Source organism: Clostridium sp. DJ247 (assembly GCF_014231265.1).
In genome coordinates, this window is the sequence record NZ_JABAIW010000001.1 from 57,672 (window position 1) to 115,342 (window position 57,671).

A 57,671-nucleotide genomic window follows, 5' to 3' on the forward strand; every position below is an offset into this window, starting at 1 on the left:
TTTGGCGAAAATGAAGTAAAGGATAACTTAATTGCATTTCTAAATGCAGTATTAGATAGAAAAGATATAGATAGACTTGTTACATTAGAAATAATAGATAATAAAGAATTAACTAGAGAGATGATAAATGATAAAACTTCGATAAATTTCACACTAAATTTCATTTGTGGGAAGATGAAGCAAAAGATTATATGCTTACGGATTTAGTGGAGATTCATTTTATAGAAGTAAGTAAATTTAATGAATTGAAAGAAAAGAATTTAAAAGAAGATAGACTTCAAAGATGGTTGACTTTCTTTAATAATGATATTTCAGAAGAAAAATTAAAGGAGTTGATGGATATGGATTCAGATATAAAAAAAGCTGAAGAAAGATTAGAATATTTAAGTAGTGATGCAAAGACAATAGAAATTTATAAGGCAAGAGAGAAATCATTACATGAAAGAGCTAATATGATAAGTAGTGCTATGGAAGAAGGCGAAAATAAAAAAGCGATAGAAATAGCAAAGAATCTGTTAGATGTGTTAGATATAGAAACCATAGCAATCAAGACTGGATTAAGTGTAGAAGAGGTTAAAAAATTAAAACATTAATAAATATATCACTTTTACGTATCGAGGTACTGTATGTGGTAAATAAATATAACTTTATAACAAGTTATTAAAAAGGAAATGCAAGATAAAATACAACTTTTCATCATGTTTTTTTATCCTTTACACTTTCCAAATAAGATAAACATAATTCTAAGTGGCTTAAAACCAAGGCTTGAAGTAGTTAAGAGGCATTTATGATAGGTGAAAGAGATAGAAAAAATGCAAGATTTTTGCAAGGTAAAAGGGAGGACTTTATTTTAATTAAATAAAGATTTTCTTCGGATGTGGTTTTTAATAACGGATATGGATTAGGTTTAAGGAAAAACTATTTTTAAATTGATGAAGGAGGAATGCGGGGTTGGAGGGTGTGAAAAGGCAAAAGTTTATTTTGGTTTGACATAGTTAGGAAGTAAAAAAATTTATTCTCAAAGATAGTGAAGATAATAAAGAGATGCACAAGATTGTAATAATTATCGTTTTCATGATTAATATGATGACATCAATAGTTGTTGACAAATTTAAACTAAAAATGATATACTTTTCCTGAAATAATACTTTTGGAGGTAATTTCTATGGAAAAGGTAATTCAATTTTTAAGAGAAAATTTCGTTTGTTGTTTAGCAACTTGTAGTAATGATAAACCGAGAGCATCTGCTATGGAATATGTAGTTGTTGGAGATAATGTATTATTTGCTACTGATGGTGATTCGATTAAAGCAGCTAATTTAAAAGCAAATAATAAAATCAGTTTCTCTGCTAATGCAATGCCTAAGTTTGTAACAATTGACGGAACAACTGCTACTCCCAATGAAGATGAGATCGATGCATATAATAAAATACTTTTTGAAAGACATCCTGAATTTAAAGAAATGGTTGAAAAAGGTATGATGAAGCCTTTTGTTTATTTTAAACTTGTCCCTGAAGTTGTATATTATAACGATTATTCTGCTGGTATGAGTCCAACAGAAGTAATTAAATTGTAATTGCGTGATCATTATATTTTATTAGTTATACGACAACATATAACACCAAAGTTTAGAGCCTAAGAAATCCACGACCACCTTCATTTCTAAGGGGTCTACTCTATACGCAAAACAATAATTCCGCGTATAGGTATCATTTTCTATAAAAACCCATGTGGGTGTAATTTCATTGTAGGATTTTTGAATAAAGATTTAAGTATAATAAAGAGCATTTAATCTTATGGGTTGAGTGCTTTTTATTATACTTAAATGGGAATATTTAACAATTAAATTTTGCTAAATGCTATAGCTTTTACTATAATTTATAGTGAATAAATGGAGGGGTTGGAGTGTGTTGAATTTTGCACGAGCAGTAAAAAAAGTATTTTATGATTTTTGTAAAGAAAGAGGAATTGAGATTGAATAGAAGGAGTTGATAAATCTTTATAATTAAAACTTTGTAATATAGTGTAGTTGAAAATATGGTATTTATAGTAGTTATAGTAAACTATAGAGAATCAACTTTTGTTGCAAAGCAATATAATACGCAAACTATGTCATTTGATTTTGGATTGATAAAAATTTAGTGGAGGTAATAAAGTGTCTGAAATTGTAAGATTAATAAAATATGATGAATTAAATGAGTTGCTTAATTTGTACAAGCAATTACAGCCTGAAGACCCTGACGTGTCCTGTAATGAAGACTTACAGGAAATATGGAATTCAATTTATAATAATCCTAACTTATATTATATTGTGGTTGAAGTGGACGGTAAGTTAGTATCTTCATGCAATATATCAATTATAAAAAATCTTACTAGAAATTTACGTCCCTATGGACTTATTGAGAATGTTATCACCGATTCAAGTTACCGAAAAAAGGGATATGCGACTAAAGCGTTAAATAAAGCAGTGGAAATTGCAAAAGAAAAAAATTGTTATAAAGTTATGCTTTTAACAGGTTCAAAAAAAGAAGAAACTTTAAAATTTTATGAGCAAGCGGGCTTTTCTAAAGGAATAAAGACAGGGTTTATAATAAAACTTTAATAAAAATATAAGTTGATACTTTCATGCGTTGAGATAGAATAATAAATTATTGTTTATTAATAGCTTATATATTTTCATTATCATGAGAGGGGATAAAATAAATATGGATAGCAAAAAAGGGTTATGGAACTCACAACAAAAATTATTAAAAAGTATAATGATGAAATTAGATAAATTTGATGAAACTATTAAATTATGTTTAGACCAACACTCAATGGTACATATATCTGAAATGTCGCAAACAAATGTTGTAACATTTGAGGATGAATTATGGGAAGGATTGGATGAAATAACATTTCGCACTATGCCAACTGCAAAGGATGAAGCGACTATAGCGTGGTGTTTATGGCATTCAACAAGAATTGAAGATATAACAATGAACATATTAGTTGCAGATGATACTCAAGTCATAAATAGCGATAACTGGCTTGAAAAAATGAATGTAAAGATTTATGACACAGGCAATGCCATGACTAATGAGGAAATTATTGATTTTAGTTTAAGTATAGATATTCAGGAATTGAGAAATTATAGAAAAGTTGTGGGTAGAAAAACTCGTGAAATTATTAAAAAATTTGAACCGTCAGATTTAAAAAGGAAAATGGAAGCGAATAGATTACAGCGTGTTTTAGATGAAGGAGGAGTTTTAAATGTTGAAGGTGCAAATTGGCTAATTGATTTTTGGGGTAGAAAGAATGTTGCAGGTATTTTATTAATGCCAGTAACTCGTCACCATATTGTGCATATTAATGAATCAATTCAACTGAAGCAAAAGTGCAGGAAATTGGGTAGAAAATAATGTAAAAACAAAAGAAAACATTGTTTAGAAATTTCTTATACTATACTAAATATTATTATATTAATAGTACAATACGAAGATTAGACGAAGTAATTATTGAAATTGAAAGTACGAATAATGCTCTTTGATAACTGGATAATACGGTATTAAAAAATGGAAATATTTATATTAATCTTCAAAGCTATTAAAAATCAAACAATTTTTAAAACATCGTATTATTCAAAACTGAATTTTATGGTGTTTTTACGTCGCACTTCAAAAAAAGGTTCAAAAAACTTTGAACCTTTTTCTTTTAGATTTTTTTGAAGATGTTATTCATATATCAACATTATCAGTTAACAAATCCTATTTTAAAAGGATTTTGTCTATTATTCCATAGGACATGGCTTCCTCGGCGGACATGAAATAATCTCTTTCCATATCTCTTAGTGTAGCATTTTGTTTTGATTTTTCATATATAAAGCGCACTAGCGCTTTCGTCGTTAGGCTGTTTAGATGTTCTTGGGCTTTACCTATAGTATTTAAAGCTTCATGTTTTTCAGTAACTCTGAATAATTCTAAAAAATTGTAAGCTAAGAATACTATAAGAAAATATCGTTCAATTGATATACTGCTTTGAACTCTATATTCATTAAAGCCTAGATTACTTTTAAAATACTTGTAAGAAGTCTCTATACTCCATCTATGCAAATAGTATTCAATTATAGTTTCTGCATTTAATTAAGATGTCGGTAGACATCAAGTATACAGGAGATTTGTAAGTACCTCTATTTACTTCATAACAAATAAGAACTTTAGCATTAGGAAATTTCGCAATATTACCTTCGTAAGTATATACCCTATAGTCCTTACCTTTGACTGTAACGAGGTCTAAGGTATTAGGGGTAATATATTTCTCAAACTCAGATAATTGCAGTGATATTCCTAGTGGAGATATTTTTCTGTTAGATTTAACTACTCCTATCAAGTGATATCCTCTTGATAAAGATGCTTCAATCAACTTACTATTTGTATACCAAGAATCCATAAGGCAATATACTTTTTCATAATTAGACAGAAGACTATCGTCCCATTTAGAACGGCTCAAAAACTTATAAATACAACTTTTATCTTTTGCAGAAGATACGCTTGCTGCAATTTTAGATAAAGTTTTAATGCTAGGTAAATTAATTAATCCGTTAACTATGCTGGTTAAATGATTAAATTGTGGTTTAGACATTCCATAACTTACATCATTTAAGTAGTTGTAAAGTTTATCATTAGATGAATTTTCGAAAGTGATTTTAACAGGTATATTGATTTGCTTAATTATCATTGCTTTTAAACCTAATGATAAAAATATTACAACACCGGTTTTGATTGATGATATGAAAAACCTAATGTTCTTGCCTGTTTTTTAGAAATAACTGTAGCAGTGGAGTTTGATGCAATTATATTAATGATGGAATTAACTAGTAGTATGAAGAATTTTTTTTACGAAGAAAATTCTTTTACTTTGTTTAGTATATTTTACTTTATTTAACATATTCTAAGTGAATTCTTAACCTTTAACTGCTATAGTTTAAGTAGATAGATTGATAAAGATCTGTACTAATTAAAAAAAGGAGATAGATTGATTGATGCATAGTAAGAAGAAAAAAAGTGTTATTGTAGGTGCTTTATCATTACTAGCGCTTACATCATTCACCCTGGGAAATGCTAGTACAATTTATGCCTCCACATTAGAAGGAAATACTGACTATTTTATTGTAAATCCATATTCGACAGTAGACTGGGATACATACGGTCATTATAAGGCAGATTTTCACGCACATAGTATTGAAAGTGATGGTGGTAACACACCTGCTGAAATGATCGAAGACCACTATGCAAAAGGTTTTGATATTTTAGCACTAACTGACCACAACTTCACTAATACTACATGGGATAGAACTGATAGAGAAGGAGTAGAGTACTTAACTACTCAGCGTTTAGAAGAAATTAATTCAGGAGTAGGCAGAGACGGTAGGGGTATGGTAGGTATCACTTATTCCAATGAACAATCAAGAGCTGATCACTTGAATACTTTCTTTGCAGATTTCAATAATGAACCTGGTGCTACTTTAGAAGAAAATATCGCCAAAGCAGAAGAATTAGGTGGTATTTCTCATATAAATCATCCAGGTAGATACACAGGTGCAAGAAAAGTAGATTTTGAAGAAGGAGAAAAAATTTCTACTGATCCTAAAGTAGTAGGAAAATATATAGACTTATTTAATAAATACGACTCACTTGTAGGAATGGAAATAATCAATAAAAAAGATGGTGATTCAGTAAGTGATAGAATTCTTTGGGATAGCATTCTTCAAGAAACTATGGAAAAGCGTAATCCAGTTTGGGGATTTTCAAATGATGATACCCATAACGTTAACAATACTGGTTTTAGCTATAACATGATGTTAATGCCAAAAAACAATAAAGAAAATGTTCGCGAGTCAATGGAAACTGGAACATTCTATGCGGTAGCAAAAGTAGCTAAAAGAGAACTTGGTATGGACTTTGAAGCACAAGGACCTACTCCAGTAATAGAAAACATTTCAGTTGATCAAGAAAAAAATTCTATTACAATTAAAGGAGAAAATTACAACACTATCCAATGGATTGCGAATGGGCAAGTAATAGCTACAGGAAATACATTAGACTTAAACTTATATGAAGACGAAGTAGATAGTTATGTTCGTGCACAACTATTAGGAGATGGCGGCATTAGCTTTACTCAACCATTCGGAGTTAATGAATACACAATAGATAATCTTAAAGATTCTGTAGAAGAACTTGATGTAAACAAAGGAGTTAAAAACAGCCTTACTGTTAAGTTAGATAATGCAAAAAAAGCAGTTGAAGAAGGAAAAGATAACTACGAAAACTTATTAAATGCATTTACAAATGAAGTAGAAGCTAAAAGTGGTAAAGAAATTTCTGTAGACCAAGCAGATAATCTTATTAAGTTTGTAGATGAAATTATCTTAAACATAACTTCACAAAACTAAAAATTATCTAATAATATTGTCAATAGCAAAACCTCAGGATTGATCTAAGACCCTGAGGTTTTGTATTGAGTATAAACAAGATTATTATTTACACCCCCCTTAACTCAAGGGGGTTGCACCTTTAAGCAAAAGTCTTAATTCTGCGTATTAGTATCATCATTCTATGTTTTTAGCTATATGTAACTCTTCAACTCTTACCTAGCCTTCAATTCCCAGTTCGGTAAGTTTTATAAATAAATTTTTCTAATCTAATTTTAATCTTTTTTTAAGGTTCTCTTAATTTCTCTAAATTATAATATAGACATAAGTTAAATTTAAATGAAAAGTTAAAAATATTTGGAGGGATTAGTGTGAAAGCAACATTAGAACAAATTGATTTATTAAGACAAAGGGCAAATGTAAGTTATAAGGATGCGAAGGAAGCCTTAGAAAAGTGTAATAATGATATAGTAGAAGCTTTAATTTATCTTGAGAAAGAGAAAAAAACTAAGGAAAATTCAGAGTTTAGCTGTAGTGGAAGCTTTATTGCTAAAGTTAAAAGTTTAATAAAAAAAGGAAATAAAATAAAGTTTATAATTAGTAAAAATGAGAATATTATATTGAATTTACCGATTAACTTGATAATATTAATAACTATAATTGCTCCGCCACTATCTATTGCAGCTCTTTTAATTGTATTATTTACAAATCATAAAATAAGAATAAAAAATGAAAAGAATGAAAACATGGAAGTAAATAAAGTATTTGATAAAATGAGTATGGTAGTAAATAATGCAAAAAATACCTTAACTAAAGATGAGGATAACTCAATTAAAAACGATGCTGCAGCACAATAATCTATAGATAATAGGAAAAGCTGCTATAAATTTATGCTAGGATAAGATCCTATAGATATACAACCTCAAAACTTGACTTAACCACCGGGGTATATTACCAATTCTTAGGCACCATAAATACTTTTTTATGAGTCTAAAGCTTGGATTTTGGAAAAGTCTAAGAACTTTGATAAACTCGTTTCACTCAAACAAATCTAAAGTTCTAAGGCTTTTCCAAAATCCCGCGCTAAGACTCATTAAAAAAGTATTTAAATGTGCCGTCAGAACTGGTAATATACCCCTCAGCATAAGTAAATTTTAGAAGTTGGATATCTATATCTAAATTATAAGTTTCACTTTATTTTATATATGTTGTATAATTGTGTAAAGCTAGTGAATGATGGTATCTCCCTCTTATATGAGAGGGAGTTTTCAATTTATTAGTTAATGGCAATAGTCCAATGGATAAATTTAATCAGGGAGGATAAATTATGGCAGGAGAAAAAATTCTTTTAATAGAGGATGAAGAAAAAATAGCTAGATTTCTTCAATTGGAATTGCAATATGAAGGATATATAGTTGATATAAGTTATGACGGAAGGGAAGGTTTAAATAAAGCTCTAAGTGGAGATTTTCGACTTATAATTTTAGATGTAATGTTACCTTCACTAAATGGTATGGAGGTTTTAAGAAGGCTCCGTCAAACTTCAGAAACACCGGTTATTATGCTTACAGCAAAGGATGAAGTAATGGATAAAGTTATGGGGCTTGATATAGGTGCGGATGACTATATAACTAAACCTTTTGCTATAGAAGAATTGTTAGCTAGAATAAGAGTAGTTTTAAAAAGAAAAGTAAATTCTATACAAGTAGATAATACCATAGAATTTAAAGGACTAAAATTGGATTTAGATAAACATATAGTAACTTTTAATGGGGAGCCAATAGATCTTACTAAAAGAGAGTTTGATTTATTAAAATATTTGATGAAGAATAATAGTATTGTGTTAACTAGAGAAAAAATATTGGAAAAAGTTTGGGGCTATGAATATTTAGGCGATACTAATGTAGTAGATGTATACATACGTTATTTGAGAAGCAAGATAGATGATAAATACAACCAAAAGATAATCCATACAGTAAGAGGGGTAGGGTATGTACTAAAACATGAATAATTTTAAAACTATAATAAAAATTATAATGAAAATAACTTTATTTTGTTTTTATATATTAACACATTTTATAAAGTTTAGTTGGAAGTTTATAGATAAGGTTTCAAGCAAATTTAGGATAAAATTTAGATTTTCTATAAGTTTTAAAATTACTACAGTTTATGTTTCTATTTTCTCTCTTATTTTCTTTCTTTTAAGCACAGCTGTATTATTAGGTTTTGGAATTTTCTTGAATCTTCAGGTACAGAATAAACTAATAAAGGATAGTGAAATTTTTAAAATCTATGCTAAAGAAAACTCACAAATATCAAATCAGATTATAAAAGCTTTATGTGAAAATGATAACATTAGTGTGAGAGTTTTTGATGAAAAACGTAGGTCAATTTATAATTATGGAGAAGTTATAAGTGATTTTTATTATAAGCTAGATTCTATACATACAATCAAAATTGATGGTAAAAGTATAATGGTTTTAAATAATAAAATAGAGTTAAAAGATAAAATTATTTATGTACAAATTTCAAAAGATTTATCAAAAGAAAAAGAGTATTTAGGACTTTTACTTTATATTTTAATAAGTTTGAATATAATAATATTAATTATTATTATAATATTTGGTTCAAGAGCTAGTAAGAAAATGCTTAGACCTATCGATAAAATGACAGAAACTGCAAAAGAAATATCAGTCTACTCATTAGATAGAAGACTAGATGTAAGTTATTCTCATGATGAATTAAAGGAGTTAGCTCAAACATTTAATGATATGCTTGATAGAATACAGCAGTCATATGAACAACAAAATCAGTTTGTTTCTGATGCTTCACATGAGTTAAGAACTCCTATAGCTGTAATACAAGGTTACGCTAATTTATTAGATAGGTGGGGGAAGAATGATAAAGAAGTACTAGAAGAATCCATAGGAGCTATAAAGAATGAAGCTGAAAATATGAAGGATTTAGTAGAAAAGCTTTTATTTTTAGCAAGAAGTGATAAAAATACACAAAAAATAGAAAAAGAAAATTTTTATATAAATGAACTAATAGATGAGGTTATAAAAGAAACGAAACTTATTGAAAGTAACTATAAAATTATAAATGAACACAATGAAAAAATAATTATAAATGCAGATAGAAAGCTTATAAAACAAGCTTTGAGGATATTTGTAGACAACAGCATAAAATTTACTCCTGAAAATGGATATATAAAGATAAATACATTCTTAGAAAACAGAAATTTACTTATAATTGTAGAAGATAACGGCATCGGTATTGCAAAAGAAGATCTGCCTTTTATATTTAATAGATTTTACAGAGCGGATAAATCTAGAACAAAGAAAAGTGGAGGAACTGGTTTAGGACTTGCTATAGCTAAGTGGATTATATATAAGCATAATGGAGGTATACTGGTAGAAAGCAGGTTGAATTACGGAACAAAAATAAAGGTTACTCTGCCTCTACTTACATGAAGAATAAAGCACTTCCAGTCACAGATACAGAAGTGCTTTATTTATGTTATTCACTATATCTTAGCATTGAATTAAGTGTAGGAATTAAAGCAGTTTCTAAAGCATTATTTGCTTCAAATAACGCTTCACTCATAATATTCCCTTCTTTCTTTTATATTAGATAGAACATTAATCCTAGTAACCCAGACACACCAACACACCAAAAAACATTAACTTTATATTTTACAATAGAAATCAAACCTATTAATGCAATTAGTAATGTAGGAACATCAATTATTGCTGCAGGAATTAGAGATATAATTGAAGATAATATGGAGCCAATTACTGCAGCATTTATCCCTTTAAGTGCAGCTTTAATCCATGGGATATCTTTAAGTCTTTTTAAATATGGAGCTGCAAGTAAAATAAAAACAAATGAAGGTAAGAAAATAGCTATTGTTGAAACTAACGCACCTATAAAGCCAAAAACTTTATAACCAATAAATGCAGCAGTTATCACTACTGGACCTGGAGTAACTTGTCCTAATGCTATACCTACTAAAAATTCGTTTTGAGTTAGCCATCCTAACTTATTTACAACTTCCTTTTCTATAAAAGGTATAATGACTAATCCACCACCATAAATAAATGATCCAACCTTTATAAAAAATAGAAATAGATTTGAAAGTAAAGGAAGAAAAGTTAAAGGTAAAGCAATAGAAAACATTTTATTTCTATTTTTTGAAGGAGTTGAGTATATAAGTATTCCAGCTATACCAGCCATAAGCATTGCAACAATCATATTTACTTTAAAGAAAGTTATAGCAATTGTTGTTAAAATAAAAATAATAAACTGAGCTTTACTGATTATTGTTTTCTTGTACATATTTAAGAGAGAAGACGATATTAATGCAATGACAACAGCGTTTATGCCATAAAGAATACCATTTATGCTAGGTATTTTACCAAATTTGAAATAAACATAACTTAATAAAGTAATTATTATAAAAGCGGGCAAAATAAATGCAATACCAGCTAAAGTCCCACCGAGAATACCTCCTCTAAGATATCCCATGTATATACCTAACTGAGTTGAAGCAGGACCAGGTAATAAATTACACACAGCAAGACCATCTAAAAACTCATCTTTTGTTGACCATTTTCGTTTTTCTACTAGTTCAGAATCCATCATTGCAATATGTGCCATTGGTCCTCCAAATCCTATTAATCCAATTTTAAGAAAATAATTTAAAATCTCTTTCATAAAAAGTGTCCTCCTTGACTGTAGTAAATTCAATTGATAAAATTAAATAATAATTAACGAAAGGTGATATCTAAAGATGATATCGAAATCCGATAATATAAATTAACAATATCACAGGAGGGATATAAATGCAAGAGCAAATAATGAGAAAATTATTTTTAGGATTTATTCACATACATATATTACATCATGCCAAAAAAGATCCCTTTTATGGATCTTGGATGATTAAGGAACTTAAGGAACATAGATATGAAATAAGTGCAGGAACGCTGTATCCTATACTTCACAATCTAGAAAAGAATGGTGTTTTGAAAGTTGAAGATAGAAATGTAGAAGGCAAAATGAGAAAATATTATTCAATAACTCCATTAGGTGAAGATGTTCTAACTGAAGCAAGAGCAAAGGCTTATGAGCTTTTTAAAGAGATAAAAGAATAGAAGGCATTCATATTTTATAGTTTAGACCCCATTAAACCTAGGGGGTACATCTTGACGCAAATATAATATTAATGCGTATCAGTATCATTTTTCTATCTTTAAAGGATTTTTCTTCTTTAAACAAAGGATACCATATTGAGCTGCGTCTAATAAAAAAAAGAACTTTCATACCATAGATTACCTGATTCATTAAACAATCTATCAAAAACAAAAAATATAGAGTCGTAATAAGTTCTAGTAGCAAGTGGACGGTTAACAACTACATGCATTTTAAAATCATTACAAATTGTTAACCGTCCCCTGCAATTAGATGGTGCCTCGGGTTATAGATTCACGTTTGCCGTGTTTGAGTAAGCTGACAATCCTGCATAATTTACGGCCGCTATTCGGTAGCTGTAGTGATTGCCAGGCACCACAGTTCTATCAGTGTAAAAGGCGATATTCATGGATAATCTCGGTCCAAGTGTGACAAGTGTGAAGTAGGCTCCCCCATTATCAGAGCGTTCGATGACAAAACCAGTCTCGTTATCGGAATTGTCCCACCAGGTCAAACGAACTCGCGGTCCCGTTAGCCTCCTTGCAGTCAAGTTGGTTGGAGCCGCTGGTGGCAGAACCTGATTTCGACCAACCTTCACCACGTTGGAAAAGTCAGAGTTCACTGTCATCGTTGGGAAGCCAGGAGTAGCGGTATCACCGACAGTGTTGGAGGCAAACACCCGGTAGTAGTAAGCGTTGTTCGTGTCGCCAATTAGATCGGTGTATGAATTTGAACCGGATGGCAGTGTTGCTAAAGTATTCCATGGGCCAGCGCTACTGACCGCTTTCTGTACAGTGAAGCTAGTCTCGTTTGTGGAATTGTCAGTCCAGGTTAAAACTACACGCTTTCTGTAGTGGAAACCGATAATATTAGCAGCTAGACTTGAAGGAGCTTTCGGTGGAACAGCAAACACCATTGCGTGCATCATATCCATCTCTTCGTGGGCGAGAATATGGCAGTGATAAACGTATTCCCAACCAAAGTTCACGTAGTGGTTAGTAACTTGGTTAATTGGATTTCCCAACGGGTCGAACCATCCTGCGGGTGGTGGAGGTGTTAGTACAGCGCCCTCGGGCATTGTCGGGTCCAGCAGGCGAACACTGTTTGGTACCTCAAATGGTACCTGTGAAGAGGTAGGAATATTCGGTCTCAGTGCAATAATTGTATGCTCCAGCGGGTTAACCCTGAAGGTTTCCTTCCAGCCTAGTTCATTAGAATCAGGCGGTATCAAAGCGCCGTCCCAGGCAACCCGGTTGATGAGCTGTGCAGAAAACAGATGGGTGTGAATGGTATGGGTATCCACACCGTTGTGAGTGATCTTCCAGATCTGAGTTCCATCATAAAGAGAGCCAATGGGAGTCGCATTAATATTTGCTGTGCCTTTGACAATGTCAACAGGCGGGCTGGCATAGCCGTAGACTACAAATTGATTGAAGTTAGAACTGGAGACCGGGAATTCAAGTCCAAGCATGCCGCTCATCCGTCCATACTCGGTATCATAGACTTCACCCATTTCGTCTTGTAAAGCCTTCGGTTCGATGGGCAGGGTAACAGGTGGCAGAAGAGCTCCATTCGCATCTATGGGGTGAAAGGTCTTGGAGAACTCATTAAGTTGCACATAGGCACTGGCAGCATCCGCAGGTAAATTCGTAACGTTGTAGGCAGAGTTGTAAGCGGCCTGTGGTATAATGATGGGATCATGGGACGCTTCAAAGACACCCCGTTTAGTGTCTGTTTTAGCAAACACTGCTTCCAGCGCAGTTATGTCGTACGCAGGAGCAGGAGTTAAAGCTGCCACTCTGATCTGCATGATGGTGCGGATGTTGGGACCGTAGCCCGGTTGCGTGGTGGGAGCACCACCCTCGGCAGTCAAGTCTGGGTTACCTGTGTAATAGTCATAGCGCGGGTCGGCCGCTGGGAAAGCTGCGGGAGCATCGTTGTATAGAATCAGGGTCTGCCCAGCATACTGGGAGAAGTCAACCATGACATCTGCCCGTTCTGCGGTTCCCAGCAGGAGCGAGTGCTGATCCACATTTCCAAAGTTGAAGTTTGTAGCATTCAGGTTCCAGGTGATGGGCTGGCTTGGTATCACCACAGGTGCTGGCAGAAAACCGCTTTCGGTACCGATCTGAATCCAGTCCGGTCCTTTCATGGCTGGATCGGGCACACCACTTGGCCAGTCGGCAGGAAGGCCTGGTATTCCGCAAGCGGACACCATCTTGACTTCTGTAGCATATCCTGTGTCAGGTGAAATATAGCCAGCAGGATCAGCTATATACATCTGTAGGTTAAAGAAACGGTCATCGGCGGCATTCAGTATGCGGAAACGGTAAGCCTTGGGCTCCACTTCCAAGTAGGGGTAGGCCGTGCCGTTGACAACTGGGGTGTCCATAAACGCCTCGCCTGGCATTGAAGGGTAAGGCATGGCGGGCATCATCGGTGGTTGCTCGGGTGCATTTTGAGGATCATAGTAAGGGTTCGGAACCGGCCCATGTTTTATATTCGTTGTGGGCGGCCAGAACCACGGACCGTACATCCAGCGACCAAACGGGTTTGCCCCTGTAGGATCCCAAGGATTCTGGGCAGGGCTATAAACGTGAGGATACCAGAGGTCACCGGTATTGGGTGTGCCAGGTGTTGTCCCCCATGCCCAGGTGGGATCCGTATTGAGAATGGTATTGGCATCAACGAAAGTCTTATCCTGAATGACAATGGGAATCCCAAGGTCGGGGAGAATCTTTTCCAAGCCCGGGTTGACGCCGGATTCATTGGTGCCATTGATCAGATCCTGTTCCACCTTGTCTGTCAGTAGATAAGCTGCTGCCTCTCCCACATAGACATTAAGGCGAGTGATACCATATGAGTGATCATGGTAGAACATCAGCCTAGCATTTTGTGCGTTGGTGTAGTACAAGGTCTGCACTCCATCCCGGGGGTCGTCTACATTCTCCATATCAGGGACATTCACTACACTGACACCCTCAGGATAGGGAGTGTCCTCTCCAGCAGGGGTAATCCACTGATGTGGAGTCCCATCACTGATCCAGACGGTGTTATTACCATGGAGATGGATGTTGGCACGGTTTTGCGTGTAATTCATAGGCTTGGCATCCATTCCTAGAGGTCCCATCCCAGCCCCCATAACGGTTGTATCCACCGGGATGAAGAGATCACCACCAGCACCGGTAGGAAGCAGATTGTAGAACTTGATCCGCACCGGTACGTCACGGGTGGCAATAATAACAGGTCCCATATAATGGGGCACATCCACACCGTAAGCCTGGGTGCCATCACCTTTTAAAATCGGTGTACCATTATAGGTCAAAGCAATTTGCGCTCCGGGAACGACTGTTGTGGACAATTGCACATAGCCTCGGAGTGTGGTGGGTGGCAGATCCGAGTGCATCTGCTCTTTAAACTCAACAACGGCGATTTCGTAGTAGTCAGAGCCTGGATAAGTTGTCTTATCAGCCACAGCAACCGGGATGTACTGCCCCAAAGCGTTTGTACCGCTAGGTCCAAGCCCCGGTATTGCATCAACGAATTTTCTCAGCGGCGGACTATAGGCCCAATTGGCGGTACCGAAATAGTCTGGAACCAGGTATCCAGTATCCGGATCCACCACGAGGGCTGCCCGAACTAAAGATTTGTTATTCTCCATTTTTTTCCTCCTTGTAGATTTATTTGTACAGCGATATTACCACTAGCTTTTATGATCCATATATATTATTCATTATGTATACTATTTGTGAATGAATCATTATAAAAAATAATTGGTGCTCCCACGATTTGATAGACCCTTAGAGTCCAACATTCAGCATCATGAAGGCAATTGCTGAATCCGATCTAATCGAAACAATTGGCTTAAGATATTTCAATTCAAAACGCCTTTTACAGGTACTGCTACAGTTAAGTTATATGATTCACTTACAGGAAAACAATATAACTCTGTCAGTATCAGCAAGAGCTATTGCCTATAATGGTGCAAGCTTTTGGATTTTAATAAGTGATGGTTCATTTAAAAAGTTAGATAAAAGTTTTAGTGTCTTATCGTCCTATTCAAAAAGTTCTGCCATACCAGATGACCTTGTTTATAATGTGCAATATTATGATATTGCAGCAAATGATAACTATGTTTATATAACATACAATGGATGTACAGATACTTCAGGTTCAAGCTCCAAATTTAAAAGTTGTATAGCAAAATATAATAAGGAAGGAATTTTTTCTAATGATGAGAAAGCCGCAAGTTTCGCGGCTTTTTGTGCTGCAGTTTTTCTAGGTAAAGTTATTTTGCAGTTAGAATTAGTATGTGAATGAAAATCCAGCAACTTAGTTATTTAATTTACAACATTAATTGGTTTTCCTTCAATAAAAGATTTAATGTTATTAGCTAGGAGCTCAATAAGCCTTTGTCTAGATTCAAAACATTTCCAGCCTATATGTGGAGTAAGAATAACGTTTCCAATAGTAAATAAAGGATTATCTAGTTCAGGTGGCTCTGGATCTTGAACATCAAGTGCAGCGCCGGCAATTACTTTATTTTGTAAAGCTTCAATTAAATCAGTTTCCTTTATAATGGCTCCCCTTGAAGTGTTTATGATAAATGCTGAAGGCTTCATTAGCTTCAACCTGTCTTTATCAATAAGATGTTTTGTATTGTCAGTAAGTGGGCAGTGGATAGTAACAAAATCACTCTGCTTAAGTAATTCTTCAAGAGAAACAGATTGTATATTTGGATGGGTCCACTGTTTGGGAGTCCGACTGTAGACGAGAATGTTCATTCCAAGAGCTCGTGCCACTTTCATAACCTGCTGTCCAATAGCTCCAGCACCAATTACTCCAAGTGTCTTATTTTGAATTTCAAAATGTGGAACCAGAAGGCATTTAGTAAAGTTATCAAAATTTTTCTGTTTAATCATGTTCTGCTGCAGAGTCAATGATGAGCTTAAATTTAATATGAAAGCAATAACTAACTGCGCTACTGCCTCGGTACTGTAGCCAGGAACATTGCAGACAGTAATATTCTTTTCTTTTGCGGCAACTATGTCTATGTTGTTATAGCCAGTGCCGGCTTCACAGATAAGTTTAACGGAAGGAGGGAATTGAACAATCAAGTCTCTTCCTATAGGTAGTTCTTTTGTGATGACAACATTCTGATCTTTAACTCTTTCTAAAATTTCCTCATTGTTACTTTCCTCATATTTTGTAACAGTTGAGATTTCTATTAATGATGAAAAATTAAGTTTGTTATCAAAGTCTAGCTTTGCTGAATTGAGAAATACTGTATTTTTCATAATTACCTCCTAGTATTGGAATATTTATAAATATTAATATACTCTAGATGTAGGTTGCTGTCAAAAATATTATATAAATTACAGTGTACTTTCTTCGCATATTTCAGAAAAACGGCCTGATGACTATGTTATAGAGTATCCTGCTGAAGAACTCGATCTTGATATGAGAGCGTATAAACTACCGATGCTAGCCAGAAAGCGTAAACCACTCGGTAAAATAAAACACTCTGCAAATGAAACGTCCCCTTATCTTACCAGTGGTCATGATTTGATTTTTTGCTTTCCTTTAAAAAATGTATATGCCACGTACCTATTAAGATCTTGTAACAAAAGACCTTTCAGAGAATAGATTGTTGGATTAATTCGGCAACGTATAATAAAAGGAAAGAGTGGGAAGGATACCATTAGTCATTGCAAGCTACTAAAGCAAAAAGAAGTGTACAGTTTGGTAGAAGTAGAACATGAACCCTTTAAAAAGGAGTGAGAATATGGATACGCCAGAGAATGTTAAATTAACTAAGGACATTAAAAAAAATAAGGAGATGATCCAGCAAAGGCTTCCCATTAAAAAAAGTTTTGATGTCATCGGAAGAGAAGTACTCATTGGGCAGAGAGAAGCCTATTTGGTTTTTATTGACGGTTTTGCAAAGGATGACATTATGCTTTGGATTTTAGAGGTGCTGCAGTCTTTGAAGGAAGAAGACATAACAAAGAATACCATTATCACCTTAATGAAGCATAAAATAGGATATATTGAGGTAGAGAGCTTTTCTGATATAAAGCAAATGGAATCTTCAGTGCTAGCTGGCGCAGTTGCACTTATAATCGATGGTGAAGAAGAAGGAATCATTATTGATGCAAGAGAATACCCTGTACGAAGTCCGGAGGAGCCAGACTTAGAGAAGGTTACTAGAGGCTCACGGGATGGATTGGTAGAGACAATTATATTTAATACGGCGCTCATCCGAAGAAGGCTGCGGGACCCAAATCTTATATTTGAGATTAAAAGTGTAGGCAAGCGTTCCCAAACAGATGTGGTCATTGCCTATATAAAGGACTTGGTTGACGAGAAGCTGCTAAAAGAGATTCAAGATAAAATAGATAAGGTAGATGTGGGAGCCTTGGTAATGGCAGAAAAGACGTTGGAAGAGTTGATTATAAAGAAACATTGGTATAATCCTCTTCCTCAGGCTAAGTTTACAGAACGACCAGATGTTGTGGCAGCTCACTTGATGGAGGGTCACATTGCAATCATTGTAGACACTTCCCCTAGCGTTATGATTCTTCCTGTTACCATGTTCCATTTTACGCAGCATGCTGAGGATTACTATCAAAACATCACTGTAGGAACTTATATACGGTGGGTACGCTTTTTAGGAATGCTTTCTGCCTTTGTACTGCTTCCGCTATGGCTTTTACTGGTAAATAATAAGCAATACCTGCCGCATTTTTTGCAGTTCCTAGGGCCGAAGGAATCCAGCAATATTCCTTTATTTGTTCAATTTATTTTACTTGAATTTGGATTGGATTTACTGCGAATCTCCTCTATTCATACTCCAAGTGCACTGACTACTTCTTTGGGTATCATTGGCGGTTTGATGCTCAGCGAGTTTGCAGTAAAAATAGGGTTGTTTGTATCGGAAACTGTGCTCTATATGGCGCTTGCAGGAATAGGAACTTTTGCTACGCCTAGTGTGGAGTTTGCTATGGCAATCCGTATTTTTAGTCTGTTGCTAGTGGTGCTGACAGGATTGTTTAACATTTATGGATTTGCTGCAGCAATCATCATAATCTTTGTCATCACTTATAAAACCAGTTCCTTTAAGAATGGAAAGAAGTATACTTGGCCGCTTCTTCCTTTCGAGTGGAAACCCTTATCACATATCCTATTTCGAAGGCCAATACCAGAAATTAAAGATAGTAAAAAGGAGTAGAATTGCTTCAATGTTGAAGGAAACCTTATAACTATTATTTATTTTCCAACATGTATAAACAAGTGTTGACATACTTGTTTATACATGTTATCATATTTCCATAACTTATATATACGCAGTAAATACATAATTTGTATTATAATTCCATAAAGGGGGAAGATTACAATGGAAGTTTCAAAAAAATCAGTAGAAGAAATTATTGCAGCTGTTGGTGGTAAAGATAATATAGCTGCCGCAACTCACTGTGTTACTAGGTTAAGATTTGCTCTAAAAGATGAAAATAAAGTGGATAAAGCTAATCTTGAAAAAATTGATATAGTTAAGGGCTTTTTTTCAACTAATGGACAGTTTCAAGTTGTTATAGGTCCTGGATTAGTGGACAAGGCTTGTGACATACTTATTGAAATCACGGGAATTAAAAGTGCAACAAAGCAGGAGCTAAAAGATGCAGCAGCAGAAAAGCTTAATTTAATTCAACGTCTGGTGAAAACGTTAGCAAATGTATTTATACCAATACTTCCAGCTATTGTTGCTGCGGGTTTATTAATGGGTATGAATAATATTCTTGCTGGTAAAGGTATCTTTTTTGCAGACAAGTCATTGATTGATGTTTATACTCAGTGGAAGGATCTTTCAGATGTTATAAATCTTATAGCTAATACTTCTTTTACATTTTTGCCAGCATTAATTGGTTGGTCAGCAGTTAAAAGATTTGGTGGGAATCCACTTCTTGGTATTGTGCTAGGATTAATGCTTATTCATCCATCATTACTAAACGCTTATAATTATGGAGAAGCTGTTACAAAGGGAACAGTACCATATTGGAATTTACTAGGACTTAAAGTAGCTAAAGTAGGATATCAAGGACAAGTTTTACCAGTATTATTTTCATCTTACTTGCTAGCAAGATTAGAAATAGGTTTAAATAAACTTATTCCTGATTCAATTAAATTATTGTTTGTTGCACCTATAGCTTTGTTAGTCACAGGTTTTTTATCCTTTATCGTAATTGGACCAGTAACCTTTTTTATAGGTAACGAAATTACTTATGGATTAGTTTTCATATTTGATAAACTACCAGTATTAGGTGCTATTATATATGGTGGTTTCTATTCAGTATTGGTTATAACAGGTATGCATCAAATGTTCCTTGCATTAGATATACAGCTTATAGCAAGTACAGGTGGAACTTTCTTATGGCCTATACTTGTTCTTTCAAATATTGCACAAGGTTCTGGAGCCTTAGCCATGATGTTTATAACTAAAGATGAAAAAGTAAAGGGATTGTCTTTTACATCTGCTATTTCAGCTTATCTTGGAATAACTGAGCCAGCTATATTTGGAGTTAACCTAAGGTTTAAATTTCCATTCTTTTCTGCTATGGTAGGTTCAGCAGCAGGTGCCATAGTTATAACATTAAACCATGTTAAAGCTACTTCTATAGGAGTTGGAGGATTACCTGGCTTTTTATCAATATTTCCACAACAATGGGGAGCTTTCTTTGTAGGTATGCTTATAGCTATAGTGATTCCTTTTATATTAACCTTCGCATTATCAAAGTTTAAAAATTTTGACTTACCAAGCTTAAAAAATATGAAACTTAGCAAAAATCAATAATTTAAAATATAAATAGGTGGTGTTACGTATGAATGAACTTTGGTGGAAAAAGTCTGTTGTATATCAAATTTATCCAAAAAGCTTTAAGGATACAACAGGAAATGGAATAGGAGACTTACAGGGAATAATAGATAAACTTGATTATATAAAAACTTTAGGGGTAGAGGTTATATGGTTGACCCCTATATATGAGTCTCCACAGCGGGATAATGGTTATGATATAAGTAATTATTATAAAATAGATTCTAAATACGGAAGTATGGATACTTTTGAAAATTTATTAACAGAAGCTCACAAAAGAGGGTTAAAGATTATATTGGATATGGTAGTTAATCACACTTCTACAGAAAATGTGTGGTTTAAGGAGTCCTGTAAATCTAAAAATAATCCCTATAGAAATTTCTACATTTGGAAAGATGGTAAAAACAATATGCCACCTAATAATTGGCAGTCTAAATTTGGAGGTAGTGCATGGAAGTATGATGAAACTTCAGGACAATATTATCTTCACCTTTTCGATGTTACCCAAGCGGATTTAAACTGGGAAAATCCAGATCTGAGAAAAAGTATATATGATATGATGGACTTTTGGTTAAGCAAAGGAGTAGATGGCTTTAGATTAGATGTAATTAATTTATTATCTAAAGATCAGGATTTCCCTGATGATACTTTAAATACACCGTCAGAAGATGGCCGTAAATTTTATACAGATGGTCCTAAAATTCATACCTTTTTAAAGGAAATAAATAAAAATGTATTTTCAAAATATGATAATATGTTAACTGTTGGGGAAATGTCTTCTACTTCTATATATAATTGTATAAAATATACAAATCCCACTGAAAAAGAATTAAGTATGACTTTTAGCTTTCATCATTTAAAAGTAGACTATCCTAATGGTGAAAAATGGGTCGCGGCAGAATTTGATTTTATAAAGCTTAAGCAGATATTAAGTGATTGGCAATATGGAATGATTAAAGGTAATGGATGGAATGCATTATTTTGGTGTAATCATGATCAACCAAGAGTAGTATCACGTTTTGGAAACGATAAAGAGTACCACAATGAGTCTGCTAAAATGTTAGCCGCTACTGTACACCTGTTACAGGGTACACCTTATATATATCAGGGTGAAGAAATAGGAATGACAAATCCAAATTTTGATAAAATACAGGATTATAGAGATGTAGAATCCATAAATGCCTATGATATATTAAAATCTAAAGGAAAATCGGATAAAGAAGTTATGGATATACTTAAGCAAAAATCCAGAGATAATTCTAGAACTCCAATGCAATGGGATGCTTCTAAAAATGCAGGTTTTACTGAGGGAACTCCATGGATAAATGTGTCACAAAACTTTTCAGATATAAATGCAGCCAATGCATTAAAAGATAAAAATTCTATTTTTTATCACTATCAAAAACTTATAGAATTGAGAAAGAAATACGATATAATTGCCTATGGAGATTTTCAGCTTATATTGGAGAATGATCCACAAATATTTGCATATATTAGACGTTATAATGATGAAAAGCTCTTAGTTGTAAATAATTTTTATGCTAAAGATACGACCTTTACTCTTCCTAAAGATTCAATTTTAGAAGGAAAATCTCAAATATTAATATCTAATTATGCGGATACAAAAAACAATATAAATGAGATTATATTGCGTCCATATGAATCTGTGGCTTTCTATATAGAGTGAAACACAATAATTCTAAAAAGTATCAGTGATATTTAAAACTCACTGATACTTTTTTAAAACTCATTTGGCGTATAAGACTATCCGATTTAATACTTCTTATATAGTAGAAAACTTCATTTCAATCTAAGAATTATGTTTTAACAGAACCTGCGAAATTCTCTTGTTGAAATGGGGATATTGAGTATAAAGCCACCATCTTTCTTTAGATAGCGGTAGTTCACTATTTTCATAATTATATGATATACTCTATATGAAAATAGCTGTTGGAGGACTACTAATGGACAAAAAATATATATGTATATACGAAAATATAAAAAATGATATACTTAAGGGTAATTACAAATCAGGTGAAAAGCTTCCTTCTGAAAATGATTTTTGTAAAATTTATAATACAAGTCGTGGTACGGTTAGAAGAGCTTTAGATATGCTATCAGAAGAAGGCTTAGTAAACAGTGTTCATGGTAAAGGAGCTTTTGTTTTAGATAACAATCAAATTACTTTTTCCTTTGGGAACCTTGTGAGTTTTGCTGAAGTTTCCAGTATAAATGGAAATGATTTTGTTACCTCTGTATCAAGATTTGAAGAAGTATTAATAGATAAAGCTTTACATAAAAAAACTTGTTTAGCAGAAGGAAAAGAAGCTTATAAATTACATCGTATCAGAAGCCTAAATAATGAAAATATTATCTTAGATATAAATTATTTTCTAAAAGATAATGTTTTAAATCTTACAAAAGAAATTGCAGAAAAATCTATTTATAAATATATTGAAGAAGCTTTGAATACTAAAATAGGTTTTGCTAAAAGAATTATAAAAATTGAATCAGCTAATTCTATTGATAAAAAAAACCTAGATATGCAATCCTATGATTTCGTAGTAGTAGTAATAAACTTTGTTTATTTAAATGATGGAACTCAATTTGAATATACAGAATCAAGGCATCGTCCTGACCGTTTTGAATTTTGTGATTTTGCTAGAAGAAGATAATAAAAATATGATAGTAATAAAGTTCATTATGAAAGATGGTAAGGTAAAAAAAGTGCCCTTACAAAAACAACCTGTAAAAAGCTTATTTACAGGTTGTTTTGTATAGAGTTATTTTAGTTATCACCATCAAAGAGGTTTCCAAGGCCACCTAGAATACTTCCTTCTTCTTTTCTTCCACCTCCATAAGGAGCGGCTGCAAATACACGTTCTGCAAGTCTGTTAAATGGAAGAGATTGAATCCATATACTTCCAGGACCTGAAACAGTGGCAAAAAATACACCTTCACCACCAAAGAAAGTATTTTTAATTCCACCTACGAATTCTATATCGTAATGTATGTCCTTTGTCATAGCAACTAGACAGCCAGTATCTATTTTTAAAGTTTCACCAGGTAATAAATCTCTTTTTACTAGTGCACCACAAGAGTGAATAAAGGCTAATCCATCTCCTTCTAACTTTTGAAGGATAAAGCCTTCACCACCGAAGAAACCAACACTTAATTTTTTTCTAAAATCTATACCAACAGATACTCCTTTTGCTGCGCACAAGAAAGAATCCTTTTGGCATATAAGTTTTCCACCAAGCATACTTAAATCCATAGGAATTATTTTACCAATGTATGGTGCTGCAAAGTTTACCTTTTGTTTTCCATAACCTATGTTAGTATAGGCTGTCATAAACAAGCTTTCACCAGTTAGTACTCTTTTTCCGGCGCCAAGGAGCTTATCCATAAATCCACCTTTGGATTTGGAGGAACCATCTCCAAATATTGTTTCCATTTGAATATTAGCGTCCATCATCATCATGCTTCCAGCCTCAGCCACTACAGTCTCTCCTGGATCAAGCTCTATTTCAACGAATTGAATATCATCTCCATAAATTTTATGATCAATTTCATGAGAATTCATATACATCATCCTTTCTTTAATATTATTATCTTCAATATATATTAATTTAGTCTTAAGTTCAATATATTTATGATATATATTGAGAGATAAAGTGAAATTTGAATCAGATGGAGTTTTTGACCCCACCTGATTCTTCCTTTTATTATTTAGAGTAATGGTTTATAATGTTTTTAGGTGAGAAAAGGAAGTGAGTTACATGGAAACAAAAATGGTGAATATTGGTCGGATGATTTTGATTGGTTCAACAGGGCGTAATAGTGGTAAAACTACACTTGCTGTGGAATTGATTAAAAAATGGAAAGATAAATTTCCTATTATTGCATTAAAAATAACCACAATTGAACATAGGAATGGAAAATGTCCAAGAGGTGGACAGGGCTGTGGAGTTTGCGCCAATATAAAAGAAAATTTTGAATTGTTAGAGGAAAATAATAAAAGTAAAAATAAAGATACTTCGCTATTACTTGCAGCAGGAGCAGAAAGAGTATATTGGCTTAAATGTTTAAATACTCATATTTATGAGGGAATAAAGCACTTTATGTGTGAAATTCCTAAAGATACATTAATAATTTGCGAATCCAACAGTCTTCGTAATGTTGTTATGCCAGGAAGTTTTATAATGCTTAAAAGTATGGAAAATAATATTAAAAAATCCGCAAGTGAAGTAATAAGTAAGGCAGATGTTATAGTAGAAAATGATTTTGAAAATAGTATTAAGAATTTAGCTGAAAAAATAGAAATTAAAAAAACTCAATCAGATTTCCTAATAAAAGTGTAGAGCTAAAAAATAAACTACAGCAGGGGCATAATATTATAGGAAGTGCCCTTGAAAAAACAACCTGTAAAAGGTTTATTTACAGGTTGTTGTATACAGGGTTATTTGGTAATCATATCAATTCATTAAGTGTGTTATCAATATTTACATTATTTAGATCATTGAGCCATTTTTCTGAAATTATTACATGTTTGCAATTACTAGATTTGCTTTTCAAGTAAGTATAAATTATTTGAGACTCGTCGATTTCTTCTCTTCCAATTTCTATTAAACTATTTCCACCTTTGTCATTAAAGTAAAACAAAATATTGGTTTTGAAAATGGCCTTTAATTTTTCTAAATCAAAGCTTTTTAGTTCATACTTTTCACTAAAAAGTACTTTATTCCCCTTAATAAGAAAAAATTTAACGTTGTGGTCATCTAAATACTCAAGCAAAGCGATATTTTTATTCTCTTCAATAAATTCCACAACCTTGACTTTATCAAGTAAATAGTTTACTGCACTTATGTAATCTCTAAACTTAGCAGCGTTTTCAAAATCAAATTTCTCTGCGGCACTGTTCATGTTATATTCCATTTCTTCAAGAATGCTTTTGTCAGTACCATTGAGGAGCTTTATTATTTCATCAAATATAGAAAAGTATTGTTCTCTTGGAGTACTATCTAAACACATGCCAATGCATAAGCCTAAAGAATAATTCAAACAACAGGAGGCTTTTCGTGAATTACTGCTGCATAGTATTTTACAGCATTCTTTTATGCCATGAAGTCCTCTTTCTACTGTATTTCTATTTGTGTATGGTCCAAAGCAAAGCTTTCCATCACCTTTACTGGGTTCATTTGAAATTTCAATATCAGGATATTTTTCATTAATTTTCACATTTATATAAGAATAAGATTTTGGACTTTTCATTTGTTTGTTATATATAGGTTTAATTCCTTTTATCAATTTACATTCAAGCATAAAGGCTTCAAATTCTGTATCAGTAAGTATATATTCAAAATCCTTTAGGTTTTTAACTAATTTCAAAACCTTCGGGGAATGTGACTTTGAGTTTTGAAAATATGACCCAACTCTGTTTTTTAGGTTTTTTGATTTACCCACATAAATAACACTATTAAGGGAATCCTTCATAAGGTATACGCCTGGGCAAGAAGGAAGTTTTTTAATTTTTTCTTTTAAGTCCATACTATTTCCTCCTTTAAGCAATTTTTATCCCATGACTACTCCATAATCCTATACCATACCTTCGTAGGTTCTTAAAATAATATTGGTTACTAAATCATTTTCCATAAGATCATTCATTTTTGAAAGTATTGAGTTAATATATATTAGGTCATTGTGAAGACTTTTTAAAGTGTTTATGATGTCTATATTTTGAAAGTTATTTTTAATATCATAGGATAGTATAGACTCTCCTTTATCACTTATATTAATATGTATTGAGTTTTTTACATTTCCCTTTTGTTTATAAATTAATTCTTTTTTATAAAGATTCCTTACAATCAGATTTGCAGTTGACTTTGACCAAAAACCTATTTTACTAAGCTCTGAAGAGATTATATTAGGAAAGGCTTTTATAATATTAAGTGCTCTTAACTGAGGGTATGTTAAATTAAAATCAATAAGTATGCTAGAATGCTTAGACTGGATTGTAAGTACAAAAATCCTAATTAAATTATAAATAAATACAAGTTTTTTTATGTAATCTCTTTGGCTGTTAGCAAAGTCATTAAAATCAAACTTAAGCTCTAGTTCATTTAATCTTTCTATATATTCAAGTATATACTTGTTGTCCTCTGTTATAATAGTAAATTTAAGAGTATCAGATAAAAGGTTTAAATCTTCATAACTAAACTCATTTAACAATTTTAATAAGGCTATGTTTGAGTCCTTCTTTATTTTGGTTTCTAAAATTTTTTCTTCACCTAGGGAGGTTAACTTAAGTGTATGTGTTTTTTTATTTGATGTATCTTCTTTATAAATCAAATCTTTTTGAAATAATATCTTTATAATATCGGATACTGTAGGTGGACTCCAACAGCCGATTTTTGCGATTTTGTCTTGAGATATACCAGGGAAACACCTAATTATCCAAAGTACTCTAAGTTGAGGGAGTGTTATATCATGCTTTTCAATTTCAAGATTGTATGTGTATTCAATTTTTAAAAATACATATCTTGATAGATTGTAAAAAGAGTGTAATTGAAAACCTATATCATTTCGTTTCATATGATACCTCTTGTAATATGATTTTTAGTCAATAGTATTATATCATAGTTTAATAATGTGTTTAAAATTTTTTCAAAATAGTAAAGTAAAATATATTTAATTAAAAACCACTGTAGATTCAAGGCTCACCTCTCAAAAGGTACTAAGTTAATAAAAAATTATAAGTCTAAGGGATAACCTCTAGACTTTAAAACTAAGTGCGGTAGTTATTGCGGTACTTTAAATTTTTCAGAATAAAGAGTTGATGGATATTAATCATATAGATATATAACAATGTTTTTGTATGCAATATTTTAATTAAAAAAGTATTAATATGAAAAATACAAATCAATATTATTTCATTTGTATTGACTTATCTAACTATATAATATAGAATACCAATGTGAATAAACTGTTAATAAGTAGTGTATTTGCCTGTTATATTATTAATTTTCAATAGTTTTTTCCAATATATTAATTAATAATGTGACAGAAATCATTTAAAAGGCACTAAAGTGCCATTAAGGATTTTGCAATAATTTTCTATAATGTCTTGCATCTTTGTGGTGTTTTTTGTCAAGTGTCTTTGAGATGCGTACATTTACAGCTATAATTAAGGAGGCTATTTTTTATGAAAAGAAAAATTTCTTTGCTTTTGGTACTAGCTATGTCAACTTCTTTGACGCTAGCAGGCTGTGGTTCCAAATCAGACTCAAAAGCAAAAGTGGACAACGATGTGATAAAAATCGGAGTATTTGAGCCTATGACAGGAGCAAATGCGGCAGGGGGGCAGCTTGAAGTAGAGGGTGCAAAACTTGCAAACAAGCTTTATCCAACAGTTCTTGGTAAAAAGGTAGAATTAGTTTTTGCAGATAACAAGTCTGATAAAGTTGAAGCAGCTAGTGCAGCTTCAAATCTTGTAGAGCAGGAAAAGGTTAATGCTATTATAGGAAGCTGGGGAAGCGGAAACTCTATGGCGGCAGGAGATGTAGTTATGGATGCTAAGGTTCCAGCGGTGGCAGCTTCTGCTACAAATCCTCTAGTAACTGCAGGAAATGACTACTATTTTAGAGTTTGCTTTATAGATCCTTTCCAAGGTACTGTTATGGCAAAGTATGCCGCTGAAAAATTAAAGGCTAAAAAGGTAGCACTGCTTCAAGAAGTTTCAAGTGACTATTCTGTTGGTATATGTAAATTCTTTACTGATGCCTTTGAAAAGATTACAGGAGATAAAAATGCTATTGTAGCTAAAGCTAGCTATAATACAGGAGATCAGGATTTCACAGCTCAGCTTACAAATATAAAGAGTAAAAATCCAGATGTAATATTTGCTCCTGGTAACTTTACTGAAGGAGCATTAATAATAAAACAAGCAAGACAGCTTGGCATAAAAACTCCTATTATAGGAGCAGATACTTGGGAAACTCCAGAATTTATAGATATAGGTAAGGAAGCAGTGGAAGGAACGGTTTTCTCTACTTTCTTTGCTACTGAAACTCCTATAACTAAAGAATCAAAGAAGTTCCTTGATGAGTATAGAAAAGAATATAAAAAGGAACCAGCTGCAGTTACAGCTTTATCCTATGATGCTTACTTAGTAATACTAGATGCTATAAAAAGAGCTAATTCTACAGATCCGGTAAAAATAAGAGAAGAAATTGCGAAAACTAAAAACTTCCCTGGTGCTGCTGGAGTAATTACTATAGATGAAAATAATAACGCTGTAAAAGATGCAGTCTTAAAGGTAGTTAAAGATGGTAAATTTACTTATCTTGATACCATAAAACCAGAACAGAAATAAATTAGGTGGTGAAAATATGACTTTAAGTACATTTATGCAACATTTAACAAATGGAATTTCCCTTGGAAGCTTATATGCTCTTATAGCTATAGGTTATACCATGGTTTATGGAATACTAAAACTTATAAACTTTGCTCATGGAGATATTTTTATGATGGCTGCTTACTTCGCATTTTTCGGAGTAGCTACTTTCAATCTTCCTTGGTATTTTGCTTTTATAATAGCTGTAGTTATAACGGGATTACTTGGAATGACCATTGAGTTTACAGCTTATAAACCTCTTAGAAGTGCACCTAAAATATCTATTTTAATTTCAGCTATTGGTGTTTCTTTCTTGCTTGAAAACTTAGCAGTTGTTTTATTTGGAGGAAGACCAAAAGCATTTCCAACTCCAAAGTTATTTACAAATGTAGTTACTATAGGTGGAGTTGCCATTCAAAATCTTACTTTTATAATTCCTGTAGTAACTGTAATATTGTTATTTATTCTATTATATTTAGTTAATCATACAAATGTTGGTATGGCTATGAGAGCAGTGGCTAAAGACGTTGAAACAGCTAAACTTATGGGTATAAAGGTAAACAGAATAATTTCCTTTACTTTTGCTGTAGGTTCAATGCTTGCTGCTGTAGGAGCTATGATGTGGTCTCTTAAATATCCACAAATAGTTGCTCTAATGGGAATGATTCCTGGTCTGAAGTGCTTTATAGCTGCAGTTATAGGTGGTATAGGAGATATTACAGGAGCAGTTATTGGAGGTTTTATTCTTGGTATAGGTGAAATTATGTTAGTTGCTTTTCTTCCAGGGTTAACTGGATATAGAGATGCCTTTGCTTTCATACTTTTAATAGTAATATTGTTATTTAAACCTACAGGAATAATGGGCAAAAATTTAACAGAGAAGGTGTAAAATATGAAAGAGAGAAATAAAATTTTAACTATAGCTCTTATTGCAATTGTATTTTTACTCTTATTAGCTGCAAATAATGGCTTAGATACATATAAAATTAGAATTTTAAACTTGTGTGCAATATATACAATTCTTGGACTTAGTATGAACTTGATAAATGGATTTACTGGTTTGTTTTCACTTGGACATGCTGGTTTTATAGCAGTAGGTGCTTATACCTCTGCGCTTCTTACTATGTCTGAAAAAGTTAAAAATCAGAATTTCTTTATGGAACCTTTAATGGCTCCTCTAAATCATATATCCATGCCATTTTTACCAGCATTAATTTTGGCAGGACTTGTTTCAGCAGTACTTGCATTTTTAATAGGTGCTCCTGCTTTAAGACTTAAGGGAGATTACTTAGCTATTGCTACATTAGGTTTTGCAGAAATTATAAGAATAGTTCTTAATAATGCTCAAGGTTTAACTAATGGTGCTTTGGGACTTAGAGGTATTCCACATAAAACTAATTTATGGTGGAGCTTTGGTATAGCAATTGTTACTATCATAATTATTGTTTCTCTAATAAATAGCTCTTATGGAAGAGCTTTAAAATCCATAAGAGAAGATGAAATTGCAGCGGAAAGTATGGGAATAAATTTATTTAAACATAAAACTATAGCCTTTACTACAGGTGCTTTCTTTGCAGGTATAGGTGGAGGTCTTTTAGGAAACTTACTTGGTACTATAGACCCTAATATGTTTAAGTTTGTTCTTACCTTTAACATACTGCTTATAATAGTTATTGGAGGTATGGGAAGCGTCACTGGTACAGTAGTTTCAGCTTTTCTTGTGACAATTTTAGGTGAGGTTTTAAGATTTTTGGATATGGAAAAACAATTTAGTTTTGGATTTTTAAAGTTCCAGGGTATACCAGGACTTAGAATGGTTGTTTTTTCCGTTTTACTTATGATTATAGTATTGTTCTTTAGAAATGGACTTATGGGAACAAAGGAACTTACATGGAAATCAATATTTAGAAATTCTAATAACAAACCTCTAGAAGAAGGGGGGAATAAATAATGGCATTACTAAAGGTAGAAAATGCAACAATGCAATTTGGTGGTCTTACTGCTGTAAAAGATTTTAATCTTCAAATTAATGAAGGTGAAATAGTTTCTCTAATTGGACCTAATGGAGCGGGTAAAACTACAGCTTTTAATATGATAACAAATGTTTATACACCTACAAAGGGAAAAATAATCTTTAATAATACAGATGTTACTGGAATGAGGCAGGATCTTATAACTCAGGCAGGTATAGCAAGAACTTTCCAAAATATTAGGCTTTTTAAAGATTTAAGTGTACTTGATAATGTATTAATTGCTAATCATGTTCATATTAAATCAAATTTTATTGAAGCTACATTAAAGCTGCCAAAGTACAGAAGAGAAGAAAAGGAAATGATTGAAAAGTCAATTGCTCTTTTAGAAGAACTAGGGCTTCAAGATTTAAGATACGAAAAGGCTAGTTCTCTTCCTTATGGTAAACAGAGAAAACTTGAAATAGCAAGAGCTCTTGCCACAAACCCTAAGCTTCTTCTACTTGATGAACCTGCTGCTGGTATGAATCCTACAGAAACGGATGAACTCACAGCTTTTGTCCGTGAAATTAAAGAAAAGTTCAATCTATCTATATTTATGATAGAGCATCATATGAGTATGGTTATGGGTTTATCAGATAAAATACAGGTTTTTGAATATGGAATTACTATAGCTGAAGGTACGCCTTCTGAAATACAAAATGATAAAAAGGTTATAGATGCATATTTGGGGGTATCTGAAGATGATTAAGATAGATAATTTAGTAGTATCCTATGGTGGTATAGAAGCCTTAAAAGGTATAAGTTTAGAGGTACCAAGCGGCAAAATAGTAACTCTGGTTGGAGCAAATGGAGCAGGTAAAAGTACTACATTAAAATCTATAGTAGGTCTTGTTAAACCTAAAAGCGGTAGTATAGATTATGAAGGCACTGATTTAACAAAGCTTAATACTGAGAACATGGTTAAAAAAGGTATAGCTTTGGTTCCAGAGGGAAGAAGAGTTTTTGCAGATCTTACAGTACTTGAAAACTTAAAGATAGGTGCTTATTCAAGAAAAGATCGCAGTGGCATAGCAGAAGATCTTGAAAAAGTATATTCACTTTTTCCAAGATTAAAAGAAAGAACTTGGCAAGCTGCAGGTACTCTTTCAGGTGGAGAACAGCAGATGCTTGCCATAGGGAGAGCTCTTATGTCAAGACCTAAATTAATAATGATGGACGAGCCTTCCTTAGGTCTTGCTCCTATAATAGTAAAAGAACTATTTGAAATTATACAGAGAATCAATAAGGAAGGTATGACTGTTCTTCTGATAGAGCAAAATGCCAATGCAGCTTTAAGAATAGCTGATATAGGTTATATTATGGAAACTGGAAAAATAACACTAAAAGGTACAGGTAAGGATTTACTTAATAATGAAGAAATTAAAAAAGCTTACCTTGGCGAAGCTGCTGTAAAGTAATCAGGTCTTTTTCCTTGTAGGGAACTGCAGCATAACTGAAGTTTTGAGGTTGGATCTCTATAGATAAAAAGGGAGCACATTGGATTGGATCTATATAAATCTAATGTGCTCCCTAAATTTTTACTTGTTTTTAAAATTATACATATATACCATGTAACTAAAGTGTGGTTATAAAAAATAGAATAAACCATTGGTGTGTAAAGGCCTACAGCAATTTTAGCTTTAGACTCTTTTGTTACTTTTCTTTTGGGTGTAAGGTTTTTTATATTTGATACATAGTACAACGTTATAGGTGTAAAAATAACTAAATGATAACAAGTAGGAGATTTGATGTTATGTTTGAAGAATTTAAAAAATTTGCAGTAAAAGGAAATGTTATTGACTTAGCTGTAGGAGTTATTATTGGAGGTGCTTTTGGAAAGATAGTTTCATCTTTAGTAAACGATATAATCATGCCGGTGCTAGGAATACTAATAGGTGGTATAAACTTTACAAATTTAAAGCTCGTTATACGACCAGCTCAAAATGGAGCAGCAGAATTAGCCGTGAAATATGGCCAATTTATGCAGTCTATAGCAGACTTTCTCATTATTTCTTTCTCCATTTTTCTCCTTGTGAAGGGGATAACTTCCCTTAAAAAGAAAGAGGAGGCACAGGATAAAAATTCTCAACCATCTAAGGAGGAACTTCTTCTTACTGAAATTAGAGATTTACTTAAAAAGAGAACAAAGTAAATCTCTTTTATTTATAGTGCATTTGTCAGTTAAAGAATATCGTATAAAAACTAAATATAATAAGATGAATGAAAACAATGATCTAAGGGTTATACTAAAAAGGATAAACTATATGTTAACTTAAGAATATTGGTTATCTTAGACTGTATAAGCCAAGGGTTTAAGTATTTAACAGAATAATTAAGGAAATATCTAGGAAGTGACCGTGTAATGAAAAAACTTATTATATTAGGATTTATCATGGGTATGTTATATTTTACTGCGGAAGGCTTTTGGCGAGGTTGGACTAATATATCAATGTTGTTTGTAGGTGGTATTTGTGGAGTGCTTATAGGGTTGCTAAATCAGTTTCCTAAGTATTACAAATTTAAAATTTGGCAGCAATGTATATTAGGTACAATAATAATTGTTTCAATAGAGTTTGTTTCAGGTGTTATATTAAATATATGGCTAAAACTTAGAATATGGGATTATTCTAATAGATGGGCTAACATTAAGGGGCAAATATGCTTAACTTATACTATTCTATGGTTTTTACTTACACCCTTTGTAATATGGCTTGATGATTGGCTAAGGTGGAAGGTATATGGTGAAGGCAAACCCTATAAGATAAGAGAAACCTATAAGCAGCTAATCTATCTTTTATAAAGTGAAACTTCACTTAGATGGAGTTTTAACCCCATCTAAGTGTTAGTTGAACCAGCCCGGCATGTATCAGCAGTTATAGGCAGTATAAGAATTTTAATAGGCTAAAGCTAGAGAGTTTCAGTATGCACAGCATAAGAATTCTTAACTAGATAAAGCTAGAGAACGCTAGTAACTTACCAATTATAGAAGGGGAAGTTTTAGGGCCTGTAGTCATGGGATAAAATTTTTATTAGTATTTGCTTTTATTTAGTATAGGTAACTTTATTTTTTTTAGATGCTTATCCAAAATAGTGTTGCTAGTGGTTTCAAGAGAATCAAAGTCTATAGGGGATATTATAAAGTTGCTGTTATTTTCTATATTTAAAAGAAAATTAACAATATTTTTTGACACGTTAGGGTCATTATAATTCCTTTGGGAATCTTTAATTTTATTTAATTTTTCTGCGTTATTTGATAGTAAATCACTTATAGTATTTTTTATGTTTTTTATATCTTCACATACTACTCCAAGATTATACTTTTCTGCAAATTCTGGATTTCCCTCTTCCTGACCAGGTAAAGCACCTGTTATTACTAATGGTAAATTACATGCTATGGCTTCCATCATAACATTAGGGCTTCCTCTTGTGATCGCAATATCACAGGAGAGCATTAAGTCCTGTATGTTTTCCAAAAAACCATAAATTTCAACTTTATCACCATATTTTTCACCTAAGGATTGCTGTAATCTATTTCTTAATCTTGTATTTCTGCCTGCAACAATTTTTACAGTACAATTAAAGTTATTAAGAAGAATTTCAGCTATTTTCTTCATATTTCCTACACCTTCACCGCCGCTCATTATTAGACATCTTAAAGGCGTATCTGTATTATAATCATTATATTCGTCCAGGACTTCCGTAGGTTTTTGAAACCTTGAACGTACTGGAAAGCCTAAAAGTTTTATTTTCTCTTCTGAAACTCCATATTCAATGCATTTATCTTTTGCTTCCACTGTTGGACTTATAATATAGTTGACTCTTGGATCCGCCCATAATGGATATATACTTACTAAATCTGCAATTAAAGTAACAAGAGGAATATTAATCTTACGCTTTTCTAATATATTTATAATAGATCCATTAAAATTAGGGTGTACAGATAAAATTAAATCAGGCCTAACTTCTTTTAGTAGATTTATAAAGTTATTTTCTATGACTAGCTCAATAAATTCATTAACAAATGATGGCCTAATAGATGATAGCTCCCATATCAGTTCCCATAAATTTTCGGAATTCCTAGTTATTGGACCATATGACTTAGCCATATTAAGTAGAGCTTTTCCACCAAGGGAGAATCCATCTACAACATGGACTTTAACAGTATTATTTTCTTTAAAATGTTCATTTAAAGATTCAGTTATACTTTTATGACCATGTCCAGTAAAGTTAGATGAAATAATAAGTATAGTTTTCAACATTATATTTTTCCTTTCATCGTTAAATAAATTAATAAAATCACAATTAAATATAAATTATACCAGTTAATACTAATTATATAAATAGATTGCCCTATAAACTCATTATTTACAAAAGAATATTTTTATCCGATGACTACCCGCTCTAATACTCCCATCTTTATAGGAAACTCCTCTTCAGAGGAGTAATCACAGAGTAAGCGACCATATCAAAATTGCAGATTTTGTATGTCTGCTTAACCTATTCGCACAAAATCACAGATTTTGGCTCTCTGCTTAACTGGGAGTAAAGAGCGGATACGTCCCAGGATTTGTTCAACTAAGAATCAGGTAGGGGTAAAAAACCTCATCTGATTCAAGTTTCACTTTATCTATACTAAAAAATTTAGCTATTTAATAAATGTTGTGTAATATAAAATGATAAACTCTATTTGAATAAAGAAACTTAGTCAAAAATTATCATAACTAATCTATATATTACCTAACTAAGATTAAAAGAAAATTAAATTATAATTATAATTAGGTTAAAATATATTAAAATTATATAAAACTGAAACTTAGCATTTGTGTTAAATGTATATGACAGATGGAGTGAGATTGAAGGTTGAAGCACAAAAAGCTGTTGAGTACATTACCAAGGAATTGGTGAAAAATAATTATAAAAATAGAGTTTATAAGAATAGATAGCTATGATTCAGTTAAAACTTATACTAAATTAAACTAAAAAGTGTGGTGTTTTTTTAGATGATATTTTTAGACAGAAAAGATGCAGGAGAAAAACTTGCCGCTATTCTTGAAAAATTTAAAGATGAAAATGCGATTATTCTTGCAGTGCCTCGGGGAGGGTTAGAAACAGCATATGATACAATTAAAAAGTTTGGTTGTCAATGGGATTTGATTATTCCAAGAAAGATAGGTGCTCCACAAAACAAAGAAGTAGCTATAGGAGCAGTGTCAGTGGACGGGAGTTATTTTGTAGATGACTATTATGTTAAGATGCTTCATATATCGCAAGAGTATATAGAACAGGAAGTCTCTGAACAAACATACGAAATTAAAAGAAGAATGAGAGAATATAGAGGAACAGATACATTTCCAGAGGTTAAAGATAAAACTGTAATTATTATTGACGATGGAATTGCTACAGGCTTTACTTTACTTGCAGCAATAAAGTCTATTAAGAAACAAGGAGCGAGGAAAATTATTCTAGCTGTGCCTGTAAGTCCTAAGGAAACAATTGAAAAATTTGAAGAGCTTGTAGATGAGATAATATGTATTCATATACCAGAAGACTTTTCTGCTGTAGGGGTATACTATATGAATTTTGAACAGGTTACTGATGAAGAGGTATTCAAAATAATAGATAAATTAAAGAAGAAGAGTATTATTATTTAGTATTAAATTACAAAAATGAATAGAAATATTTACGGTTGGGCAAATTTTATAATTTGCTTTAACATACGACCATATATTTCATAGCTATATAACTATTGAATACGGAAAATTCTCGTTGTTAATGTCAGTTCTTCATTGGATTAATGACGGATTAATGGCAATATTTTTCTTTGTAGTTGGAGAGCTTAAATCTATAAAAAAACCATAGTACCTGTTGCGGCAGCTGTTGGTGGTATGATTGTTCCAGCAATTATCTATATAATATTTAATTATAAAAAACAAACTAGTATAGGTTGTGGTATTCCAATGGCTACAGATATTGCATTCGCTTTAGGGATACTTTCTTTGGTAGGAAGAAAAAAAGCACCTAAGGGAATTGTAGTCTTTCTTACAGCTTTAGCCATAGTTGATGATTTAGGAGCTATTCTTGTAATTTGTAAAAAAAATTTAACATTTATTTAATGATAAATCTGTATAATTATTAAAAATTATAGTATATTGTAAATATAAGGTATTTGCACATATTAATCAATTATATAATATTTATGTAAATTATATAAAATATGTAAGTGAAATAAATAAAAAATTGAATTATTTAGAGAGAAAATACCACTTTACAAGTTTGAGAATTTCCACTAAATACTGATTGTAGAAATGTCCTATGATTTTTTTAAAAATTTTAAATTTGCATTTTTTCTATTTGAAACTTGGTATAGATCTAAAAATGTAAAGGATGAATGTTATGAAAAAAGTAAAACTATTTTGTATACCACATGCTGGTGGTTCTGCTGCTGTTTATTCAAAGTGGAAGAAATATATAAATCCTTCAATTGAGATTTGTCCAATAGAGTTAGCAGGAAGAGGAAAAAGATTCAATGAAAATTTATACAACAATATTAACGAAATTGTTGAAGATATTTATGAAATTATTAAAAATAACTTGCAAACTGATTATGCTTTCTTCGGTCATAGTATGGGAAGCTTAATAGCTTATGAACTAACTTATCACATAATGAAATTAAAAAATAAATCACCTAAGCATATTTTCTTTTCAGGTAAAAAAGCACCTCATATAATGTATAAAAATAGACTTATTCATACTTTATCAGATATAGAATTTAAAAATAGAATTTTAGAGTTTTCAGGAACTCCAAAGGAAGTTTTTGAGAATAGAGATATGTTAAATATTTTTGCACCTATATTAAGAGCAGATTTAGGTATATTTGAAACATATAAATATGTTGAAAAGCACTGCAAACTAGATTGTAATATAACAATTATAAATGGTAAGAATGATGACTTAACAATAAATGATATTTCAGGTTGGAAACAGCATACATCAAAAAGTTGCAGTATATATTTATTTAATGGAGGTCATTTTTATTTAAATGAGAATCTTGAAGCTTTAATAAGTATTATAAATACAACTTTAAATTAAGAATTTATTAAATAAAGTAATTAAAGTAAACTTGCATAAATAAGTTTACGTGATTAGGAGGTTATATATACAAAAATATTAGTAACATTATATTAATCAAAGAAAATATAAAAAGGTGTAAATAATTTAAAGTGAAATTTATACCGATTAGAAAAAATTTAAAATTATATTTTTTAGAAATAATATAGGTTAGGGTGGTGTATATGTATGTTAAACAATGAATTTAGTAATACTAAGTTATCAATTTTAAAACTAATCTCACAGATTACAGGTCACAATATTGAAGATTTAGAAGTAGATATGTATCTTGAAGGGGACTTAGGTTTTGATTCAATAAAAATGGTAACACTTATGAATGAATTGATGAAGCTTATTCCTAAAGATGAAGTAGGAGATTTTACAAAACAATATCCTGTAGAATCACTTATGGTGTTAGATACAATAGGAGATATTGTAGATGTTTTTCATCAATGGAATTCATCTAAAAATAATGATTTTGATGAATTACAAACTAATAATAAAGTAAATGAAAATGAAATTTCAAAAAATGAAGACGTTGATAAAGAACAACAACTTGAAATTTCAAATGCCCAATATCCATTTTTAGCGTCTTATTGGGCGGTTGGTACAATAACAATTTGTTCTGGAGTTAAGGTAAGAGGAAAGTTAAATATAGATTATTTATGGGAAAGCTGGAAAGAGTTAATAAGTCATCATCCTATATTAAGATCTTATTTTAAAGTGTCGGAAGATATAAAAGCATTTAAAGAATATAAATTGGTAGCTTTAAAAAATCCAGTTCCAGAAAAAATTACTTTACAAGATATTAGGCACTTGGCTGTCGAAGAACAAAATAAAGAAATAAAGCAAACTATTGAAAATTTAATAAATAAGAAGTTTAACATATTTAAATGGCCGTTACATAATATTATGGTAATTCAGACGAAGGATTTAGAATATGAAATCATATTTTCTAATAACCATCTTATTTCTGATGGATTAGGAAATCAGCAGATAATTAAAGAATTACTAGGATTATATGGAGCTAAGATATCTGGTAAAGAATTTAAATTATCCAATAAAATTGATGTTACTGATTATAATGAGATAATAGAAAAAATTAATTCATGGAAAGATGTTGAAGATGAAAAAAATCTTCAAGAATATTTAAAAAAGCAAGGCAAGGGAAAATATTTTTTTAATCCATATGAAAAAAGTAAAAAAGTAACTCATCCATATGCAGATGTAAAAAGTATAAAGTATTGGATAGATAAAGATGTAGTAAATAAACTAGTTTTATGCACAAAAGCTTTTCGTGTATCTTTGTTTACCTTAATTGTTAGTGCTTATTTAAAAACAATTAAAGAAAAAGACAGAGAAGCAAAAAATATTATATTCAATTTACCTACTGGTGGAAAAATATATCCTAATGTGGATGCTACAGGAGTGCTAGGGTGTTTTGCTCAAAATTTAGCATTAAGCTTTTATTTTGAGGAGGATAATGAAAATTGGGAAACTTTAATTAAAAGAGTAGATAAGGAAATAAAGAATGCTATAGCCGCTGGATTTGATAGAGAACAAATCTACCAGGCAGCATCTGAAGTGAGAGAAAAGGAGATGCTAGAACATGGTGAGATGTCAGAGCTTACTTCAGCTTTTATAAGAGCAAGCTTAAAATCCAATTTGTATCTATCTTTTGTTGGAAATACAAATATAAATGAATATTATGAGGATATAAATGTTTATGATTATGAAGCATATACCTCCACTAATGCAGGGGCTATTGATAACCTTGTGGAAATTTTTCAAGGTAAAATGTTAATATCTTCAAATTATGATAGCTCATTCTTTAAAAAGGAGTATGTGGATTCTGTTATTAAGAGTTTAATAAATAATATTGAAGAATTAGTCTCTTATAATTTACAGTCTCAAACTATTAATGAAAAAAGTACAAGTTATAAATCAAATGTTATTGATGAAGTTTGCAACTTATTTAAGGAAATTTGTTGTGTATCAATTAACAATAATGATATTGACAAAGATTTAGAAGCTGAATTTGGAATGGATTCACTAGAACGTATCCGTATAATTACAAGAATTACAAAGATTTATAAAAATGTTAATAAAAATGCATTGTTTGAATGTAGAACGCTAAGAGAAATACTTTCAGTTATTGATAAAGGTATTGAAAGTGGTTCAAAAGAAGAAGTAAATGATTATGAGAATATTTTAGATATACAAATCCCATATATGAAAATAATACAGCAATGCAAGGAAACGCCTAATGAGATAGCAATACTTTATAAGGATGAAAAAATAACCTATAGAGAATTAGACAACTTATCTAATAAAGTTGCGAATTATTTAAGAGCACAAGGAGTAAAAAAAGGTTCTTTGGTTGGAATTATGACATTACCAGGATCTCTAATGTTAATAGGAATGCTTGGTATTTTAAAGTCTGGAGCAGCATATGTTCCTGTTGATGCAACTTATCCTATGGATCGTATTAGATATATAATAAATCATGCAAAAATACAAATACTTCTAACAGAAAACTCATTAAAGGATCAATTAGCAAACCTGCTTGAAGATGATGAGAATATTCAAGGCGTAATATTTTTGGATTACGGACAACCTATTCAAGGGGCTGTTAGCTTTGTACAGGTTGAAAAAAGTACTTGGAATGAATATCCAAGTGATGCTCCACAGTATGTTAATAGTGCTGATGATTTAATGCTAATTATTTATACATCAGGGTCAACAGGAAATCCTAAAGGAGTTATGTTAACTCATGAAGGATATATGAATAGGCTTGAATGGCATCAGAAAATGTTTAATTTAAAGGTAGGAGAAAGGGTTGCACAAAAAACTTCTTGTTGCTTTGATATATCAATATGGGAATTATTTTGGCCGTTGATGTATGGTGGAACGGTATGTCCAGTTAGAAAAGAAATTGTTAGAAATCCATGGAGATTAGCTGAATGGATCATAGAAAACAGAATAAATATTATGCATTTTGTTCCTTCTCTGTTTGGAGAATTTGTCCATACTATAGAAGAGGACAACTATGAATTTAAAGACTTACGTTGGCTTATTTATAGTGGAGAAGCATTACCTATGTCATTTATACAAAAATGGATAGATAGATATGGAATGTCTACAGGACTTGCCAATTTATATGGACCTACAGAAGCTTCCATAGATGTTACTTATCATATTATAGAAAAGAGACCTGGCTCTGATGGAGAATTAAGTATACCAATTGGTAAGCCTGTTGATAATGTTTATATTCTTAATTTAGATGAAAATATGAAGGAACTTCCAGTAGGTGAAATAGGGGAATTGTGGATTGGAGGTATACAAGTTGCTAAGGGATATTTAAATAATCTAGAAAAGACTGCAGAAGCTTTTAAACCAAATCCATTCAAGGAAATACCAGGAGAATATTTATATAAAACAGGAGATTTAACTTCAAAAAATCCTGGTGGAAGCTATGAATATCATGGTCGTATAGATAATCAAATAAAAATTAGAGGCTTTAGAGTTGAGTTAGGTGAAATTGAAGCAGCACTTGATAGTCATCCTAATGTAAAAGAAGCAGCAGTTATAGCTATTGATCATGGCTTAAGTCAAAAGAGACTAGTTGCGTGTTTATCTGGAATACCTGTAGATGATAAGGAAATAAAAGGAAAAATATCAAGTAAACTACCAGAATATATGATTCCTCATAGTATACAATGGTTAGAAAGTTTGCCTAAAACCCCAAATGGAAAGGTTGATAGAAAAGCATTAGTTAATATAGTGTCAGTAAAAGGCGAAGTTGAAGCTAACAAAGTAAGCATAGAACCTAAAACAGCTGAAGTAGCAGTTGAAATAGAAGCTAAAGTTAGTGAGATTACTGGAGCTAAACAAAGGGCAGAAGTTAGTACAGTTCCACTTGCTCCAGCACAAAAGTGGCTTATGAATTATTTTGACTATCCATATCAATGGACAGGTTTTACTAGGTTTACTTTTAAGCAACCCTTGGATTTTGAACTGTTTAATAAGGCACTTACTTTGCTATGCAACCGTCATGATATATTGAGATGTGAGCTAGTTCAAGAGAGAAACAAATGGATTCAAAAAATTCTTCCTGAAAATTTAAAAGTAAAGGCAGACTTTTATGATGGAACTCATCTTTCAATAGAACAAAGAAACAATGATGTTCAAAATATAATAATAAAAATAATAGAAGAATTACATGTGGACAGATGGCCTTTATGGAAGGTAATAGTAGTTAAGATTTCAGAAAATGCTTATGATATATCAGTTGTAGGACATCATCTCATATCAGATGTGATTACTAATAAGATATTATTTCAAGATATGTGGAAAATTTACGCAGAGCTTCTTTCGGGAAAGGAAGAAGTAAAATTACCACCAGTAAAATCATATAAGGACTTTATTTTAACTGTTGAAAAAGAAAAGAAGGATAAAGGCTCAAAGTTTATTGATTATTGGAAAAATAAATTTCCTTCAGAGGATCATGCATTTAATATTCCTTTTGATTTTAATAAAGGACCTAATGATGAGAAATCAGCAGTTACAGAGACTTTTACACTAGACAAATTGTCTACCTCTACTTTATTAGGGAGAGCAAAGAAACATTTTAATACTAATGTTTATTCTATTTTATTAGCACCACTCTATAAAATGTTAAATGAAGTCTATAACAATTCAAGGGTGGTTGTAAGTCATAGAGTTCATGGTAGAAATATAGGAAATAATTCATTCTTTGAGACTGCTGGTGATTTTGCGGTGAATTTTCCATTAGATATAAATGTAGAAGCAAATGATGAAATAAAGGATATAGTTCAAAAAATAAAGGGTAGTTTTGATGAATTACCAATGAATGGAGTTAGCTATGATCTTATTTCAGACAATCTTCCACTTTATATGTATCCAGATACAAAATTGACGCCTGTAAGAGCAAATTACCTTGGAAACAGAAATCTTCCTAATTTTGAATCCATAGAATTTTCTAAAGAAAGTATTGATAGGAGATATTCATTACCACATCAAAAGAGAACATCAATATTAGAATTCTTTTTCTCAATAGTAGATGAAGAGTTAAAGCTTGAAATAGAATACTCAAAAAATCTATTTAAAGATACAACTGTTAAGATGTTAGGAGATAAATATATTGAAACTCTTAAATTAATGCTTTCATCGGTTCCGCAGATTGCATCAAAGCATGATTTGCAATTTACAGAATCAAAAGTTAAAGGATTATTATCAGATAAGGTTGCAGTTATCACTGGAGGAGGAAGAGGAATAGGAAAAGCCATTGCGCTATCAATGGCAAGTGAAGGTGCAATGGTAGTTATAATGGCTAGAAATGTTAAACAACTTGAAGAAACAGCAGAGGAAATTCGAAGGCTTGGAAGCAAAGCTTATATTATAGCAACTGATATTACTGATATTGATAGAGTAAAAGAAGAAATAGATATAGTGATAAAAAAGTTTGGCAAAATTGACATTCTTGTTAACAATGCAGGTATAACAAAAATGGCTTCCCTACTAGATACAAAACCTGAAGAATGGAAAAACATAGTGAATACAAATTTATTTGGAACCTATAATTTATGTTATACAGTAGTTCCTTATATGATAAAACAACAGGGTGGAAGAATTATAAATATAGGGTCGGATTCTGCATTAATTGGATATCCACTTATGAGTGCTTACTCTGCATCAAAGCATGGTATTTTAGGATTAACTAAATCATTGTCAGAAGAATTAAAAATCCACAATATTCAAGTTAATGCCGTTTGTCCAGCTTTAGTTGATACAGATATGGCTCCACAAGCCTTTAAAGCTAAGGCTATACAACCTGAGAAAATAGCAGAAGTTGTTATGTTTTTATCATCTCCTGGTTCTGATTGCATAACTGGGGAAACTATTAAGGTGTATGGAAAGCAGGATATGTATTGGTTTGGTTCGCAGCAAATGGTAATGCTTCAAGGTGCATTAAAAACAAGATAATTAAATCCCTTATTTAAGAAATGAAGAATTAGATAGAAATCAATATTAATTTGAGAGGTTATGTAAATGAATAAAAATACAAAAATCGCTGAATTATGCAGCAATAACAAGTGGGTAATTTACATAATGGCATTTTTAATAGGCAGCGCCATGGGTATAATAATTCCTCTTACATCTACTCATATGTCTAAAAATAATGTAAGTAATACATTAATTGGGGTTATTTCTTCTGTATATTTTTTTACAATTGCTTTTGGGACAATATTTATTAATAAAAAAATGAAAAACAAAGATTTAAAGAGTCTTATTTCCTTAGGTTTATTTATAAGTTCCATATGTACTCTGGTTTTTCCAAGGTTGTCTAGTGGTTTAGCTTGGTTTATTTTAATGGCATTAATGGGGTTAGGTGTAAGTTTTCATTTAGTAGGTACTCAAACTGCCTTGCATAGCTTTTCAGATGACAATACAAGAGGAATTGTTAGTGGAGTGTACACCTTGTTTTTTGCTTTAGGCTTTGCTAGTGGCATCATAGGAGGTCCTAAAATGTATGAAAGCTACGTATGGCTTCCATTTATAGTAGGAGCTACTTCCTTGCTCATTGCAGCGCTTATGATGCATTTTAAGATAAAGGATAAACTAACAATATCTACAAATTCTAATAAACAAGTAATTAAGAAAGTTTCATTATCCTTACAAGGTGCATTTTCTTATGGATTTATTGAAAATACTATTGCTGCACTTTATCCTTTATTTTTATTGCAGAGTAACTTTTCTCTTTCTCAAATGGGATATGCTTTAGGAATGTTTGTAATTGGTGGAATAAGTGGAACGTTACCAATTACATACATTAGCGATAGGATAGGACGTGAAAAGGGATTAATAATAAGTGTATTAATATCTATTTTGTCCATTGTTGGAATAGTTCAGTTTAATAACTTAAACTATATATTGATCTTTTCCTTTATTGCAGGTGTTGGTGTAGGAGCTATTTATCCTGTATCTTTGGCACTTGCGGCTCAAGGCTTGGATAGTGAAGAGATTATTTCAGCCACCTCAATGTTTACTTTCTTTTATGGTTTTGGATCTGGGGCTGGTCCATTACTATCTTCTTTTGCCATGGATAGGCTCGGTAATAATTATTTATTTAGTTTAAGTTTGGTACTTTTAGTAATACTTTTACCACATTTATTTGGAAAAGTAAAAAATCTAAAGTACGTAAATTAGCTTTTAACTTTTAGCAATAATTATGCAAAAGACAATACCGGTTTTTGTAAAATTTAATTTAAAGGAAGGAATAATATGAGTAATAAGGTAAATAAAATCAAAGATGATAACATTAAGTTGTCACACTTAAAAAGTAATCCTACATCAGATATTTATTATAAAAAAGGCAATATTGGAAAATTTTTAATTGAAGCAGCAGAAAATAAAAATAATCAGGGTATTTTGTTCATAAATAATGATTATGGTGAACTTTATTTGTCCTATAAGGAAATTTTAGATAAGGCATATTTAGCATTAGGAACACTTCAAAAGGCAGGTGTTAAATCAGGACAATATGTAATGTTTATGATAGATGAAAATGTGGATTTTGTAATAAACTTTTGGGCCTGTGTATTGGGTGGAATAATACCTGTTCCCCTTACTCATCCTTCATCTTTTACTAAAGGAAATGCTATCTTTGATAAAATGATAAAAATTTGGAATTCACTTGAAAAACCAGCTATTATTGTTGATGAAAAAATGAAAGATAATTACGACTCATTTAAAGCTTCATCAGATATTAAAGATATGAGAATTTTGGGAACTGAAGAGGTAGTTAAAAGCGATATAAAGGGTAAATTAAATTTAGCAAACGTTGAATCACCAGCATTTATACAATTTAGTTCAGGTACTACCAATAATCCTAAAGGGGTAATTCTAACTCATGAAAATATTCTAATAAATACTGAAGCTATTATTTCAGCACTTAATTTAAGTTCTAAAGATATTATATTAAACTGGATGCCTTTTAGTCATAACATGGGTTTAATAGGATTTCATATTGTACAAATTGCAAATGCAGCAAAAGTAATAAATATGCCTGCCATAATGTTTATCAAAAAGCCTACTCTCTGGATGGACTTAGTTTCTAAACATAAAGTAACAATGACTTGTTCACCCAATTTTGGATATAAACTACTTTTGCAGGGAATTACTGAAAAACATATAAAATCATGGGATTTAAGCTCTTTAAGAATTATTATAAATGGAGCAGAGCCTATATCTATTCCGTTAGTAAATAAATTTTTAGATAGACTACAGTGTTGTGGTTTAAAAAAATCAAGTATGAATTTAGCTTATGGTATGGCAGAAGCTTCCTTATGTATAACACTTTCACCAGTGGAAGCAGAACATTTATCTCACTGCATTAGTCACAGAAAAATGGTGAGTGACAAAATAATAGAAAAAATTCAGGAAAGCAACAAAGATTCTTTACTATTAGCAGATGTAGGTTGTTTAGTAGCTGGTATGGAACTTAGAATTGTAGATTCTCATGGAAATGTTGTGCCTGAAAAAACTATAGGAGAAATTCAAATTAAAGGAAGAAATATAACTAAAGGATATTTAAATAATTCTCAATTAACTAATGAACTTTTTGAAGATGGTTGGCTTAAGACAGGAGATATGGGTTTTGTAATAGATGGACGGTTAAGTATTACAGGTCGTATGAAAGATATTATATTTGTCAATGGTCAAAATTTTTATGCACATGATATAGAAGCTAGAATTGAGGGGTTGGATGGTGTAGAGCCAGGTAAAATTGCTGTTTGTGGATGGCTGGATGAAAAAGAAAATAAAGAGAAGGTTGCTCTATTTTCTAATTTATCTGTAAAAAGAGAGTTTTACTCTAAGATACTTAGTTTTATTAGTGAAGTAATTGGAATGAATATTGATTATGTAGTTTTAGTAGATTCCATTCCTAAAACGTCTAGTGGGAAAATACAGCGTTTTGCATTGATGAAAGCTTTTCAAAATAATGAATATGTTAATAGCGTTTATCCAGCATATAAATTGATGATAGCAAAGGATGAAAATCAGGATGAAAATCAGGATGAAAATTATGAGAAAATTTTAGAGGAAGATAAAAAGGTAGTTATAGATAAGGATTATTATCTAGAAAAAATACAAAGTATTTGGACTAAAGTATTAGAATTACCAAAAGAAGCAATTTGTTATGATAGGCCATTTCTTGCTTTAGGGGGTAATTCTATAAAAGCAATACAGATGTTAAGTTATTTAGAAGATGAGTTTAATATAACTTTAAGTCATGACATATTAATTAATTGTAGAACTATAAATGAAATGAAGGATTATCTTTTAGAATATTATAATAAGAAATTACCTGAATTCAATGAAGCTGTAATTACTGAAAACTTAAAAGAAAGCTTGAAATCAAAGGATAATGCAAGTTCTGATATAGGGGATATTGCTGTAATTTCAATGGCATGCCGTTTTCCAGGAGCAAATAATCTTGATGAATTTTGGGAAAACTTAGTAGAAGGTAAAAGCAATATTACAGAAGTACCTAATAATCGTTGGGATGTAAATCAATATTATAGCTCCAATAAAATATTAGGTAAAACTTATTGTAAAACTGGAGCATTTCTTGATAACCCCTATTCTTTTGATTCAGAATTCTATAATATACCTGAAGAAGAAGCTGAAATTATGGATCCGCAGCAGCGTATAATATTGGAATTAGTATATGAGGCTTTAGAAAATGCTGGTTATTCAAAAAAACATGTTGATGGAAAAAATGTAGGAATATTTATTGGAGCAAGTATTAATGGTTATTATGAATATCACCTTAATACACTTAATATGAACAATATAAAGGAATTCAATAGTTTTATGACGCTGTCAGAGGAGCAGAAGAATTCATTCATAGAAGAATGGAAAAGTAGATTTGGATTTACAGAAAATCACCCAAATTTATTAGTAGATAATATTTTAAATATGATAGCTGCTCGTGCATCTCACGAATTTAATTTTAAAGGACCTAGTTTGATTTTAGATACTGCTTGCTCATCTTCTCTAGTAACTCTTCATTTAGCCTCAGAGGCAATAAGAAGAGGTGAGTGTGAAATGGCCTTCGCTGGAGGAATTAATCTATTGTTAACTCCTACTCCATATATATTTTTTAGCAGTGCAGGTGCCTTATCTCAAGCTGGTGAGTCAAAAGTATTTGATGCTGAAGCAGATGGTTTTGTTCCAGGAGAAGGTGCAGGGCTTGTTATGCTAAAACCACTTGAAAAGGCATTAGCTGATAATGATGAAATTTTGGCAGTTATTAAAGGTAGTGCAGTTAATAATGATGGACATTCCATAGGTGTTATGGCACCAAATCCTGATGGTCAAAGAAGTGTAATTGAAGCTCTATATGCAAAGCATAACATAGATCCAAGTGAAATCCAGTATGTGGAGGCTCATGGAACGGGAACTAAGATAGGGGATCCAAGTGAAGTAAGAGCTTTAGCTCAAGCATTTAGCAATTGGAAGCCTAAAAATGAATCCATTGCTATTGGTTCTGTTAAATCTAATATTGGTCATCTTTTAAATGCTGCAGGTATTGCTAGTTTTATAAAAATAGTTTTGGCATTAAAAAATAAAAAGATGCCGCCAAACGTTAATTTAAGAACTCCGAACCCAATGATTAAATTTAATAAAACTCCATTTTATTTGATAAATCAAGCAAAGAATTGGCAGATTAATGAAGAAGGAAAGAGAAGAGCTGCAATTAATTCCTTTGGTTTTGGTGGTACAAACTGCCATATGCTTGTTCAAGAAGCTCCTGTTAAAGAAAATAAAATTTCTAATAATAAAAGTATGAGGCAAAAACATGTTTTAGCTTTAACAGCTCATACTCAGGAGGCTCTAAAACAAAAAGCTATTAACTTGTGTGAGTTTTTAGAAGAACATAAAGATTATTCTCTTGGTGATATATGTTATACGGAAAATATCAAGACTACTAAATTTAAACATAGGCTAGCTATAGTTTCAAGCAGTATTGACGAGTTAATTGAAAAACTTAAAAAGATAGTTTTAAAAGATACGCTTTCAGAAGCTTCACCCAATATTGCATTTATGTTTACAGGTCAGGGTTGTCAATATGTAGGAATGGCAAGAGAATTATACAATGAGCTGCCAGAATTTAAAGAATATATAGATCAATGTTCTGAGGCTTTTTATCCATATATTAATGAAAAAATAACAGATTTAATATTTGGTGAAGGTGCAGAAGAAAAAATCCTGGCACAAACTAATATTACTCAACCAGTTGTATTCACATTAGATTATGTATTAGGAAAGCTTTTAATGGATTGGGGAGTAAAACCAGATTGTGTATTAGGACATAGTGTTGGTGAGTGGGCAGCAGCTTGTGTTGCTGGTGTAGTTACTTTAGAGGATGCAGCAAGACTTGTATCAGCTAGAGGAAGACTAATGAATGATTTAAAAAGTTCTGGTGCTATGGCAGCGGTATTTACATCAGGTAATAGTGTTGAAGAGTTAATTAAAGATTTTAATAAAGATGTGTGGATAGCAGCATATAATGGAAATCATCAAGTTGTGTCAGGTAGAAAAGAGCATATAGATGAATTTATAAGCTTGCTTGAAAAGAAAGGCATTGTATGTAAGGAGCTTAAAGTTTCACAAGCCTTCCATACACCTTTGATGGAACCTATGTTGGAAAAGTTTAAAAAGGAAATGGAAGGGGTGGAGTTTAATTCACCTAAGATTCCTATTGTTTCAAATATAACTGCTGAATTTATAGATAAGCCATTAGATGAAGAATATTGGTTGCAGCATATTTTAAGGCCAGTTAAATTTGAGCAAAGCATTAGATTTATTCAAAGTAAAGGAATAAATATTTTTGTAGAAGCAGGACCAGATAAGATATTAACAGGTATGGCTATGCCGATTTTATTAAAGAGCAAAGCAAATGTGTTACCTATGCTTGATCGTAAAAGAGGTAATTGGGAGGTGTTTTTAGGAACTATCGGTAAACTATATTGCTTAGGTGCAAAGTTTAACTGGGAAGCTTTTGAGAAGAATTTTGAATATAACAGAGTTAAATTGCCTAATTATCCATTTCAAAGAAAGGACTATGGTCCTAAGTTTGGTAATAGTTCTATAAGTTACTACGCTCCAAATAATTGGTTTTACAAATGGCAGTGGAATGAAGATAAAAATTTTGAAACAAAAAAAGTTAAAGAGGGAGCTGTAGCAATTTTCACAGATGGTAGAGGTATAGGTAGACAAATAGCAAAAAGCTTTGATGCAAACAAAAATGTTGTATATTTTATTGAAGCTGGTAAAGAGTTTAATTATGATGGAAAAAATAATTTTATTATTAATCCAGAAAATGAAAAAGACTATGCTAGTTTATTACAAAAACTACCTAGTCAGGTATCTACAATCATACATCTTTGGAATATTAATCATTATAGTGTGGAACCTGAAAGTCTTATTTTAGCAGATAAAATACTTTATGAAACTTCATATAGTATATTCAATATTGCACAAGCACTTGGAACTAATCCAAATAATAAAATTGATTTGGTTGTAGTTACAAATAATGCACAATTTATTGATGAAAAATCTACTTCTAGTGGTCCTCATCAAAGTTTATCAACGGTTTTAGCTCAGGCTATAGACCAAGATAACAGTAATTTTAGTACTCAAATAATTGATATAGATATAGATGAATATAAATCTGAAGCTCAGTTAGTAGAAGAATTATTTAATGAACTGACGAAGAAGGTAAATAAAGAAAGCATTGTAGCTATAAGAGCTAATAAGAGATTTGTACGTGAAATAGCTCATTTAGATGTTTCTCGTGACAAGCTGAAAATAAACCATGGAGAAACTTATTTAATAACTGGAGGAGCAGGTCCTCTAGGAGGAGATATTGCAAAAGAATTAGCAAAGGAAGCAAAGGTTAATTTGATATTAACAGGTAGAAGTTCATTACCACAAAGAGAACTTTGGGAAAAAGATCTTAATAATGCTTCTGCAAAGGAAAGAATAGAATTAATATTGGAGTTAGAAAAGCTTGGAGCTAATGTCATGTATGTATCAGTAGATGTAACTGATAAAAATGAAATGACTGAGCTAGTCCATAGAATTCATGAAAAGTTTGGGGACATTCATGGTGTCATTCATGGAGCAGGAGTATTAGATTATTCTGCATTTAAATTATTGAATAAGGATATAAATATACTTAAAAAAGTATTTTCTCCAAAAGTTCAAGGTACTATTGTAACAGATTTAGTAACAAGAAAAGAACCTTTAAAGTTTTTTGTTATGATTTCCTCAGTATCTGCAACTAAGAAGGTTTGGTCAGATGGGCTTGGGGATTACGCAGCAGCAAATGCTTTTCTTAATGCATACACCTATTATAGAAAAAATGCAAATGCAGCTGGTAAAACTATAGCATTAAATTATTCCTTATGGGATGAGAAGGGCATGGGTTCAATTTTTGGTAAATCCGCTATAGATGCAGTTAGAGCTCAGGGGTTAAACCCTCTTCAACCACAAAAAGCTGTTAATGCTTTCTCAAGAGCACTGGGAGTAAATGGAGAGCATACTGTTCATGTAATAGATTTAATTGAAGCAAAACCATTAAAAGGAGGTGAAACAGAATATAAGGCTGTAAGCAGTACAGAAAATGAAAAGAGAACCATTTCCTACTTAGAGGCAAAAGAAATAAAAAATGCCGTATACCAAGTTATATCAGAACAATTAAATGTATCTTTGAATCAATTAGATATAGGAATGAATTTCTTGGACATGGGATTGGACTCTGTAGGTGCAATGAAGTCAATGGAAAGGTTAAGTAAAGTTTTAAATGTAGAACTTTATCCTACTCTCATTTTCGAGTATCAAACTCCAGAGTCACTTGCAAATTATATAGAAAGCACATACTTTACAACAGAAAGTGGAATTGAAATAAATAAAGCTGAAGATAAAACAATAAAAGAAATAGTTTTAGATGAAGAAAATGAGGATATTGCCATAATAGGTATTTCATTACGAATACCTGGAGCAAATAACTTGGAGGAGTACTGGGATATTCTTAAAAATGGCAAGGTTGTAGTAAAAGAGGTTCCAGAAGAAAGATGGTCAATAGAAGATGAATGGAATGCAAATAGAGATTCCTTACATACAACATATTCAAAATGTGGTGGATTTATAGATAAGCCTTATGATTTTGATCCTTTCTTTTTTGGAATTTCACCAAATGAAGCAGAGGCTATGGATCCACAACAAAGAATTTTCTTACAAGTAGCATGGGAAGCATTACAACAAGCGGGATATGGTGGGAAATATAAAACTAATAAAATAGGAGTATTTGTTGGTTGTGAGCAAAATAATTATATGGAACACTTTTCAAATTATCGCACCTACATGATATTAAAAGATAAATTGGAAAAGAGTCAATGGTTTAAAAATATTGATGCATCTGAGAGAAAGTCTTTAATGTCTACGTTAATTGATGTATTGAAGCCTGGTGAATTAAAAGCTGATGCAGTTGCAGGAAATGGATTAAATGAAGTAGCAGCTAGAGTAAGCCATTGTCTAAATCTTATGGGGCCAAGTTTAATAGTCAATACAGCTTGTTCATCTTCACTTGTTGCATTACATTTAGCTTGTGAAAATTTAAGAACAAAACAAAGTGAAATGGCTGTGGTTGGCGGGGTAAATCTTAACTTAAGTGCTATACCTTTTGTATGCATGAGTAAGGTAAATGCAATATCACCTACAGGAGAATGTCGTCCATTTGACAAAGATGCAAATGGAATGATTTTATCTGAAGGAGTTAGTGCTATATTAATTAAACCTTTAAAAAAGGCGTTAAAGGATGGAGATAATATCTACGCTGTAATTAAAGGCTCAGCTATTAACAATGATGGACGTTCTCAAGGAATAACAGCACCTAGACCTCAGGGACAAGCAGAAGCTGTAGAAAAGGCTTATATGAATGCTGGTATAAATCCTGAAACGGTATCATATGTGGAAACTCATGGTACTGGTACACCTTTAGGAGATCCTATTGAAATTGAAGGTATGACGAAAGCTTTTAGTTCATTTACAAACAAAAAAGGTTACTGTGCTATAGGTTCTGTTAAATCTTCAATAGGACATATGTTAGCAGCATCTGGACTTGTAAGTTTAATAAAGGTTGTTCTTGCAATGAAGCACAAAAAGATTCCGCATACGGTTAACTATGAAAATCCTAATACTAATATTAATTTTGAGAATACTCCTTTCTATGTAGTTAGTAAGGAAAATATGAATTGGGAATCAAATCATGGGCAGCCATTAAGAGCGGGAGTAAATGCCTTTGGTTTTGGAGGAACAAATGCTCATATAGTAATAGAAGAGCCGCCTATAAGAATTTTCAATAATATTCCGAAGGATGAAAAAGGCACATATCTGCTTCAATTAACAGGTAGAAACGAAAATGTTATAAAAAGTTTAGCTAAAGAGCTAAGAGATTATATAGAAAATAATTCGCAAATAACACTTTCATCCTTATGTGTTAGCATGAATAATGGACAGAAGGAATTAGCCTATAAAAGTGCATTAGTGGTAAAGAGTAAAGAAGATCTATTGAATTTATTAAAATCCATAGAGTGTGGAAAAACAGAAAAAGAAGTTTATAATGGACGATCAAATCCTAATAGAGAAACACTAAGTCATTTATTATTGGATGGTACTCTAGTGCTGAGTTCAATGGAAGTTGACAAATTAAGGGGAAGATTTGAAGCCTTTAATAATGCTTATGGCAAATGTCTAAAAGAATATGAAAATGTTAAAGGCTATAATTTAACAAGCAATGAACTACATGAGAAAATAAATATTTTTTCAGCAGAATACTCCTTAGGACTACTTTTAATTGATTTAGGAATAAAGCTTGAAAGTATAATTGCAAAAGGCATTGGTATTTTAAGTGCTGCAGCATTAACAGGAAAAATTAGTATTAATCAGGCTATTAATATAATTATAGAAAATATAAATTATAAAAATGAACATCGTAAAGAAGCTAATAATTTATATGTTAAATGTCCTGTTGTAACTCCTATAGGTATAATTCCTAATGATGAAGAAACCTTAGTATTTATTAAGAAAGCATTGAAGGAAGATAAGCTTTGTAATAAATGCAATGAGTTAATTAGAAAAAATGAAGTGTTAATATACCTAGGAAATTCAAATAATATATTGGGTGAAATTTCTAAATTAGGCATACAAGGGACACTTATTTATGAAAATATCACAGTTAACTCTGAGGAAGCATTTTTAATAGCTTTAGCAAAACTATATGTTATAGGGGTAGGGTATAATCCTAGATCTATATATCCAAAAGATATTATAAAATCCCCACTACCAACATATCCTTTTGAGTATGCCGAATATAAAGTTTCCTTTAATGATATGGAGGCACTTAGTGAATTAAGTAAATCAATTGAAGTAGATATAACAAATAATAAGCTGCTTAATAGTGAGATTGAAAAACAGCATATTGATTTAGTTGGACTAGTAAAAATTAGTAGTCAACCAATGTTAAGTAAGAATGAAAAGAGGGCCTCTTACGAAAAATTAAGCTTTGATTTCAAATTGGATTAAGGTTATATAAGAGTTACTTTTATTGGTAAATTAATTTTAAAAGGAGAGCAAGAAGTATGAATAATGTGAAAAAAATTGTTCTATCTGTATTCTTTATTGCGGTTTTAACAGGAGGAATTTTTGGTGTTAAATATTTATTATCTTTACAAAAATATCAGAAGACAATTAAAGAAATATCAATAGGTAATGTAGATTTATCCAAAGTTAAAGATGGAATCTATACTGGTTCATTTGATGCAGAATTTATTAGTGCAGAATCAAGTATTACAGTTAAAAATCATAAAATTACTGATATTAAGCTAGTAAAACATAAAAATGAAAAAGGAAAAAGTGCAGAAGTAATACCAGAAAGAGTTGTAAAGGCTCAAACATTACAAGTAGATGCTGTTTCAGGTGCTACTAATAGCAGTAAAGTTATTTTAAAATCCATAGAAAATGCATTGAAAAATGAAAAAATTAATTAGGAGGTCTAAATGGTTATAAAAGATTGGTTAATAGGGTTGATAGCATTTGTATTTTTTACTTTAAGCTGTAGTTATAGTTTGTTAAAAAGAATAAAAATACATAAGGTTAATAAGGCATTAAATAGAAAGAAACTGTTAGATGGACATTGTTTATTTGCCATTATTTCAACTATATTAGCTATTATCCACGTAGGTAGCAACATATACAAAATTAAATTCTCTGCTGGCTACATATGCTTATTTTCTATGCTTTTAATAACAGCATCTGGCATAGTAATGAAATACTCTAAAATATTGTATCTTAAATATAAAAATTTTTGGATAAGTGTTCATATAACATTAACTATAATTTTTATATTATCTATTTTATTTCACATTATTACTTATATTATGTTGTCATAAATAAATTTTTGTATTTTCTTTTAAATTGATTGACAATACCAATAAGAAAATTGTTTATTTATTTAATGTATTTTATTGAAAAAATGAAAAAATAACAAAATCATAATTTAAAATAATATATTTTGTATAAAGTAAAATTTAAAAATAATGGAGTAGGTGATAGAATTGAGTAATGCGGTTACTTTAATAGAGAGCTTAGTTGAATTACATATAAATAATTCACAGAATGGTATTTATTTAATAAAAAGTGAAAATGAAGAGAAGTTTATTCCATATAACGATTTGTATACTAAATGTTCATATGTTTTATATAATCTTCAAGCTTGTGGACTTCAAGCAGGTGATGAATTAGTATTACAAATAAAGGATGAAGATAATGAGTCGTTTTTATATGTATTTTGGGCATGCCTATTAGGTAAAATAATACCTGTTCCTATTAGTGTTACTTATAATGAAAATAGAATAAAAGTATTTAAAGTATTTAGCCAGTTAAAAAACCCAAAAATAATTATTGGTGAAAGAGAACTGGAAAATTTAGAGAAATTTGCAAAAGATAACAGTTTATCTAGAGAGTTTGAAAGTTTAAGAGGTAATTCCATAAATATTGATGGAATTATGAGAGAAGATAATTTGGGAGAAATAGAAGATGTTAAGCCAGATGATATAGCATTTATACAATTTTCTTCAGGTTCTACTGGTGATTCAAAAGGTGTGATTTTAACTCATAAAAATTTATTAACTAATATAAATGATATTATAGATGGGTTTAATGGTAGCAACAAAGATTCCATGTTTAGTTGGATGCCATTAACCCATGATATGGGGTTAATAGGATGTCACATGATGCCTTTGGTTTTAAATATTAATCAATTCATAATGTCTACTTCATTATTTGTAAGGCATCCTATTTTATGGTTAAAAAAAATTAATAAACATAGAGCAACCATTACTACATCTTCGAATTTTGGATTTAGATATTTCCTAGATCATTTAAGAGATAAAGATTATCCAGATTGGGATTTAAGTTGTGTAAGAAAAATATTTAATGGTGCTGAGCCTATTTCAGTGGATATAATTAATGAGTTTTTAGATAGATTAAAAATAAATGGATTAAAGAGAACAACTATGTATCCTGTTTATGGCATGGCAGAAGCTAGTTTAGCTGTTGCTTTCCCTCCTCCAGACGAAGAATTTTCATGTGTTTATGTTAGAAGAGATTCTATAGGTGTTGGACAAGAAGTTGTTGAATTAAAAAGGAATATAGATTCTAAAATAGCTGTGGAATTCGTAAATGAGGGTTATAGTTTAAAACATTGCAATATAAGAATAGTTGATGATTTCGGTGATGTTTTAGATGAAGGTAAAGTTGGTTATATTCAAATTAGTGGCGATAATGTTACACAAGGTTATTATTATAATCATGAAGCTACCAAAAATGCAATTAGTATAGATGGATGGCTCAATACTGGTGATTTAGGCTTTATAAAAAATAAAAGAATAGTGGTTACAGGAAGAGCAAAAGATATAATTTTATTAAATGGGAATACCTATTATCCACACCATATTGAAAAAGAAAGTGAAAAAATAGAAGGAATAATCAGTGGGAGAATTGTTGCATGTGGATTATATGATGAAAGAGATGAAAAAGAAAAACTAATAGTATTTATGTTATTTAAAAAGAAAATTGAAGATTTTGTAATGTTTATAAAGGATATAAGGGAAGTAATTAATGACAAAATCGGAGTGAATGTTGATGAAGTAATTCCTATAAAATCTATACCTAAGACTACAAGTGGTAAGGTACAAAGGTTTAAACTTATTGAAATGTACAAAAATGGTGAATTTGAACATTTAATAAATAAAATAGTTGAAATACTTGATAAAAAAGCAGTAGAACAATGTGCTGTCACTAAAGAGTAATAGTAGAGATTTTCCAGATGAAATTAAAGTTTTTAATTTTGAAGAGTTTTATAATTTAATAAAAAATGAATCTTTGCTACCAGTGACATAATATATGGAAAATCATTTCTTAAAAATTTTTGGATAAGCTTTATGATTTTCTAAGGATAAATATAGCATAAAAAGTCAGTAGACTTAGGGTATAGTTTACTTAATTCGTCTGACTTCTCAATTGAGCAATGAGGAGGGT

Annotated in this window: 41 protein-coding genes and 1 pseudogene (1 of these 42 only partly in view); 33 read left to right on the forward strand and 9 right to left on the reverse strand. The window is 31.5% G+C overall.

Translation table 11 applies throughout. The features are described from left to right. The 5 genes from HGI79_RS22595 to HGI79_RS00295 all read left to right on the forward strand — a co-directional run. Nucleotides 1–207, forward strand: the 3' portion of a protein-coding gene (locus HGI79_RS22595) for an Rpn family recombination-promoting nuclease/putative transposase (protein WP_241428097.1). Its footprint begins 45 nt before the window's first position; the window shows 207 of its 252 coding nt (coding positions 46–252); the start codon falls outside the window, past its left edge; its stop codon occupies nt 205–207. Next, nucleotides 192–593, forward strand: coding sequence for an Rpn family recombination-promoting nuclease/putative transposase (locus HGI79_RS22600; RefSeq protein ID WP_241428098.1), 402 nt, complete (start codon nt 192–194; stop codon nt 591–593). Before HGI79_RS22595 ends, HGI79_RS22600 begins: the two co-directional genes overlap by 16 nt. Nucleotides 594–1,165: 572 nt before the next feature. Continuing rightward, complete coding sequence (locus tag HGI79_RS00285; RefSeq protein WP_185648722.1) at nt 1,166–1,576, forward strand: pyridoxamine 5'-phosphate oxidase family protein; 411 nt, start codon at nt 1,166–1,168, stop codon at nt 1,574–1,576. A 579-nt stretch (nt 1,577–2,155) separates the two neighbouring features. After that, entirely contained in the window at nt 2,156–2,602 is a 447-nt protein-coding gene (locus HGI79_RS00290) for a GNAT family N-acetyltransferase (protein WP_185648723.1), read from the forward strand. 103 nt (nt 2,603–2,705) lie between these two features. Then, the gene (locus HGI79_RS00295) at nt 2,706–3,401 is read left to right on the forward strand and encodes a DinB family protein (protein WP_185648724.1); all 696 of its coding nucleotides are present in this window, start codon (nt 2,706–2,708) and stop codon (nt 3,399–3,401) included. 345 nt (nt 3,402–3,746) lie between these two features. Here HGI79_RS00295 and HGI79_RS00300 read toward each other — a convergent pair whose 3' ends face one another. Together HGI79_RS00300 and HGI79_RS00305 are read right to left on the reverse strand one after the other, a co-directional pair. Beyond that, entirely contained in the window at nt 3,747–4,091 is a 345-nt protein-coding gene (locus HGI79_RS00300; RefSeq protein ID WP_185648725.1) for an ATP-dependent Clp protease proteolytic subunit, read from the reverse strand. A 7-nt stretch (nt 4,092–4,098) separates the two neighbouring features. Then, on the reverse strand, nt 4,099–4,716 hold the full coding sequence (locus tag HGI79_RS00305; protein WP_185648726.1) for a hypothetical protein: 618 nt from the start codon (nt 4,714–4,716) through the stop codon (nt 4,099–4,101). 301 nt (nt 4,717–5,017) lie between these two features. Here HGI79_RS00305 and HGI79_RS00310 point away from each other — a divergent pair, with 301 nt between their 5' ends. From HGI79_RS00310 to HGI79_RS00330, 5 genes are all read left to right on the forward strand, one after another. Beyond that, on the forward strand, nt 5,018–6,430 hold the full coding sequence (locus tag HGI79_RS00310; RefSeq protein ID WP_185648727.1) for a PHP domain-containing protein: 1,413 nt from the start codon (nt 5,018–5,020) through the stop codon (nt 6,428–6,430). Between the two features lie 350 nt (nt 6,431–6,780). Continuing rightward, a complete protein-coding gene (locus HGI79_RS22605) occupies nt 6,781–7,266 on the forward strand; it encodes a DUF4342 domain-containing protein (RefSeq protein ID WP_185648728.1) in 486 nt (161 codons plus the stop codon). A 470-nt stretch (nt 7,267–7,736) separates the two neighbouring features. Then, a complete protein-coding gene (locus HGI79_RS00320) occupies nt 7,737–8,420 on the forward strand; it encodes a response regulator transcription factor (RefSeq protein ID WP_185648729.1) in 684 nt (227 codons plus the stop codon). Continuing rightward, nucleotides 8,413–9,882: a HAMP domain-containing sensor histidine kinase gene (locus tag HGI79_RS00325; RefSeq protein ID WP_185648730.1), complete on the forward strand. Its 1,470-nt coding sequence runs from the start codon at nt 8,413–8,415 to the stop codon at nt 9,880–9,882. Before HGI79_RS00320 ends, HGI79_RS00325 begins: the two co-directional genes overlap by 8 nt. Continuing rightward, nucleotides 9,879–10,046 (forward strand): hypothetical protein, encoded by a 168-nt coding sequence (locus tag HGI79_RS00330; RefSeq protein WP_185648731.1) that lies wholly within the window; start codon nt 9,879–9,881, stop codon nt 10,044–10,046. The genes HGI79_RS00325 and HGI79_RS00330 overlap by 4 nt, the downstream gene beginning before the upstream one ends. Here the strand turns inward: HGI79_RS00330 and chrA are convergent. Then, a complete protein-coding gene (gene chrA, locus HGI79_RS00335) occupies nt 10,034–11,125 on the reverse strand; it encodes a chromate efflux transporter (RefSeq protein WP_185648732.1) in 1,092 nt (363 codons plus the stop codon). The two genes, HGI79_RS00330 and chrA, sit on opposite strands and share 13 nt — an antisense overlap. Nucleotides 11,126–11,253: 128 nt before the next feature. On the opposite strand from chrA, the gene HGI79_RS00340 reads away from it, so the two are divergent. Then, nucleotides 11,254–11,562, forward strand: a complete 309-nt coding sequence (locus HGI79_RS00340) for a PadR family transcriptional regulator (protein WP_185648733.1) — start codon at nt 11,254–11,256, stop codon at nt 11,560–11,562. Nucleotides 11,563–11,885: 323 nt separating this feature from the next. On the opposite strand, the gene HGI79_RS00345 is transcribed toward HGI79_RS00340, so the two are convergent. Further along, the gene (locus tag HGI79_RS00345; protein ID WP_185648734.1) at nt 11,886–15,260 is read right to left on the reverse strand and encodes a hypothetical protein; all 3,375 of its coding nucleotides are present in this window, start codon (nt 15,258–15,260) and stop codon (nt 11,886–11,888) included. A 257-nt stretch (nt 15,261–15,517) separates the two neighbouring features. Here HGI79_RS00345 and HGI79_RS00350 point away from each other — a divergent pair, with 257 nt between their 5' ends. Beyond that, on the forward strand, nt 15,518–15,919 hold the full coding sequence (locus HGI79_RS00350; protein ID WP_185648735.1) for a hypothetical protein: 402 nt from the start codon (nt 15,518–15,520) through the stop codon (nt 15,917–15,919). Nucleotides 15,920–15,939: 20 nt separating this feature from the next. On the opposite strand, the gene HGI79_RS00355 is transcribed toward HGI79_RS00350, so the two are convergent. Then, complete coding sequence (locus tag HGI79_RS00355) at nt 15,940–16,896, reverse strand: NAD(P)-dependent oxidoreductase (protein WP_185648736.1); 957 nt, start codon at nt 16,894–16,896, stop codon at nt 15,940–15,942. Between the two features lie 488 nt (nt 16,897–17,384). Here HGI79_RS00355 and HGI79_RS00360 point away from each other — a divergent pair, with 488 nt between their 5' ends. From HGI79_RS00360 to treR, 4 genes are all read left to right on the forward strand, one after another. Next, on the forward strand, nt 17,385–18,830 hold the full coding sequence (locus tag HGI79_RS00360) for a spore germination protein (RefSeq protein WP_185648737.1): 1,446 nt from the start codon (nt 17,385–17,387) through the stop codon (nt 18,828–18,830). 165 nt (nt 18,831–18,995) lie between these two features. Next, nucleotides 18,996–20,447 (forward strand): PTS system trehalose-specific EIIBC component, encoded by a 1,452-nt coding sequence (gene treP / locus HGI79_RS00365; protein ID WP_185648738.1) that lies wholly within the window; start codon nt 18,996–18,998, stop codon nt 20,445–20,447. A 28-nt stretch (nt 20,448–20,475) separates the two neighbouring features. Next, a complete protein-coding gene (gene treC, locus HGI79_RS00370; RefSeq protein ID WP_185648739.1) occupies nt 20,476–22,155 on the forward strand; it encodes an alpha,alpha-phosphotrehalase in 1,680 nt (559 codons plus the stop codon). A gap of 277 nt (nt 22,156–22,432) precedes the next feature. Beyond that, complete coding sequence (gene treR / locus HGI79_RS00375) at nt 22,433–23,143, forward strand: trehalose operon repressor (RefSeq protein WP_185648740.1); 711 nt, start codon at nt 22,433–22,435, stop codon at nt 23,141–23,143. Between the two features lie 113 nt (nt 23,144–23,256). Here treR and HGI79_RS00380 read toward each other — a convergent pair whose 3' ends face one another. After that, nucleotides 23,257–24,051: a TIGR00266 family protein gene (locus HGI79_RS00380; RefSeq protein ID WP_185648838.1), complete on the reverse strand. Its 795-nt coding sequence runs from the start codon at nt 24,049–24,051 to the stop codon at nt 23,257–23,259. Nucleotides 24,052–24,247: 196 nt separating this feature from the next. On the opposite strand from HGI79_RS00380, the gene HGI79_RS00385 reads away from it, so the two are divergent. Beyond that, nucleotides 24,248–24,829 (forward strand): hypothetical protein, encoded by a 582-nt coding sequence (locus HGI79_RS00385; RefSeq protein ID WP_185648741.1) that lies wholly within the window; start codon nt 24,248–24,250, stop codon nt 24,827–24,829. A gap of 109 nt (nt 24,830–24,938) precedes the next feature. Here HGI79_RS00385 and HGI79_RS00390 read toward each other — a convergent pair whose 3' ends face one another. Then, nucleotides 24,939–26,015 (reverse strand): GIY-YIG nuclease family protein, encoded by a 1,077-nt coding sequence (locus HGI79_RS00390; RefSeq protein WP_185648742.1) that lies wholly within the window; start codon nt 26,013–26,015, stop codon nt 24,939–24,941. A 48-nt stretch (nt 26,016–26,063) separates the two neighbouring features. Next, nucleotides 26,064–27,059 (reverse strand): MarR family transcriptional regulator, encoded by a 996-nt coding sequence (locus tag HGI79_RS00395; protein ID WP_185648743.1) that lies wholly within the window; start codon nt 27,057–27,059, stop codon nt 26,064–26,066. 610 nt (nt 27,060–27,669) lie between these two features. Here HGI79_RS00395 and HGI79_RS00400 point away from each other — a divergent pair. The 7 genes from HGI79_RS00400 to HGI79_RS00430 all read left to right on the forward strand — a co-directional run bounded on the left by HGI79_RS00400 (nt 27,670) and on the right by HGI79_RS00430 (nt 33,672). Next, entirely contained in the window at nt 27,670–28,839 is a 1,170-nt protein-coding gene (locus HGI79_RS00400) for an ABC transporter substrate-binding protein (protein WP_185648744.1), read from the forward strand. 16 nt (nt 28,840–28,855) lie between these two features. Beyond that, nucleotides 28,856–29,749 (forward strand): branched-chain amino acid ABC transporter permease, encoded by an 894-nt coding sequence (locus tag HGI79_RS00405; RefSeq protein ID WP_185648745.1) that lies wholly within the window; start codon nt 28,856–28,858, stop codon nt 29,747–29,749. Between the two features lie 3 nt (nt 29,750–29,752). Then, on the forward strand, nt 29,753–30,811 hold the full coding sequence (locus HGI79_RS00410) for a branched-chain amino acid ABC transporter permease (RefSeq protein WP_185648746.1): 1,059 nt from the start codon (nt 29,753–29,755) through the stop codon (nt 30,809–30,811). Beyond that, a complete protein-coding gene (locus tag HGI79_RS00415) occupies nt 30,811–31,581 on the forward strand; it encodes an ABC transporter ATP-binding protein (RefSeq protein WP_185648747.1) in 771 nt (256 codons plus the stop codon). Before HGI79_RS00410 ends, HGI79_RS00415 begins: the two co-directional genes overlap by 1 nt. After that, a complete protein-coding gene (locus HGI79_RS00420) occupies nt 31,574–32,290 on the forward strand; it encodes an ABC transporter ATP-binding protein (protein ID WP_185648748.1) in 717 nt (238 codons plus the stop codon). Before HGI79_RS00415 ends, HGI79_RS00420 begins: the two co-directional genes overlap by 8 nt. Nucleotides 32,291–32,625: 335 nt before the next feature. After that, a complete protein-coding gene (mscL, locus tag HGI79_RS00425; protein ID WP_185648749.1) occupies nt 32,626–33,024 on the forward strand; it encodes a large-conductance mechanosensitive channel protein MscL in 399 nt (132 codons plus the stop codon). Nucleotides 33,025–33,234: 210 nt separating this feature from the next. Beyond that, entirely contained in the window at nt 33,235–33,672 is a 438-nt protein-coding gene (locus tag HGI79_RS00430) for a putative ABC transporter permease (RefSeq protein ID WP_185648750.1), read from the forward strand. 229 nt (nt 33,673–33,901) lie between these two features. Here the strand turns inward: HGI79_RS00430 and HGI79_RS00435 are convergent, their stop codons facing one another. After that, nucleotides 33,902–35,131 carry an MGDG synthase family glycosyltransferase gene (locus tag HGI79_RS00435; protein ID WP_185648751.1) on the reverse strand — a complete coding sequence of 410 codons (1,230 nt, stop codon included), beginning with the start codon at nt 35,129–35,131 and terminating at the stop codon, nt 33,902–33,904. Between the two features lie 741 nt (nt 35,132–35,872). Here HGI79_RS00435 and HGI79_RS00440 point away from each other — a divergent pair. The 9 genes and pseudogenes from HGI79_RS00440 (at nt 35,873) to HGI79_RS00480 (ending at nt 57,442) form a co-directional block, all read left to right on the forward strand. Further along, nucleotides 35,873–36,523: a phosphoribosyltransferase gene (locus tag HGI79_RS00440; protein ID WP_207725660.1), complete on the forward strand. Its 651-nt coding sequence runs from the start codon at nt 35,873–35,875 to the stop codon at nt 36,521–36,523. Nucleotides 36,524–36,575: 52 nt separating this feature from the next. After that, nucleotides 36,576–36,958: pseudogene (locus HGI79_RS00445) on the forward strand (Na+/H+ antiporter NhaA); the annotation flags it as partial. A 307-nt stretch (nt 36,959–37,265) separates the two neighbouring features. Beyond that, complete coding sequence (locus HGI79_RS00450; RefSeq protein WP_185648752.1) at nt 37,266–37,961, forward strand: thioesterase II family protein; 696 nt, start codon at nt 37,266–37,268, stop codon at nt 37,959–37,961. A 207-nt stretch (nt 37,962–38,168) separates the two neighbouring features. Further along, nucleotides 38,169–43,985: a non-ribosomal peptide synthetase gene (locus HGI79_RS00455; RefSeq protein ID WP_185648753.1), complete on the forward strand. Its 5,817-nt coding sequence runs from the start codon at nt 38,169–38,171 to the stop codon at nt 43,983–43,985. 66 nt (nt 43,986–44,051) lie between these two features. Next, nucleotides 44,052–45,209, forward strand: a complete 1,158-nt coding sequence (locus tag HGI79_RS00460; protein WP_185648754.1) for an MFS transporter — start codon at nt 44,052–44,054, stop codon at nt 45,207–45,209. 75 nt (nt 45,210–45,284) lie between these two features. Beyond that, a complete protein-coding gene (locus tag HGI79_RS00465) occupies nt 45,285–54,656 on the forward strand; it encodes a type I polyketide synthase (protein WP_185648755.1) in 9,372 nt (3,123 codons plus the stop codon). A 56-nt stretch (nt 54,657–54,712) separates the two neighbouring features. Continuing rightward, nucleotides 54,713–55,120 carry an FMN-binding protein gene (locus tag HGI79_RS00470; protein ID WP_185648756.1) on the forward strand — a complete coding sequence of 136 codons (408 nt, stop codon included), beginning with the start codon at nt 54,713–54,715 and terminating at the stop codon, nt 55,118–55,120. Between the two features lie 9 nt (nt 55,121–55,129). Continuing rightward, nucleotides 55,130–55,522 (forward strand): hypothetical protein, encoded by a 393-nt coding sequence (locus HGI79_RS00475; RefSeq protein ID WP_185648757.1) that lies wholly within the window; start codon nt 55,130–55,132, stop codon nt 55,520–55,522. Between the two features lie 156 nt (nt 55,523–55,678). Beyond that, entirely contained in the window at nt 55,679–57,442 is a 1,764-nt protein-coding gene (locus HGI79_RS00480) for an AMP-binding protein (RefSeq protein ID WP_313885160.1), read from the forward strand. Nucleotides 57,443–57,671 lie beyond the last annotated feature (229 nt).

What these genes read in the sequence shown, in the direction of transcription:
- HGI79_RS00325 (WP_185648730.1), top strand. Translation starts at nt 8,413, where the DNA reads ATGAATAATTTTAAAACTATAATAAAAATTATAATGAAAATAACTTTA.
- HGI79_RS00460 (WP_185648754.1), top strand. Translation starts at nt 44,052, where the DNA reads ATGAATAAAAATACAAAAATCGCTGAATTATGCAGCAATAACAAGTGG.
- HGI79_RS00465 (WP_185648755.1), top strand. Translation starts at nt 45,285, where the DNA reads ATGAGTAATAAGGTAAATAAAATCAAAGATGATAACATTAAGTTGTCA.
- HGI79_RS00330 (WP_185648731.1), top strand. Translation starts at nt 9,879, where the DNA reads ATGAAGAATAAAGCACTTCCAGTCACAGATACAGAAGTGCTTTATTTA.
- HGI79_RS00295 (WP_185648724.1), top strand. Translation starts at nt 2,706, where the DNA reads ATGGATAGCAAAAAAGGGTTATGGAACTCACAACAAAAATTATTAAAA.
- HGI79_RS00415 (WP_185648747.1), top strand. Translation starts at nt 30,811, where the DNA reads ATGGCATTACTAAAGGTAGAAAATGCAACAATGCAATTTGGTGGTCTT.
- HGI79_RS00380 (WP_185648838.1), bottom strand. Translation starts at nt 24,051, where the DNA reads ATGAATTCTCATGAAATTGATCATAAAATTTATGGAGATGATATTCAA.
- HGI79_RS00470 (WP_185648756.1), top strand. Translation starts at nt 54,713, where the DNA reads ATGAATAATGTGAAAAAAATTGTTCTATCTGTATTCTTTATTGCGGTT.
- HGI79_RS00320 (WP_185648729.1), top strand. Translation starts at nt 7,737, where the DNA reads ATGGCAGGAGAAAAAATTCTTTTAATAGAGGATGAAGAAAAAATAGCT.
- HGI79_RS00350 (WP_185648735.1), top strand. Translation starts at nt 15,518, where the DNA reads ATGATTCACTTACAGGAAAACAATATAACTCTGTCAGTATCAGCAAGA.
- HGI79_RS00405 (WP_185648745.1), top strand. Translation starts at nt 28,856, where the DNA reads ATGACTTTAAGTACATTTATGCAACATTTAACAAATGGAATTTCCCTT.
- HGI79_RS00305 (WP_185648726.1), bottom strand. Translation starts at nt 4,716, where the DNA reads ATGATAATTAAGCAAATCAATATACCTGTTAAAATCACTTTCGAAAAT.
- HGI79_RS00400 (WP_185648744.1), top strand. Translation starts at nt 27,670, where the DNA reads ATGAAAAGAAAAATTTCTTTGCTTTTGGTACTAGCTATGTCAACTTCT.
- HGI79_RS00420 (WP_185648748.1), top strand. Translation starts at nt 31,574, where the DNA reads ATGATTAAGATAGATAATTTAGTAGTATCCTATGGTGGTATAGAAGCC.
- HGI79_RS00455 (WP_185648753.1), top strand. Translation starts at nt 38,169, where the DNA reads ATGTTAAACAATGAATTTAGTAATACTAAGTTATCAATTTTAAAACTA.
- treP (WP_185648738.1), top strand. Translation starts at nt 18,996, where the DNA reads ATGGAAGTTTCAAAAAAATCAGTAGAAGAAATTATTGCAGCTGTTGGT.
- HGI79_RS00450 (WP_185648752.1), top strand. Translation starts at nt 37,266, where the DNA reads ATGAAAAAAGTAAAACTATTTTGTATACCACATGCTGGTGGTTCTGCT.
- HGI79_RS00345 (WP_185648734.1), bottom strand. Translation starts at nt 15,260, where the DNA reads ATGGAGAATAACAAATCTTTAGTTCGGGCAGCCCTCGTGGTGGATCCG.
- HGI79_RS00395 (WP_185648743.1), bottom strand. Translation starts at nt 27,059, where the DNA reads ATGAAACGAAATGATATAGGTTTTCAATTACACTCTTTTTACAATCTA.
- treC (WP_185648739.1), top strand. Translation starts at nt 20,476, where the DNA reads ATGAATGAACTTTGGTGGAAAAAGTCTGTTGTATATCAAATTTATCCA.
- mscL (WP_185648749.1), top strand. Translation starts at nt 32,626, where the DNA reads ATGTTTGAAGAATTTAAAAAATTTGCAGTAAAAGGAAATGTTATTGAC.
- HGI79_RS00390 (WP_185648742.1), bottom strand. Translation starts at nt 26,015, where the DNA reads ATGGACTTAAAAGAAAAAATTAAAAAACTTCCTTCTTGCCCAGGCGTA.
- HGI79_RS22600 (WP_241428098.1), top strand. Translation starts at nt 192, where the DNA reads ATGCTTACGGATTTAGTGGAGATTCATTTTATAGAAGTAAGTAAATTT.
- HGI79_RS00340 (WP_185648733.1), top strand. Translation starts at nt 11,254, where the DNA reads ATGCAAGAGCAAATAATGAGAAAATTATTTTTAGGATTTATTCACATA.
- HGI79_RS00435 (WP_185648751.1), bottom strand. Translation starts at nt 35,131, where the DNA reads ATGTTGAAAACTATACTTATTATTTCATCTAACTTTACTGGACATGGT.
- HGI79_RS00410 (WP_185648746.1), top strand. Translation starts at nt 29,753, where the DNA reads ATGAAAGAGAGAAATAAAATTTTAACTATAGCTCTTATTGCAATTGTA.
- HGI79_RS00355 (WP_185648736.1), bottom strand. Translation starts at nt 16,896, where the DNA reads ATGAAAAATACAGTATTTCTCAATTCAGCAAAGCTAGACTTTGATAAC.
- HGI79_RS00430 (WP_185648750.1), top strand. Translation starts at nt 33,235, where the DNA reads ATGAAAAAACTTATTATATTAGGATTTATCATGGGTATGTTATATTTT.
- HGI79_RS00385 (WP_185648741.1), top strand. Translation starts at nt 24,248, where the DNA reads ATGGAAACAAAAATGGTGAATATTGGTCGGATGATTTTGATTGGTTCA.
- chrA (WP_185648732.1), bottom strand. Translation starts at nt 11,125, where the DNA reads ATGAAAGAGATTTTAAATTATTTTCTTAAAATTGGATTAATAGGATTT.
- HGI79_RS00440 (WP_207725660.1), top strand. Translation starts at nt 35,873, where the DNA reads ATGATATTTTTAGACAGAAAAGATGCAGGAGAAAAACTTGCCGCTATT.
- HGI79_RS00475 (WP_185648757.1), top strand. Translation starts at nt 55,130, where the DNA reads ATGGTTATAAAAGATTGGTTAATAGGGTTGATAGCATTTGTATTTTTT.
- HGI79_RS00285 (WP_185648722.1), top strand. Translation starts at nt 1,166, where the DNA reads ATGGAAAAGGTAATTCAATTTTTAAGAGAAAATTTCGTTTGTTGTTTA.
- HGI79_RS00360 (WP_185648737.1), top strand. Translation starts at nt 17,385, where the DNA reads ATGGATACGCCAGAGAATGTTAAATTAACTAAGGACATTAAAAAAAAT.
- treR (WP_185648740.1), top strand. Translation starts at nt 22,433, where the DNA reads ATGGACAAAAAATATATATGTATATACGAAAATATAAAAAATGATATA.